This is a genomic window from Leclercia sp. G3L (assembly GCF_021117075.1).
GTDB classification, from domain to species: Bacteria; Pseudomonadota; Gammaproteobacteria; order Enterobacterales; family Enterobacteriaceae; genus Enterobacter; species Enterobacter adecarboxylatus_C.
The window spans coordinates 2,986,732-3,044,153 of the sequence record NZ_CP088265.1; the positions used below are offsets into that span (position 1 = coordinate 2,986,732).

Annotated in this window: 56 protein-coding genes and 2 pseudogenes (2 of these 58 only partly in view); 42 read left to right on the top strand and 16 right to left on the bottom strand. The window is 56.6% G+C overall.

All coding sequences use genetic code 11. From position 1 onward, the window contains the following. The 5 genes from LRS40_RS15640 to LRS40_RS15660 form a co-directional block, all read right to left on the bottom strand. A protein-coding gene (locus LRS40_RS15640; RefSeq protein ID WP_142486277.1) for an ABC transporter ATP-binding protein crosses the window boundary here: on the bottom strand, positions 1 to 372 show its 5' portion. It extends 345 nt beyond the left edge of the window; the window shows 372 of its 717 coding nt (coding positions 1–372); the start codon lies at positions 370 to 372; its stop codon lies beyond the left edge, outside the window. Continuing rightward, on the bottom strand, positions 369 to 1,244 hold the full coding sequence (locus LRS40_RS15645; RefSeq protein ID WP_231311999.1) for an ABC transporter ATP-binding protein: 876 nt from the start codon (positions 1,242 to 1,244) through the stop codon (positions 369 to 371). The genes LRS40_RS15640 and LRS40_RS15645 overlap by 4 nt, the downstream gene beginning before the upstream one ends. Next, complete coding sequence (gene livM, locus LRS40_RS15650) at positions 1,241 to 2,542, bottom strand: high-affinity branched-chain amino acid ABC transporter permease LivM (protein ID WP_231312000.1); 1,302 nt, start codon at positions 2,540 to 2,542, stop codon at positions 1,241 to 1,243. The genes LRS40_RS15645 and livM overlap by 4 nt, the downstream gene beginning before the upstream one ends. A 10-nt stretch (positions 2,543 to 2,552) precedes the next feature. Next, positions 2,553 to 3,467 carry a branched-chain amino acid ABC transporter permease gene (locus tag LRS40_RS15655; protein WP_059309089.1) on the bottom strand — a complete coding sequence of 305 codons (915 nt, stop codon included), beginning with the start codon at positions 3,465 to 3,467 and terminating at the stop codon, positions 2,553 to 2,555. A gap of 101 nt (positions 3,468 to 3,568) precedes the next feature. Continuing rightward, positions 3,569 to 4,690 carry a branched-chain amino acid ABC transporter substrate-binding protein gene (locus LRS40_RS15660; protein WP_142486274.1) on the bottom strand — a complete coding sequence of 374 codons (1,122 nt, stop codon included), beginning with the start codon at positions 4,688 to 4,690 and terminating at the stop codon, positions 3,569 to 3,571. Positions 4,691 to 5,117: 427 nt separating this feature from the next. Here LRS40_RS15660 and LRS40_RS15665 point away from each other — a divergent pair, with 427 nt between their 5' ends. Then, a complete protein-coding gene (locus LRS40_RS15665) occupies positions 5,118 to 5,786 on the top strand; it encodes a YecA family protein (protein ID WP_231312001.1) in 669 nt (222 codons plus the stop codon). A gap of 80 nt (positions 5,787 to 5,866) precedes the next feature. Here LRS40_RS15665 and tyrP read toward each other — a convergent pair whose 3' ends face one another. Then, positions 5,867 to 7,078 (bottom strand): tyrosine transporter TyrP, encoded by a 1,212-nt coding sequence (gene tyrP, locus LRS40_RS15670; RefSeq protein ID WP_231312002.1) that lies wholly within the window; start codon positions 7,076 to 7,078, stop codon positions 5,867 to 5,869. Positions 7,079 to 7,327: 249 nt separating this feature from the next. On the opposite strand from tyrP, the gene LRS40_RS15675 reads away from it, so the two are divergent. Together LRS40_RS15675 and LRS40_RS15680 are read left to right on the top strand one after the other, a co-directional pair. Beyond that, complete coding sequence (locus LRS40_RS15675; RefSeq protein WP_231312003.1) at positions 7,328 to 7,669, top strand: hypothetical protein; 342 nt, start codon at positions 7,328 to 7,330, stop codon at positions 7,667 to 7,669. Positions 7,670 to 7,736: 67 nt separating this feature from the next. Further along, positions 7,737 to 7,976 carry a YecH family metal-binding protein gene (locus LRS40_RS15680; RefSeq protein WP_156264100.1) on the top strand — a complete coding sequence of 80 codons (240 nt, stop codon included), beginning with the start codon at positions 7,737 to 7,739 and terminating at the stop codon, positions 7,974 to 7,976. Between the two features lie 34 nt (positions 7,977 to 8,010). Here the strand turns inward: LRS40_RS15680 and ftnA are convergent, their stop codons facing one another. Both ftnA and yecR read right to left on the bottom strand, forming a co-directional pair. Further along, complete coding sequence (gene ftnA / locus LRS40_RS15685) at positions 8,011 to 8,508, bottom strand: non-heme ferritin (RefSeq protein ID WP_231312004.1); 498 nt, start codon at positions 8,506 to 8,508, stop codon at positions 8,011 to 8,013. A 209-nt stretch (positions 8,509 to 8,717) separates the two neighbouring features. Continuing rightward, positions 8,718 to 9,056, bottom strand: coding sequence for a YecR family lipoprotein (gene yecR, locus LRS40_RS15690; protein WP_142486268.1), 339 nt, complete (start codon positions 9,054 to 9,056; stop codon positions 8,718 to 8,720). Between the two features lie 294 nt (positions 9,057 to 9,350). Here yecR and LRS40_RS15695 point away from each other — a divergent pair, with 294 nt between their 5' ends. Continuing rightward, positions 9,351 to 9,989: an RpiB/LacA/LacB family sugar-phosphate isomerase gene (locus tag LRS40_RS15695; protein ID WP_032612023.1), complete on the top strand. Its 639-nt coding sequence runs from the start codon at positions 9,351 to 9,353 to the stop codon at positions 9,987 to 9,989. A gap of 41 nt (positions 9,990 to 10,030) precedes the next feature. On the opposite strand, the gene LRS40_RS15700 is transcribed toward LRS40_RS15695, so the two are convergent. Beyond that, on the bottom strand, positions 10,031 to 11,452 hold the full coding sequence (locus LRS40_RS15700) for an MFS transporter (protein WP_231312005.1): 1,422 nt from the start codon (positions 11,450 to 11,452) through the stop codon (positions 10,031 to 10,033). Between the two features lie 212 nt (positions 11,453 to 11,664). Between LRS40_RS15700 and azuC the strand changes: the two genes are divergently transcribed. After that, positions 11,665 to 11,748, top strand: a complete 84-nt coding sequence (gene azuC, locus LRS40_RS15705; protein ID WP_098946254.1) for a stress response protein AzuC — start codon at positions 11,665 to 11,667, stop codon at positions 11,746 to 11,748. 95 nt (positions 11,749 to 11,843) lie between these two features. Beyond that, positions 11,844 to 12,095: a DUF2766 family protein gene (locus LRS40_RS15710; protein WP_039030868.1), complete on the top strand. Its 252-nt coding sequence runs from the start codon at positions 11,844 to 11,846 to the stop codon at positions 12,093 to 12,095. Between the two features lie 80 nt (positions 12,096 to 12,175). On the opposite strand, the gene LRS40_RS15715 is transcribed toward LRS40_RS15710, so the two are convergent. Beyond that, entirely contained in the window at positions 12,176 to 13,519 is a 1,344-nt protein-coding gene (locus tag LRS40_RS15715; RefSeq protein ID WP_142486266.1) for an anaerobic C4-dicarboxylate transporter, read from the bottom strand. A gap of 170 nt (positions 13,520 to 13,689) precedes the next feature. After that, a complete protein-coding gene (locus tag LRS40_RS15720; protein ID WP_231312006.1) occupies positions 13,690 to 14,178 on the bottom strand; it encodes a non-heme ferritin-like protein in 489 nt (162 codons plus the stop codon). A 67-nt stretch (positions 14,179 to 14,245) separates the two neighbouring features. On the opposite strand from LRS40_RS15720, the gene LRS40_RS15725 reads away from it, so the two are divergent. From LRS40_RS15725 to otsA, 7 genes are all read left to right on the top strand, one after another. Then, positions 14,246 to 14,943, top strand: a protein-coding gene (locus LRS40_RS15725; protein WP_225322336.1) for an IS1 family transposase whose coding sequence is annotated in 2 segments (ribosomal slippage) — positions 14,246 to 14,495 and positions 14,495 to 14,943 — 699 coding nt in all. Because the reading frame shifts where the segments join, the coding sequence is not laid out codon by codon here. A 573-nt stretch (positions 14,944 to 15,516) separates the two neighbouring features. Beyond that, a complete protein-coding gene (locus LRS40_RS15730) occupies positions 15,517 to 16,074 on the top strand; it encodes a DJ-1/PfpI family protein (RefSeq protein ID WP_142486264.1) in 558 nt (185 codons plus the stop codon). A 314-nt stretch (positions 16,075 to 16,388) separates the two neighbouring features. Next, on the top strand, positions 16,389 to 17,378 hold the full coding sequence (gene araF, locus LRS40_RS15735; protein WP_156264095.1) for an arabinose ABC transporter substrate-binding protein AraF: 990 nt from the start codon (positions 16,389 to 16,391) through the stop codon (positions 17,376 to 17,378). Between the two features lie 67 nt (positions 17,379 to 17,445). Beyond that, positions 17,446 to 18,960, top strand: a complete 1,515-nt coding sequence (gene araG / locus LRS40_RS15740; protein ID WP_142486262.1) for an L-arabinose ABC transporter ATP-binding protein AraG — start codon at positions 17,446 to 17,448, stop codon at positions 18,958 to 18,960. 14 nt (positions 18,961 to 18,974) lie between these two features. Next, a complete protein-coding gene (gene araH, locus LRS40_RS15745) occupies positions 18,975 to 19,955 on the top strand; it encodes an arabinose ABC transporter permease AraH (RefSeq protein WP_142486261.1) in 981 nt (326 codons plus the stop codon). 175 nt (positions 19,956 to 20,130) lie between these two features. Further along, on the top strand, positions 20,131 to 20,937 hold the full coding sequence (gene otsB / locus LRS40_RS15750; RefSeq protein WP_231312007.1) for a trehalose-phosphatase: 807 nt from the start codon (positions 20,131 to 20,133) through the stop codon (positions 20,935 to 20,937). After that, positions 20,912 to 22,336 (top strand): alpha,alpha-trehalose-phosphate synthase, encoded by a 1,425-nt coding sequence (gene otsA / locus LRS40_RS15755; RefSeq protein WP_231312008.1) that lies wholly within the window; start codon positions 20,912 to 20,914, stop codon positions 22,334 to 22,336. The genes otsB and otsA overlap by 26 nt, the downstream gene beginning before the upstream one ends. Positions 22,337 to 22,356: 20 nt before the next feature. On the opposite strand, the gene uspC is transcribed toward otsA, so the two are convergent. Then, entirely contained in the window at positions 22,357 to 22,785 is a 429-nt protein-coding gene (gene uspC / locus LRS40_RS15760) for a universal stress protein UspC (RefSeq protein ID WP_231312009.1), read from the bottom strand. 786 nt (positions 22,786 to 23,571) lie between these two features. Here uspC and flhD point away from each other — a divergent pair. The 6 genes from flhD (at position 23,572) to cheW (ending at position 28,999) form a co-directional block, all read left to right on the top strand. Beyond that, entirely contained in the window at positions 23,572 to 23,922 is a 351-nt protein-coding gene (flhD, locus tag LRS40_RS15765) for a flagellar transcriptional regulator FlhD (protein WP_231312010.1), read from the top strand. Between the two features lie 2 nt (positions 23,923 to 23,924). Continuing rightward, positions 23,925 to 24,503, top strand: a complete 579-nt coding sequence (gene flhC / locus LRS40_RS15770; protein ID WP_039030857.1) for a flagellar transcriptional regulator FlhC — start codon at positions 23,925 to 23,927, stop codon at positions 24,501 to 24,503. 122 nt (positions 24,504 to 24,625) lie between these two features. Then, positions 24,626 to 25,513: a flagellar motor stator protein MotA gene (motA, locus tag LRS40_RS15775; RefSeq protein WP_142486255.1), complete on the top strand. Its 888-nt coding sequence runs from the start codon at positions 24,626 to 24,628 to the stop codon at positions 25,511 to 25,513. After that, entirely contained in the window at positions 25,510 to 26,439 is a 930-nt protein-coding gene (motB, locus tag LRS40_RS15780) for a flagellar motor protein MotB (protein WP_142486254.1), read from the top strand. The genes motA and motB overlap by 4 nt, the downstream gene beginning before the upstream one ends. Positions 26,440 to 26,443: 4 nt before the next feature. Further along, positions 26,444 to 28,474 carry a chemotaxis protein CheA gene (gene cheA, locus LRS40_RS15785; RefSeq protein WP_142486253.1) on the top strand — a complete coding sequence of 677 codons (2,031 nt, stop codon included), beginning with the start codon at positions 26,444 to 26,446 and terminating at the stop codon, positions 28,472 to 28,474. Between the two features lie 21 nt (positions 28,475 to 28,495). Further along, a complete protein-coding gene (gene cheW, locus LRS40_RS15790) occupies positions 28,496 to 28,999 on the top strand; it encodes a chemotaxis protein CheW (protein ID WP_032611989.1) in 504 nt (167 codons plus the stop codon). 198 nt (positions 29,000 to 29,197) lie between these two features. Here cheW and LRS40_RS15795 read toward each other — a convergent pair whose 3' ends face one another. After that, positions 29,198 to 30,457, bottom strand: coding sequence for a dicarboxylate/amino acid:cation symporter (locus LRS40_RS15795; protein ID WP_231312011.1), 1,260 nt, complete (start codon positions 30,455 to 30,457; stop codon positions 29,198 to 29,200). A gap of 423 nt (positions 30,458 to 30,880) precedes the next feature. Between LRS40_RS15795 and LRS40_RS15800 the strand changes: the two genes are divergently transcribed. The 21 genes and pseudogenes from LRS40_RS15800 to LRS40_RS15900 all read left to right on the top strand — a co-directional run bounded on the left by LRS40_RS15800 (position 30,881) and on the right by LRS40_RS15900 (position 52,376). Next, positions 30,881 to 31,733, top strand: a protein-coding gene (locus LRS40_RS15800; RefSeq protein ID WP_231312012.1) for an IS5 family transposase whose coding sequence is annotated in 2 segments (ribosomal slippage) — positions 30,881 to 31,234 and positions 31,236 to 31,733 — 852 coding nt in all. Because the reading frame shifts where the segments join, the coding sequence is not laid out codon by codon here. A 78-nt stretch (positions 31,734 to 31,811) separates the two neighbouring features. Beyond that, positions 31,812 to 32,363: an SCPU domain-containing protein gene (locus LRS40_RS15805; RefSeq protein ID WP_370649964.1), complete on the top strand. Its 552-nt coding sequence runs from the start codon at positions 31,812 to 31,814 to the stop codon at positions 32,361 to 32,363. 15 nt (positions 32,364 to 32,378) lie between these two features. Beyond that, the gene (locus LRS40_RS15810) at positions 32,379 to 32,927 is read left to right on the top strand and encodes a spore coat U domain-containing protein (protein ID WP_142486250.1); all 549 of its coding nucleotides are present in this window, start codon (positions 32,379 to 32,381) and stop codon (positions 32,925 to 32,927) included. 16 nt (positions 32,928 to 32,943) lie between these two features. Continuing rightward, a complete protein-coding gene (locus LRS40_RS15815) occupies positions 32,944 to 33,702 on the top strand; it encodes a molecular chaperone (protein WP_231312014.1) in 759 nt (252 codons plus the stop codon). Next, positions 33,678 to 36,076: pseudogene (locus LRS40_RS15820) on the top strand (fimbria/pilus outer membrane usher protein). The gene LRS40_RS15815 and the pseudogene LRS40_RS15820 overlap by 25 nt, the downstream one beginning before the upstream one ends. After that, positions 35,958 to 36,914, top strand: a pseudogene (locus LRS40_RS15825) (spore coat protein U domain-containing protein). Before LRS40_RS15820 ends, LRS40_RS15825 begins: the two co-directional pseudogenes overlap by 119 nt. 83 nt (positions 36,915 to 36,997) lie before the next feature. Continuing rightward, positions 36,998 to 38,653, top strand: coding sequence for a methyl-accepting chemotaxis protein II (gene tar, locus LRS40_RS15830; RefSeq protein WP_231312015.1), 1,656 nt, complete (start codon positions 36,998 to 37,000; stop codon positions 38,651 to 38,653). 44 nt (positions 38,654 to 38,697) lie between these two features. Continuing rightward, positions 38,698 to 40,299: a methyl-accepting chemotaxis protein IV gene (gene tap, locus LRS40_RS15835; RefSeq protein WP_231312016.1), complete on the top strand. Its 1,602-nt coding sequence runs from the start codon at positions 38,698 to 38,700 to the stop codon at positions 40,297 to 40,299. A 19-nt stretch (positions 40,300 to 40,318) separates the two neighbouring features. Next, positions 40,319 to 41,188, top strand: a complete 870-nt coding sequence (cheR, locus tag LRS40_RS15840; protein WP_142486244.1) for a protein-glutamate O-methyltransferase CheR — start codon at positions 40,319 to 40,321, stop codon at positions 41,186 to 41,188. Then, on the top strand, positions 41,185 to 42,234 hold the full coding sequence (locus tag LRS40_RS15845) for a chemotaxis response regulator protein-glutamate methylesterase (RefSeq protein WP_142486243.1): 1,050 nt from the start codon (positions 41,185 to 41,187) through the stop codon (positions 42,232 to 42,234). The genes cheR and LRS40_RS15845 overlap by 4 nt, the downstream gene beginning before the upstream one ends. Before the next feature lie 16 nt (positions 42,235 to 42,250). Next, on the top strand, positions 42,251 to 42,640 hold the full coding sequence (gene cheY, locus LRS40_RS15850; protein ID WP_039030844.1) for a chemotaxis response regulator CheY: 390 nt from the start codon (positions 42,251 to 42,253) through the stop codon (positions 42,638 to 42,640). A gap of 10 nt (positions 42,641 to 42,650) precedes the next feature. Next, positions 42,651 to 43,295, top strand: a complete 645-nt coding sequence (cheZ, locus tag LRS40_RS15855) for a protein phosphatase CheZ (RefSeq protein ID WP_142486242.1) — start codon at positions 42,651 to 42,653, stop codon at positions 43,293 to 43,295. Positions 43,296 to 43,640: 345 nt separating this feature from the next. After that, positions 43,641 to 43,865, top strand: coding sequence for a hypothetical protein (locus LRS40_RS15860; protein ID WP_142486241.1), 225 nt, complete (start codon positions 43,641 to 43,643; stop codon positions 43,863 to 43,865). A gap of 78 nt (positions 43,866 to 43,943) precedes the next feature. Continuing rightward, entirely contained in the window at positions 43,944 to 44,507 is a 564-nt protein-coding gene (locus LRS40_RS15865; protein WP_142486240.1) for an AlpA family transcriptional regulator, read from the top strand. A 121-nt stretch (positions 44,508 to 44,628) separates the two neighbouring features. Then, positions 44,629 to 45,777, top strand: a complete 1,149-nt coding sequence (flhB, locus tag LRS40_RS15870) for a flagellar biosynthesis protein FlhB (RefSeq protein ID WP_142486239.1) — start codon at positions 44,629 to 44,631, stop codon at positions 45,775 to 45,777. Then, positions 45,770 to 47,848 (top strand): flagellar biosynthesis protein FlhA, encoded by a 2,079-nt coding sequence (flhA, locus tag LRS40_RS15875; protein ID WP_142486238.1) that lies wholly within the window; start codon positions 45,770 to 45,772, stop codon positions 47,846 to 47,848. The genes flhB and flhA overlap by 8 nt, the downstream gene beginning before the upstream one ends. A gap of 2 nt (positions 47,849 to 47,850) precedes the next feature. Continuing rightward, a complete protein-coding gene (locus LRS40_RS15880) occupies positions 47,851 to 48,243 on the top strand; it encodes a flagellar protein FlhE (protein WP_142486237.1) in 393 nt (130 codons plus the stop codon). A gap of 157 nt (positions 48,244 to 48,400) precedes the next feature. Next, positions 48,401 to 48,832: an arginine:ornithine antiporter gene (locus tag LRS40_RS15885; RefSeq protein WP_142486236.1), complete on the top strand. Its 432-nt coding sequence runs from the start codon at positions 48,401 to 48,403 to the stop codon at positions 48,830 to 48,832. A 44-nt stretch (positions 48,833 to 48,876) separates the two neighbouring features. Beyond that, a complete protein-coding gene (locus LRS40_RS15890) occupies positions 48,877 to 49,392 on the top strand; it encodes a DUF805 domain-containing protein (RefSeq protein WP_231312017.1) in 516 nt (171 codons plus the stop codon). Positions 49,393 to 49,648: 256 nt separating this feature from the next. Beyond that, entirely contained in the window at positions 49,649 to 51,232 is a 1,584-nt protein-coding gene (locus LRS40_RS15895; RefSeq protein ID WP_142486234.1) for an MFS transporter, read from the top strand. 4 nt (positions 51,233 to 51,236) lie between these two features. Beyond that, positions 51,237 to 52,376, top strand: a complete 1,140-nt coding sequence (locus tag LRS40_RS15900) for a glycoside hydrolase family 105 protein (RefSeq protein WP_231312018.1) — start codon at positions 51,237 to 51,239, stop codon at positions 52,374 to 52,376. Positions 52,377 to 52,521: 145 nt separating this feature from the next. Here the strand turns inward: LRS40_RS15900 and argS are convergent, their stop codons facing one another. Continuing rightward, entirely contained in the window at positions 52,522 to 54,255 is a 1,734-nt protein-coding gene (argS, locus tag LRS40_RS15905) for an arginine--tRNA ligase (RefSeq protein ID WP_142486232.1), read from the bottom strand. A 174-nt stretch (positions 54,256 to 54,429) separates the two neighbouring features. Between argS and LRS40_RS15910 the strand changes: the two genes are divergently transcribed. Both LRS40_RS15910 and cutC read left to right on the top strand, forming a co-directional pair. Continuing rightward, positions 54,430 to 54,990, top strand: coding sequence for a VOC family protein (locus LRS40_RS15910; RefSeq protein WP_231313901.1), 561 nt, complete (start codon positions 54,430 to 54,432; stop codon positions 54,988 to 54,990). An 84-nt stretch (positions 54,991 to 55,074) separates the two neighbouring features. After that, positions 55,075 to 55,818: a copper homeostasis protein CutC gene (gene cutC, locus LRS40_RS15915; RefSeq protein ID WP_231312019.1), complete on the top strand. Its 744-nt coding sequence runs from the start codon at positions 55,075 to 55,077 to the stop codon at positions 55,816 to 55,818. Between the two features lie 234 nt (positions 55,819 to 56,052). Here cutC and cmoB read toward each other — a convergent pair whose 3' ends face one another. After that, positions 56,053 to 57,024, bottom strand: a complete 972-nt coding sequence (gene cmoB / locus LRS40_RS15920) for a tRNA 5-methoxyuridine(34)/uridine 5-oxyacetic acid(34) synthase CmoB (RefSeq protein ID WP_142486229.1) — start codon at positions 57,022 to 57,024, stop codon at positions 56,053 to 56,055. Further along, positions 57,021 to 57,422 carry the 3' portion of a carboxy-S-adenosyl-L-methionine synthase CmoA gene (gene cmoA, locus LRS40_RS15925; protein WP_231312020.1) on the bottom strand. 339 nt of this gene lie beyond the right edge of the window, so 402 of the gene's 741 nt are visible here — the last part of the coding sequence; its start codon lies beyond the right edge, outside the window — the gene reads right to left on this strand; it ends in the stop codon at positions 57,021 to 57,023. Before cmoA ends, cmoB begins: the two co-directional genes overlap by 4 nt.

The following is a 57,422-nucleotide window of genomic DNA, read 5'->3' on the forward strand; positions in this document are numbered from 1 at the left end:
AAAGAGGTCAAACATGCTCTGGAGATCCTCTGTCGCATACTGGTTGCCGATGGGGATGGTGCCCATCAGCAGGTTCTCTTCGACGGTCATATCGGGGAAGATGCGCCGTCCTTCCGGGGCCTGGGCGATGCCGCCCGAGGCCACGTAGTGGGTCGATTTATGGCTGATGTCTTCGCCGCAAAACAGAATTTGCCCGTCGCGTACCCTGGGCTGCCCGAAAATGGACATCAGCAGGGTCGATTTGCCCGCCCCGTTCGCGCCGATCAGCGCCACGGTTTCGCCGGGGTTGACCTGCAATGAAACCTGCTTCAGCGCCTGGATCACCCCGTAATAGACATCCACCTGACGAAACTCCAGCATTGCCTCACTCATACGCTGACCTCGCTTTCATCGGTGCCCAGATAGGCGGCAATGACTTTTTCATCGTGCTGGATCTGCTCCGGTTTGCCCTGAGCAATCACATCCCCGTGGTCGAGGACGATGATGTGATCCGATATCTCCATCACCATCCCCATATCGTGTTCGATCAGCAGGACGGTAATGTCGTGGCGATCGCGCAGGAAACGGATGATGTTACTCAGCGTGTGGGTCTCCACCGGATTGAGCCCGGCGGCCGGTTCATCGAGACAGATCATCTCCGGCCCGGTACACATGGCGCGGGCAATCTCGAGCCGCCGCTGTTGGCCGTAGGACATTTCGCCTGCGAGGCGGTTAGCGCAGTCCACCAGATCCACCACCTCCAGCCAGTAAAAGGCCCGGTCCAGGGCGTCGCTCTCCGCCCGGCGGTAGGCGGGGGTGTTCAACACCCCGGCCAGCAGGTTGCGGTTCACCTGCATATGCTGCGCCACCAGCAGGTTCTCCACCACCGACATCTCGCGGAACAGGCGGATGTTCTGGAAGGTACGCGCCAGCCCCGCGCGGTTGACCAGATGGGTGCCGCCAAACATTTTATAAAACAGACGCTGGCCGAACTGTGCCGGGTTGATCCAGTCCCCCGGCTGGAATTTCTGCCCGAGGATCTGAATCACGTTGGTCGTTTTGCTGCGGGTATTGAACAAAATATTGCCGCCGGAGGCTTTATAAAACCCGGTCAGGCAGTTGAACACCGTGGTTTTCCCCGCACCGTTCGGCCCGATCAGGGCGGTGATAGAGCCGCGCTGCACCTCAAGATTCACGTCGTTAAGCGCCTTGATGCCGCCAAAGTGCATCATCAGATGCTCCACGCTTAAAATGGTCCCGTTCATGGTGCCACTCCTTTTCGCACCGCGAAGCCGCTACGGTTGATGCGAATCAGCCCCCGCGGTCGCCAGATCATCATCACCACCATCAGGACGCCGAACAGCAGCACGCGGTACTCGGCGAAGGTGCGCAGCAGCTCGGGGGTGACGGTGAGCACAAAGGCCGCCAGCACCACCCCGAGGGCGGAACCCATCCCGCCTAGCACCACAATGGCGAGGATCAGGGCCGACTCAAAGAAGGTGAACGAGGTAGGGTTAACAAACCCCTGATAGGTGGCGAAAAACACGCCGGCAATGCCCGCGGTTGAGGCCCCGAGGGTAAAGGCCGACAGCTTGACCAGCACATGGTTGAGGCCCATGGAGCGGCAGGCAATCTCGTCTTCACGCAGCGCCTCCCAGGCACGGCCAATCGGCATCCGCGTCAGGCGGTGCTTGATGTACAGCACCAGCAGCACCACCAGCAGCAGAATGGCGTAGATGAAGATGAACTTCAGATTGGGGTTGAAGGTCAGGTTGAAGAACTCGTGGAAGGGCACGCCGCCATCTTTCGCCCGTCGGCCAAACTCCAGCCCGAACAGGGTAGGGGGTGGGGCGGAGATACCGTTCGGCCCGCCGGTGAAGGTGAGCCAGTTGTTCAGCACCAGGCGGATGATCTCCCCGAAGCCGAGAGTCACAATCGCCAGATAGTCGCCGTGCATGCGCAGCACCGGGAAGCCGAGCAGAGCCCCGGCCGCAGCGGCCATCAGCGCCGCCAGCGGCAGCATAGTCCAGAAGCCGAGCCCCAGATACTGATAGCCCAGCGCCAGGCCGTAGGCGCCGATAGCGTAAAAGGCGACATAGCCGAGGTCCAGCAGGCCCGCGAGCCCCACCACGATGTTCAGCCCGAGGCCGAGCAGGACGTAGATCAGGCCGAGGATTGCCACCGTCAGCACGTACTTGGTGGCGACGAACGGAAAACAGACCGCCAGGGCGATAATCAGCGGCAGGATCCAGCGCATCCGGCTTTTGTACTCTGGCGGGCGGACGTAGACCCCTGAGTTATCGTTGTCGAAGCGGGCCATCACCCGTCGGCCCGGCGCGGTGGTTAAAAAGGCGCTCAGTAAGAAACGGCCCGTCATCACCGTGGCAATGATCCACGCCAGCCGCCGCCCTTCGAAGTTAAAGCTGTAGCCATCCAGCACCACGCCGGCGATGGGACCAAAAACGATCAGCGCCACCATGCCGGCAAAAATGGCGTCGAGAAGACAGCGCTTAAGCGAAAACCCCTCGTGGGATGCGGGTTGCGAAACGATTTGTGCAGTCATCTTTTTTCCCTCACACCTTGGCCACAACAGGGCGGCCAAGCAGTCCCTGAGGACGGAAAATCAGGATCACCACCAGCAATCCAAAGGAGAACACATCCTTATAGTCGGAGTTCACCATGCCGGAGAATTGCGCCTCGGCAATGCCGAGGATCAGGCCCCCCAGCATCGCGCCGGGCAGGGAGCCGATCCCCCCGAGAACGGCGGCGGTAAAGGCTTTAATCCCGATGATAAAACCGGCGTAAAAATCAAAGGTGCCGTAGTTCATGGTGATCAACACTCCTGCCAGCCCGGCCATCGCCGCGCCAATCACGAACACCAGGGAGATGATCCGGTCGGTATTGATACCCAGAATCGACGCCATCTTGCGATCCTGCTGCACGGCGCGGCACATCCGCCCGAGCCGGGTATTGCTGATTATCCAGGTGAGCAGCAGCATCCCGGTGAACGAGGCGATCAGAATGAAGACTTTGGTGTAGGTGATCTGCACAAAGCCCTCGCCAATATGAAAACGCAGCACCCCGTCGAGCATGGTGGGGACCCCCTGCTGGCGCGGCCCCTGGCTGATTTGGGCGTAGTTTTGCAGGATCAGCGACATGCCGATGGCGGAGATCAGCGGGGCCAGGCGCGTGGAGTTACGCAGCGGTTTATAGGCGATCCGCTCGATGGTCCAGCCATAGACCCCCGTCACCACGATGGTGAACACCAGCGTACCGAGGATCAGCAGCGGAAAGGATTCCAGCCCGAAGAAGGAGAGGAGCGCCAGGCCGATGGCGCAGAGATAGGCGGAGATCATATACACTTCGCCGTGGGCGAAATTAATCATGCCGATAATGCCGTAGACCATGGTGTAGCCGATGGCGATCAAACCGTAGACCGACCCCAGCGTTAAGCCATTGATTAACTGCTGCAGAAAGAAAGTTTCCATCATCGCGCGCTCGTGTTTTAGGCCGCCCGTTCAGGGCGCGGCCCGATGTTTATACTGCGTCGGTATGTCGCCATACCGACGTTGAGCGTGATTCCGTCCCGTTACTGCACTTCCTTATATTTTCCCTTGTCGTCCCACTCGTACACCACGTAGTCGGAGACTTTCAGGTCGCCTTTGCTGTCCCAGGATTTTTTGCCCATCACGGTATCCACCGAATTAGCCTTCAGCCATTCGCTGGCTTTGGCCGGATCGGCACCGCCCGCAGCTTTAAAGGCCGCAGCAATGGCCTGGATAGAGGCGTAGGAGTAGAGGGTGTAGCCTTCCGGCTCGAATTTACTGGCGCGGAATTTGTCGATCACTGCTTTGCCTTCCGGGATCAGGCGCGGGTCTTTGCCGAAGGTCATATAGATGCCGTTGGTGTATTGCGCGCCCCCGGCGGCGGTAACCATCTCTTCGTTGACGATACAGTCGCCGGAGAAGAATTTGGCCTGCACGCCCTGCTCACGCATCTGGCGCACCAGCGGGCCCGCTTCCGGGTGGCAGCCGCCGAAGAAGACCACATCCGGCTTCTGGGCGCCGATTTTGGTCACCAGCGCGTTAAAGTCTTTTTCGCCCCGCGACAGGCCTTCGTACATCACATCCTTAACGTCGCGTTTCGCCAGCGCCGCTTTGGTGGCATCCGCCAGCCCCTGGCCGTAGGTGTCTTTGTCGTGAATGATCACCACCCGTTTGGCTTTCAGCTTATCGATAATGAAATCAGCGGCGACCTGGCCCTGCTGGTCGTCACGACCGCACATGCGGAACATGTCGCTCATGCCGCGCTCGGTGATGAGCGGGTTGGTGGAGCCCGGGGTGATCGCCAGTACGCCGGCGTCGTTATAGACCTCGGAGGCCGGCATGGTGGAGGAGGAGCAGAAGTGGCCGACCACGGCTTTGACCTTATCCTGGTCAACCAGACGGTTAGCGACCGAGACGGCCTGTTTCGGTTCACAGGCATCATCGCCCTGCACCAGTTTGATCTTCTCGCCATTAATGCCGCCCGCGGCGTTAATGTCTTCCGCGGCCTGGGTCGCGCCGTGCCAGTACTGGTCCCCATAGGTGGCGTTCGGCCCGGTGAAGGGACCCGCCACGCCAATGACGATATCAGCCTGGGCGGAAAACGCCGTCACCAGACACCCTGCCAGCACGATAGAGAGAGGACTTCTGATCAATTTCAGCGACATTATTATGTACCTTTTCTGAGTGGTTTTTGGCACAACCCTGTGTAGTCGAACGCCGGAGGCGTGCCCAATCCAAAACGTGTTCAAAACGTAATGCACTAAACGGACGACATACCGCAGAAACAGGCGAGATTGCCTGAGGGTTTTACCCTCAGCACAACAGTAAGCAAAATGGTTGCCAGAACGGCAGCAGATTGCCTGTGTTTCGACAATTTTCAGTATAGAGCGCCGTTTTAAGCCACCCGGCACCACGCAGTGAAATTACAGCGGGGATCACATCTCATTAACAACAAAGCACATAAGTTGTGCAACGGTCACGATTCAAACGCATTTGCACCAGTAAAGCGCCCGGGATAAGCAGGGGAAGGGGACAGTTCAACACGCTTTCTGTGTTACCCTGCACGCAATTCAATTCTGCAGGAGATTTACCATGAGCGAAGGCCCGTTAAACGAAACCGAAATGGAGTGGCTGGAAGAGACCTTAATGACCTACGGTCATGACGGCGAGTCCGTTATAGACGTCTCGGAGCTCGACGGGATGCTGACCGCGGTGCTGTCTGGCCCGGTGGTGGTTGAGCCGGACCGCTGGCTGGTGGCGGTATGGGGCGGCGAGAAAAACATTCCGCGCTGGAAGAACGATCGTGAGATGAACCGCTTTATCGATCTCTGCTTCAAGCACATGAACGATATCGCCGAGCGCCTGAGCGACTACCCGGAACAGTTTGAACCGATGTTCGGCATGAACGACGTCGAGGGCGAAACTTATACCGTGGTAGAGGAGTGGTGCTTCGGCTATATGCGCGGCGTGGCGTTGACCGACTGGTCATCCCTGCCGGGATCCCTGCGTGCCGATCTGGATTTGATTGCCCTGCACGGCTCCGAAGAGAACTTTGAGCGTCTGGACAGCTTCAGCGAAGAGGAGTTCCAGCAGAGCATCGAGAACATTCGTCCGGCGGCGCTGCGTCTGTATAACTACTGGATTGCCAACCCGCAGGAGCCGGTCACCCAGCAGCCGGTGATCAACGGCACCAAAGTCGGCCGCAACGATCCCTGCCCGTGCGGCAGCGGTAAAAAATTCAAGAACTGCTGTCTGCATTAACAGCGCCCGGCGGCGCTTCGCTTGCACGCGCCTACAGCTATCGTAGGCCGGGTAAGCGCAGCGCCACCCGGCACAACTGCTTATCCCACTTCCGGTAACAACCCCGCCGCAATGCCAAACTGCACAAGGATTATCGCAATCCCGCAGGCGAAGACCAGACACAGCGCCGGTTTACCGCCGGGTACCCGGTAGTCGCCGGTGGCATGCTGCTTACGGCTCTGCCAGACCAGCAGCGACGGCAGCAGCAGCGCCAGCACCGCCAGCGCCACCCCGGCATACCCCAGCGCCATCACAAACCCGCGCGGATAGAACAGGGCGAACGCCAGCGGCGGCAGGAAGGTGATCGCCCCGGTCTGCATCCGCCCGCTCAGGGTGCGGCTGCGCTGGAACAGATCGGCAAGGTAATCGAACAGGCCCAGCGCCACGCCGAGGAACGAGGTTGCCAGGGCGAGGTCGGCAAACAGGTGCACCGCCAGCTCCACATGCGGCGACGCAACCACTTCACGCAGGGCCTGCAACAGCCCGTTCAGGCCGGTGTGGCTCGCCAGCATCCCCATAAAGGTCGAAGAGTTGATACTGCCGAGGGTGACCAGCTGCCAGAAGATATAGGCCACCAGCGGGATGGCGCTGCCGGTAATAAAAATCCAGCGCAGCTTGCGCACGTTGCCATTCATATAGCTGACGATGCTCGGCACGCTGCCGTGAAAACCGAACGAGGTAAAAATCACCGGGATGGCCGACAACGCCAGCCCTTTCTCCAGCGGCAGGGTCAGTAAGTTGACCTTATGAATATGCGGTGCCAGCAGGGCCAGCATCACGACCAGGAAGAGGATTTTTGCCGAGAACAGGAAGCGGTTGAAGAGATCCACCAGCGAGGTGCCCACGCAGACCACGCCGCCGCCAATCAGGGTAAAGAAGATCACCCCGGTGGCAGGGGTAATATCGGCGTTGAACCAGTCGTTAACGCTGGAGGCGATGAGCTCCCCCGCGCCGCTAATATAGGCCGCGGTCAGAGCATACATCAGGAACATCATGCTGAAGCCGGTGATCCACTGGCCGAAGCGGCCCAGATAGAGGCCGGCCAGCGACCCCAGCCCGGTATCGGCGGGAACGTGCTGATACACTTCGAGCAGCAGCAGGGCGGTGTAACACATCAGCGCCCAAAGTACGCCCAGCAATACCAGCGTGACGCCAAACCCGACGCCCGCGGCCGCCAGCGGCATCGCCAGCATTCCAGCTCCAATCGTCGTTCCGGCGACGATAAAAATACTTCCCAGCGTTCTGTTCTTCACGTTTTCCTCTACGGCCTTGCTGTATCACGACAAAATCTGCGGCGCAGAGTAAGGGAAAAGCGCAGGTTCGTCAAACCGACGTTACAACGACTGTAAAACAATGTTTACGGAAATAACCCGGAGCGACGGCCTGGTCGTATGCCCATGAAAGTGGGGGTATTCGCCTACTTCATAAGGACAATGTTTTCGCCCGATAATCAGGCGTAACGTAAACGTTTCTTATAAATAATCAAAAAAAGTGAGACGGCGATGACCGGCAGTAACCCCTTCAGTGCAAAATGGAGTCGCTCAGGCAATTTATTGTGTCATGGGCACTGGATCATCACCTGGCAGGGGCAGGCGTTAGCCCTGCCGGAGGCGCGGCAGGAAAAGGACATGGGTACCTGGGCGATTTACTCGATTATCGATCCTGAGGATGAAACTTTCGCCCAGGGCTTACAGGAAGATGAGTGGATCATTGAGAACGTCGAGTGGCTGACCGACCTCTTTTTCGACCACGCCATCCCGCTGGAAACCGATAGCTATCGTCAGTTTTATCAGGCGGTGAATAAACAGGACTGGCGCTGTACCAGCTGTGCCGGCTGTATGTAAACCTGCGCCAGCGCAACGCGGGCAGAGGAGGAACGTGTCAGGCTGCGCCTTTCATTCTGGAGGGTTTATGGCATCCATACATGGGCACGACGTGCTGACGATGATGATTGATTCCGGTGAACAGTACACCGAAGCGAGCCTGGTGGCGGCAATTACCGCACGCTTTGGTGAGGCGGCACGTTTTCATACCTGTTCGGCGGCGGAAATGACCGCGACGGAGCTGGTGGCGTTTCTGGCGGCACGCGGGAAATTTATTCCGCTGGATACCGGTTTTTCAACGCACGAAAGTAAAATTTGTCGTCATTAAAAATAACGCGGCGCCGGAAGGCGCCGCAGTAATATTAATTTTGAGCGTCGAGCGTCGACAGCTCTTTATCAATAAAGTATAACCCTTCACCCGATTTACCCGCCAGCGACAGTTTATCGAGCACGGATTTAAACAGCTTTTCTTCTTCATGCTGTTCTGCCACATACCACTGCAGGAAATTAAAGGTGCCATAATCCTGGCTGGTCATGGCCGCATGAACCAGTTCGTTAATTTTCTGGGTGATCAGCTGCTCGTGCTCATAAGTGGCGCGGAACAGTTCGTCCAGCGATGCGTACTCTGCAAAGGGGGATGCCACCGGGTTGATGCGCGGCAGGCTGCCGGTATCGGTAAGATAATCAAAGAGACGCTGCATGTGGCTCATCTCTTCCTGCGCGTGACGGCGCATAAATGCCGCCGCGCCTTCAAAACTGTGATAGCTACACCAGGCGCTCATCTGCTGATAGAGCAGGGATGAGTACAGCTCCAGATTCATTTGCTCATTAAGCTTGTCGATCATTTCAGTTTTAAGCATGGTGTAGCTCCGTTTTATTATTAACTGGTCAACGTGAGCGTCACTATAATTTGTTATTTATTTATTTGCAAAAAGTAAAATAAATATTTAAGCGATCATAATACGAATGGGAATAAAACGCATTGCGGGTAATTTAAATATATTAATGAGAATTATTCTGTTTCGTGTTTAAAATATTATTGCCAGCGGGAGCGCTGGCAATGGCATTATTACCAGGCGGACGTCGTGACGACGAGCGGCGGAGCATAACCATAACACTTATACTGGATGGTCATGGTCTCATTGAGGCACAGCGAGCCGCTGATGAGGCTACAGGTTTTGACCGGCTGACCGTAGGCCATGGCCGTGTTGTACCCCATCGCCTGGCATTCACGGGTCGCGGTGCCGCTGGTGACGTAGTCGTCATAGCGGGCGTTCTGCAACATGGCCTGATCGTAATTGAGCATGACGACACCTGACGTGACGTCGACGCTGCTGACTTCTGCTTGCCGGGTAACGCCACAGCCTGCCAGTAACAGGAGCAGGCCGCCAGTGCATAATCTCTTCATAGAACACTCTGAATGCGTTGAAATAATCTATACTAGCGGCTGATGTGCGCCGCAATGCCAGGATTAAACGCCTGTTCTGCCTCTTCTCTTTGCCACGAGCCCCGGCTCCTTCAATCTTATGCCATCCTTTTATCCATCGGTGGCAAAAACGCCTCTGAGTACAAAATTGTGAGCGCATCTTTGTTTTTTGAAACTATTTTTCACTTAATTTGAAAGTGTGTTTGCTTAGTAGTAAGGTTGAACAGGTAAGCTATTCACAGCGGGATGCCCCGCATCGCATTCAGGAGACGAAGAATGAAAATTGCACTGATGATGGAAAACAGCCAGGCGCCAAAAAACGCCATCATCCTCAAGGAATTGAACGCCGTTGCTGAAGAGAAAGGTTTCCCGGTCTACAACGTTGGGATGAGCGACGAAAACGATCACCACCTGACCTATATTCACCTGGGGATCATGGCGAGCATTCTGCTGAACTCGAAAGCGGTTGATTTCGTGGTAACCGGTTGCGGTACCGGCCAGGGCGCGCTGATGTCCCTGAACATCCATCCGGGCGTGGTGTGCGGCTACTGCATCGATCCGGCGGATGCTTTCCTGTTCGCCCAGATCAACAACGGTAACGCGCTCTCCCTGCCGTTTGCCAAAGGCTTCGGCTGGGGCGCAGAGCTGAACGTCCGCTTCATCTTTGAAAAAGCCTTCACCGGCCGTAATGGCGAAGGTTATCCGCCAGAGCGTAAAGAGCCGCAGGTTCGCAACGCCGGCATTCTGAACCAGGTTAAGGCCGCGGTGGTTAAAGAGAACTATCTCGACACCCTGCGCGCTATCGATCCAGAGCTGGTTAAAACGGCAGTGACCGGTCAGCGTTTCCAGCAGTGCTTCTTTGAGAACTGCCAGGATAAAGAGATCGAAGCTTTTGTCCGCGGCATTATCGGCTAAGTTGCCAACACCAGGAAAAAGCCAGCTTGCGCTGGCTTTTTTTATGCCTGCTTGTTGGATACCGCACTGCCGGCATCTTTCACCAGCCGCAGGGTATCAAACATCCCCAGCAGACAGACCAGCGCAATCGCCACAAATGCCAGCCGGAAACCGATCCCCGGTAGCGCTTCAATCCCCAGCATCTCGCTGCACAGTTCGCCAATACGGATCCCGATAGCGCCGAGGGTGATCCCCAGCCCCACCGCCAGCTGGGTGGCGGTCGAAAACAGGGTGTTGGCATAGCTCATCTGCGGGGAAGGGACGTCGGCAAAGGCGAGGGTGCTGATGGCGGTAAACTGAATGGAACGAAATACGCCGCCCAGATAGAGCACCAGCATGATGACCCACACCGGGGTTTGCGGCGTCAGGAACGCGCAGGCCAGCAGGGCCAGCACGTTCAGCGCCCCGTTGATCAGCAGCAGCTTTTTAAACCCCAGCCCGCGAATCAGCGGGGTGGTCGCCGGTTTGATGGTCAGGTTGCCGACAAACACCGCCAGCACCAGCAGACCGGAGTGGAACGCATCCATGCCGAATCCCACCTGAAACAGCAGCGGCAGCAAAAAGGGTACGGCGCTGATGGAGGCGCGGAACAGCGACCCGCCGTACATCGTCACGCGAAAGGTGGGCACCTGCAGGGCATCCAGGCGGATCATCGGCCATTCAGCGCGCCGGAAATGCCGCAGCGCATAGATCATCGTGACCACCCCGATAGCCAGCAGCGCCAGGGTGATCCCCGTATTGACCTGCTGCGCCCCCATCATCTCCATGGCGCAGACCAGGCTGACCATCGCCACCGAGGTGGCGATAAAGCCCGGTGTGTCGAACGGGCGACGGCTCTCTTCATAGATATCCGGGATAATGCGCAGCGCCAGCACGATGGCAATCAGCCCCAGCGGCACGTTAATAAAGAAAATCCAGCGCCAGTTGGCATAGCTGGTAATAAAGCCGCCCAGCGGCGGGCCGATTATCGGCGCTACCAGCGCGGGCCAGGTGAAGGTGGCGATGGCGGCGATCAGCAGATGTTTTGGCGTGGTGCGCAGCACCGCCAGCCGCCCAACCGGCACCATCAGCGCGCCGCCCATCCCCTGCAGGACGCGCATGGCGACGAACTGATCGACGCTGGTGGCAAGGCCGCACAGCACCGAAGCGAGGGTAAAAATGGCCAGCGCAAGGGTGAAAACTTTACGCGCCCCAAAACGGTCAGCGATCCAGCCGCTGGCGGGAATAAGTACCGCCAGGGTGATGAGATACGCACTGATGCCGATGTTGAGATCCACCGCCTGCACGCCAAAGCTTCTCGCCATATCGGGCAGCGCGGTGGCGATCACCGTGCCGTCGAGAAACTCCATAAAGAACGCGCCCGCGACTAACAGCGCAGCGGGAGAGATCCCGCTGGACGCTTTACCGGAGATGTTTTCGGTCATTTTTCCTCTGCCACTTCAAAATTTTTTTAAAAATTTACAGGAACAAATACGCTGCTAATCACCTGATTTGTTATTGTTTTTAACAGGAACGCTGTTTTATTTTAAATAAACTGCCGTGATGAATATCACAAAATCATTGATTTTTGTGATGAAGGTCATATTATAGGCGCATCAACAATAACACCTGCATAACATTTAGCCGGAGCATAATGATGAAATTGCGCAAAATCCTGAAAAGCATGTTCGAATCCTACTGCAAGACCTTCAAGGACGTACCGCCAGGCGCGATGTTCTGATAAAAAAACCTGCTTCGGCAGGTTTTTTTGTGCCTGCAGGCCGCATCAGGGCAGGCGTTTTGCTACTATGGCGGCCTTTCAAACAGGAGAAGCCTATGTCTCAAAACCTGAGTGCCGATCAGGAACTGATCTCTGACGTTGTTGCATGCCAGCTGGTTATCAAACAAATTCTTGATGTGATTGAAATCATCGCCCCGGCTGAGGTGCGCGAGAAGATGTCCAGCCAGCTCAAAAATATCGATTTCGCCAGCAATCCTGCCTCGGCCGACCCCGTCACGCTGCGCGCGGTTCAGAAAGCCATTGCGCTGATTGAACTGAAGTTCACGCCGCAGGGCGAGTCTCACTAAAATAAACCGACGCTTTGAATTTAGAAATGATTTTGTGAGAATAAAGTGAACGGGCGACCCGCGGTCGCCCGGTATGATGATTACAGGAAGGTCTGCACCAGCAGATAACTCACCGCACAGGCACAGCTCACCCCGATGAGCCCTGGCAGAATAAAGCTGTGGTTGATAATAAACTTGCCGATACGCGTGGTGCCCGAGCGGTCAAAGCCAATGCAGGCGAGGTCGCTGGGGTAGGTCGGCAGAACGAAATAGCCGTACGACGCGGGGAAGAAAGCAATCAGCATCTTCGGGTCAATCCCCAGCATTAACCCCATCGGCGCAACTGCCGTCAGCGCTGCCGCCTGGCTATTGACCAGCTTCGAAACTAGAAACAGCACAATGGCGTAGGTCCAGGGGTGGCTTTTCACCACGCCTTCAAGGGCCATCTTCAGCTCATCCAGATGCGCCTGGAAAAAGGTATCGCTCATCCATGCCACGCCAAAGACCGAGAAAATAGCCACCATCCCGGCCTTAAACACCGCCCCGTTTGAGATCGCCGCTGCATTCACTTTGCAGAGCATCAGCATTACCGCCCCGGCAATCAGCATCATCATCTGGATCACCAGGTTCATCGACAGCGCCGTCAGCTTGCCTTTCACCTCAAAGGCCGGACGCAGCTCGGGCAGGGCGCCCAGCAGCACCACGACGGCAATCCCGGCGAAGAAGATCCAGGTGGACCAGTACGCCTGCTTCGGGAAACGCTGATTCATCAAGGTATCGGTGCTGCCATAGATGAACTTACGCTGCTCAGGATCCTGCAACCGGGCCTGAAATTCCGCGTCGTCGGCCAGATCCTTGCCACGGCGTAGACTCCAGAGCGCGGCAATCGCCACTCCCGCCAGCGAGGCCGGGACCGAAATCGCGAGGATCTCAAGAATGCCAAATGCCTGACCCACGCCGTGCTGCGCGGCAAGAATAGACACCAGCGACACGACGGCAACCGACACCGGAGAGGCGGTAATCGCCATCTGTGAAGCAATGGACGCCACCGCCATCGGACGCTCGGGACGGATCCCTTTTTTCAGCGCGATATCGGCAATAATCGGGAACATGGTATAGACCACATGGCCTGTACCGCACAGAAAGGTCAGCATCCAGGTCGTGAAAGGGGCGAGCAGGGTAATGTGTTGCGGATGCCGCCGCAGCAGCCGTTCGGCAAACTGCATCATTACATTCAGCCCCCCGGCGGTCTGAAGCGTGGCCGCACAGCCAATGACCGCAAGGATCGTCAGCATGACATCCACCGGGGGCTTACCGGGCTGGAGCCCAAAGACAAAGCTGAGAATAAAAAGGCCAATGCCGCTTATCAGCCCCAGCCCCATTCCTCCAAACCGGGTGCCTATTAACAGGCACAGAATAATGACAATAAATTCAACGCTAATCATACGTATCCCTCGTCTGTGAAAATAAAATTTTCGCAAATCATTACACGGAGAAGGGGTATTCGGTGGGAGCCAGATCGGATTTGTTAAAGGTTAATAAAAGCAAGGGGTTGGTTGCGTTTTTGTAACAAAATTACCCGGCACAGGCCGGGTAATGAACGTGAAGTGCAGAATCAGTGGTGCTGGCAGTTGACGACGTTAAGCAGGTGGCGATCGGTCTGTTCCATACCCATGCCGGTGCGACGTGCCTGACGAACTTCATCAAGGACAGTTTTCAGTAACAACCCATCCTGCTGCTGTTCCTTTTCAATATCATGCAGGAAGTTGAGCGTGGAGATATCCTGCATCTTCCGCGCTTCATCCGTTAATTGAGTCAGGGTCAGACAGCGTTGCTCATACTCTTCCAGCGTGCGCTGGAAAACGGCTTCCAGACCATTACAGTCTTCGTCCGTCATATCCACGGGCTTCAGAACCGGCATGGCGCCTGAGGCTTTCAGAAAATCAAAAACGCGCATCATCTGCGTGACGTTGCTCTGCGCCTGGGTGCGCAGGAAGGTCGCGGAACCGGTAAGCTGATGTTCTGAACACCACTCGCTGAGGTGCAAAGAGAGATTTGACGCGTGAAACTCCAGGTTCATCTGCGTATTGAGCTTGGTAATCATATCCGAGACAGCGGTAATGCTGCCAACTTACTGATTTAGTGTATGATGGTGATTTTAAGGTGCTTGCGTGGCTTCCATTTCCATCAGATGTCCTTCCTGCTCCGCTACTGAAGGCGTGGTGCGTAACGGCAAAAGCACTGCCGGACATCAGCGCTATCTCTGCTCTCATTGCCGTAAAACATGGCAACTACAGTTCACTTACACCGCCTCTCAGCCCGGTACGCACCAGAAAATCATTGATATGGCCATGAATGGCGTCGGATGTCGCGCCAGTGCCCGCATTATGGGCGTTGGCCTCAACACGATTTTACGTCACTTAAAAAACTCAGGCCGCAGTCGGTAACCTCGCGCATACAACCGGGCAGTGATGTGATTGTCTGCGCTGAAATGGACGAACAGTGGGGCTACGTCGGTGCTAAATCACGTCAGCGCTGGCTGTTTTACGCGTATGACAGGATACGGAGGACGGTTGTGGCGCACGTCTTCGGTGAACGCACTCTGGCCACACTGGAGCGTCTTCTGAGCCTGCTGTCGGCCTTTGAGGTCGTGGTATGGATGACGGATGGCTGGCCGCTGTACGAATCACGCCTGAAGGGAAAGCTGCACGTTATCAGCAAGCGTTACACTCAGCGCATTGAGCGACATAACCTGAATCTGAGACAACATCTGGCAAGGCTGGGACGGAAGTCACTGTCGTTCTCAAAATCGGTGGAGCTGCATGACAAGGTCATCGGGCATTATCTGAACATAAAACACTATCAGTAAGTTGGAGTCATTACCCGAGACAGCCATATCCATTCCCTTTTCTTCGTTTATGTAACCTAAAAAATAATCATCATTAACGATAGTTCACTACAGAATAAAAGCATTCTGTTTTCCCTGTATGTGATCCCATATTCATTTCAGGCATCGGGTAAAAATCATCATAACAGCGGTTGGTTTATAAGAAAATCCTTATAAATATATTCTTACTAAACCTTACTTCCCATCGGCAATTTAAAACAGTGAAAGGTTTAGTGAGGAATAACGGGAATATGGTGATTCATAAGCTAATGATATTTAAGCTTATGTATAAATATAAGGCAGGTTGACCGATAACGCCGTTTAATGTTTTATTCGGTAGCACTAGAATATGCGCTTAGCAAGTAAATTAATAATTATTCCCGTAAGACGGGATAGAGATAATTCTTGCTATTAATCTTTTTTTACACCTGACGAAAATTGAGCAGGATCATTTTTGCAATAAATAGCGTGTTATGTGATCCAGCAGGAAGTTTGCCGCCCCGCACTCTGTGAAAATGAAACGTTGTTTTATGTTTTTATCTAACGGAGTTCACTATGGCAAACGTTGCGGTGCTGCTGGCACCCGGATTTGAAGAGGCGGAAGCGATCATCACCATTGATATCCTGCGCCGTCTCAACATTGAGGTAGAAACCCTGGCCTGCGCCGAATCGCGCGCGGTGGTGAGCTACCATAATATCCCGATGGTCGCGGACAGCACCCTGAGTGAGAAAATCGACTGTTACTACGACGCCGTTGTTTTACCGGGCGGGCCGCAGGGCAGTGTGAACCTCGCTGCCAGCGCCGGGGTGCTGCGTTTTATTGCCGCCCATGACGAAGCGGGCAGGATTATCGCGCCCATCTGTTCCGCGGCCGCGCGTGTGCTGGGCGGGAACGGTTTATTAAAAGGCCGTCGCTATGTCTGTTCAGGCGATCTCTGGCAGGCCGTGCAGGACGGCGTGTATGTTGATGCCCCGGTGGTGGAAGACGGCAACCTCATCAGCGGCAAAGGTCTGGGCCATGCCTTCGACTTCGCGCTGACCCTCTCTGCCCGCCTGTTAGGCGACGAAGCGCCGGTGCGCGACCACGCCGACCACATCTACTATCCCTGGTAAGATCTCCGGGCGCGCGTGCGCCCGTCTAACAAGGATATCTTAGCTGATCTTATGGACTAATCTGCTTTATCCCTTTCTATTTGTCTGACAAATACCACCGTATTTATGTCATTTTTCGCTGAATGTATGTACGCAATTACTGTAATTCTGCGGTGTGATGGCGCTCTCTTATGGATGATTAATTTCCCGCTAAAACTATCTCAAGCAAATGCGCTTTAAACACGGTTGGCGCTAATGCCTTGTTTTAAGTCCGATTAAACAGAATTGAGATGTTGTTTCCCCTACATATTAGAACGCTAAAGCTGGAGTTAACCATGCACAAATTTACTAAAGCGCTGGCGGCCATCGGTCTGGCTGCCGTTATGTCACAATCCGCTATGGCGGAGAACTTAAAGCTCGGTTTCCTGGTGAAGCAGCCGGAAGAGCCATGGTTCCAGACGGAGTGGAAATTCGCTGACAAAGCCGGGAAAGATTTGGGCTTTGAAGTGATTAAAATTGCCGTGCCGGACGGTGAAAAAACGCTGAACGCCATCGATAGCCTGGCGGCCAGCGGCGCGAAAGGGTTTGTCATTTGTACTCCGGATCCGAAACTGGGCTCCGCCATCGTGGCGAAAGCGCGCGGCTATGACATGAAGGTCATTGCGGTGGACGATCAGTTCGTCAACGCCAAAGGCAATCCAATGGATACCGTGCCGCTGGTGATGATGGCGGCGACCAAAATCGGCGAACGTCAGGGCCAGGAGCTGTATAAAGAGATGCAAAAACGCGGCTGGGATGTAAAAGACACCGCCGTGATGGCCATTACCGCCGACGAGCTTGATACCGCGCGCCGTCGCACCACCGGCTCAATGGATGCCCTGAAAGCCGCCGGCTTCCCGGAAAAACAGATCTACAAAGTACCCACCAAATCTAACGATATCCCGGGCGCCTTCGATGCGGCCAACTCCATGCTGGTCCAGCACTCTGAAGTGAAACACTGGCTGGTGGTCGGGATGAACGACAACACCGTGCTCGGCGGCGTGCGCGCCACCGAAGGCCAGGGCTTCAAAGCGGCAGACGTGATCGGCATCGGCATCAACGGCGTGGATGCGGTGAGCGAACTCTCCAAAGCACAGGCTACTGGCTTCTACGGCTCCCTGCTGCCAAGCCCGGACGTACACGGCTACAAATCCAGCGAAATGCTCTACAACTGGGTGACCAAAGGGGCAGAACCGGCGAAATTTACTGAAGTAACCGACGTGGTGCTGATCACCCGTGACAACTTCAAAGCCGAGCTGGAGAAAAAAGGACTGGGCGGTAAGTAATTTACTGTGATTGCGCCCCCCGCAAGCCAGGGGGGCAGACGTTCACTACTCGATCCTCGGAGACGTTATGCAACAGTCTGAACCGTATCTCTCTTTTCGCGGCATCGGCAAAACCTTCCCCGGTGTCAACGCGCTGACCGACATCAGCTTTGACTGCTACCCGGGTCAGGTTCATGCCCTGATGGGGGAGAACGGCGCCGGAAAATCCACGCTGCTGAAGATCCTCAGCGGCAACTACGCCCCCACAACGGGTACCCTGGCGATACAGGGCAAAGAGGTGGCGTTTGCGGACACCACCGCCGCGCTGAATGCCGGCGTCGCCATCATCTACCAGGAACTGCATCTGGTGCCGGAGATGACGGTCGCGGAAAACATCTACCTTGGGCAGCTTCCGCACAAGGGCGGTTTTGTGAACCGTTCGCTGCTCAACTATGAAGCCGGTCTGCAGCTGAAGCATCTCGGGCTGGATATTGACCCGCAGACCCCGCTCAAATATCTCTCCATCGGCCAGTGGCAGATGGTGGAGATCGCCAAAGCGCTGGCGCGCAATGCCAAAGTCATTGCCTTTGATGAACCGACCAGCTCCCTGTCGGCGCGTGAAATCGACAACCTGTTCCGGGTGATCCGCGAGCTGCGTAAAGAGGGTCGTATCATTCTGTACGTGTCGCACCGTATGGAAGAGATCTTCGCTCTCAGCGATGCCATCACCGTGTTTAAAGATGGCCGTTATGTTCGCACCTTCACCGATATGCAGCAGGTTAACCACGACCAGCTGGTGCAGGCGATGGTGGGGCGCGAGCTGGGGGATATCTATCACTGGGAGCCGCGCCAGTACGGCGGTGAGCTGCTGCGTCTGGAAGAGGTAAAAGCCCCGGGCGTACGCTTGCCGGTCAGCCTTACCGTGCGCAGCGGAGAAATCGTCGGCCTGTTCGGGCTGGTGGGGGCAGGGCGCAGCGAGCTGATGAAAGGGCTCTTTGGCGGGACCCGTATCACCGGCGGTCAGGTCTTTATCGACGGACAACCGGTCGATATCCAGAAACCGGCGCACGCCATTCGCGCAGGGATGATGCTCTGCCCGGAAGACCGTAAAGCCGAGGGGATTATCCCGGTGCACTCGGTGCGGGACAACATCAACATCTCGGCGCGCCGCAAGACCATTCGCGCCGGGTGCCTGATTAACGATACGTGGGAGGTCAGCAATGCCGATCACCACATTCGCGCGCTGAACATTAAAACCCCGGGCGCGGAACAGCTGATCATGAACCTCTCGGGCGGTAACCAGCAGAAGGCGATCCTTGGCCGCTGGCTGTCGGAAGAGATGAAGGTGATCCTGCTGGATGAACCGACCCGCGGTATCGACGTGGGGGCGAAGCACGAAATTTATAACGTGATATACGCCCTGGCAAAACGCGGCGTGGCGGTGCTCTTCGCCTCCAGCGATCTGCCGGAAGTGCTGGGTGTGGCCGACCGTATCCTGGTGATGCGTGAAGGGGCCATTGCCGGTGAATTGCTACATGAACAGGCGAACGAACAGCAGGCCTTAAGCCTCGCCATGCCTAAAGTCAGCCAGGCTGTCGCCTGAGTAAGGAGAATAAGATGTCCTCTGTCACTACATCCGGAGCGCCGAAATCGGCCTTCAGCTTTGGGCGGATCTGGGATCAATACGGCATGCTGGTGGTCTTCGCCGTACTGTTCCTCGGCTGCGCCATCTTTGTGCCTAACTTTGCCACCTTCATTAATATGAAGGGGCTGGGGCTGGCGATCTCCATGTCCGGGATGGTCGCCTGCGGGATGCTGTTCTGTCTGGCGTCTGGCGATTTTGACCTGTCGGTCGCCTCGGTTATCGCCTGCGCCGGGGTCACCACCGCGGTGGTCATCAACATGACCGAGAGCCTGTGGATTGGCGTCGCGGCCGGGCTGCTGCTCGGGGTACTCAGCGGGCTGGTGAACGGCTTTGTTATTGCGCGTCTGAAAATCAACGCCCTGATCACCACCCTTGCCACCATGCAGATCGTACGCGGGCTGGCCTATATCATCTCTGACGGTAAAGCGGTGGGGATTGAAGACGAGCGCTTCTTTACCCTCGGCTACGCCAACTGGCTCGGTCTGCCTGCGCCTATCTGGCTGACGGTGGGCTGCCTGATTATCTTTGGTTTCCTGCTGAACAGAACCACCTTTGGCCGTAATACCCTGGCGATTGGCGGTAATGAAGAGGCGGCACGTCTGGCCGGTGTCCCGGTGGTACGCACCAAGATCATCATCTTCGTGCTCTCCGGTCTGGTGTCGGCGGCGGCGGGGATTATCCTGGCCTCGCGCATGACCAGCGGCCAGCCGATGACCTCCATCGGTTATGAGCTGATTGTTATCTCTGCCTGCGTTTTAGGTGGCGTATCGCTGAAAGGCGGCATCGGAAAAATCTCATATGTGGTGGCGGGGATCCTGATTCTTGGGACGGTAGAGAACGCCATGAACCTGTTGAACATCTCCCCGTTCTCGCAGTACGTGGTACGTGGCCTGATCCTGCTTGCAGCGGTGATCTTCGACCGTTACAAACAAAAAGCCAAGCGCACCCTTTAACCCGTTTTCCTGCCTTCCACGACCTAACTTTTAAGTGTAGTCGCGACCTTAACCCCCTTTCCAGCCGCAGCGGGAAGGGGGTTGTCAAATGGCGAGCGCCGTCACACTGTCTATACTTACATGGCTACTGAGATGTTAACAGTTTTTCATCTCGCCAACTGTAAGGAGGATCAGGGTGGCCGATACGTTAACTTCACCGCCGTTACTAACTGAAAACTATGCGTACTTTTTTGACCTCGACGGGACCCTGGCAACCATCAAGCCGCACCCCGATGAGGTGGCAGTTCCCGTCGAAGTGTTAGAGGCGCTGAATCAGCTCGCGCAGCTGAACCAGGGGGCACTGGCATTGATATCAGGGCGTTCAATCGCCGAGCTGGATCAGCTCGCCGGACCTTACCGTTTTCCGCTTGCCGGTGTACACGGGGCGGAGCGCCGCGACATCCATGGTCATCTGCAAACCGTTACCCTTCCTCCGGATCTGGTCCAGACGCTGCATGCGCAGCTGACGACGGCGCTTTTATATCTGCCTGGCACCGAGCTGGAGGCTAAAGGGATGGCGTTTGCGCTCCACTATCGCCAGGCGCCCCAGTATGAGAAGGAAGTGTTTAACCTGGCGGAACAGGTGGTCCATGACAACCCGCAGCTGTCACTTCAGCCGGGTAAATGCGTGGTCGAAATCAAACCGAGGGGCATCCACAAAGGCGAAGCCATTTCTGCCTTTATGCATGAAGCGCCTTTCCTCGGCAGAACGCCGGTGTTCTTTGGCGATGACCTGACCGACGAGCATGGCTTTGAGGTAGTTAACCAGCTTAAAGGGATATCAGTGAAAGTCGGCGCGGGTGAGACCAAAGCCAGCTGGCGGCTGGCAACGGTACCCGATGTCTGGCAATGGGTAATAAAAGCCGCTAATCATCAACAAGAAAAAGAAATAGCGCAAATTAACAGGAGAAAACCTTATGGGTCGCTTGATCGTAGTTTCTAATCGCATCGCTCCCCCGGACGACAAAAAAGCCAGCGCAGGTGGCCTGGCGGTAGGGGTGCTGGGGGCGTTAAAAAGTACGGGGGGGCTCTGGTTTGGCTGGAGTGGAGAGATTGGTAATGAGGAAAAACCGCTAAAAAAGGTGACACGCGGGAACATCACCTGGGCCTCGTTTAATCTCAGTGAACAGAATTACGATGAGTATTACAGCCAGTTCTCCAACGCCGTACTGTGGCCGGCCTTTCACTATCGCCTGGACCTGGTGAAGTTTAAGCGCGAGGCCTGGGAAGGATACTCGCGGGTGAATAGCCTGCTGGCCGATAAGTTACAGCCGTTAGTCCAGCAGGACGACACGGTGTGGGTGCATGATTACCATCTGCTGCCGTTTGCCAGCGAGCTGCGTAAGCGCGGCGTCAACAACCGCATCGGCTTCTTCCTGCATATTCCTTTCCCGACGCCGGAGATCTTCAACGCGCTACCGCCCAGCGATGAACTGCTGGAAGATCTTTGTGATTACGATCTGCTGGGCTTCCAGACCGAAAACGACCGCCAGGCCTTCCTCGACAGCGTGGCCAGCAAAACGCGGCTGACGGCCCATGACGATGATTCGCACTCTGCCTGGGGCAAGCGCTTCCGCACCGAGGTCTATCCTATCGGCATTGAGCCGGACGAGATTGTTGATCAAGCCTCCGGGCCGCTGCCGCCTAAGCTGGCGCAGCTGAAAGAGGAGCTCAAGAACGTTAAAAACATCTTTTCCGTTGAGCGTCTGGATTATTCAAAAGGGCTGCCGGAACGTTTTCAGGCCTATGAGACCCTGCTGGAGAAATATCCCGAGCACCACGGTAAGATCCGCTATACCCAAATCGCGCCGACCTCGCGTGGCGAGGTCCAGGCCTATCAGGACATTCGACACCAGCTTGAAAACGAAGCCGGGCGCATCAATGGCCGCTACGGCCAGCTGGGCTGGACTCCGCTGTTCTACCTCAACCAGCATTTTGAACGCAAAATTCTGATGAAAGTGTTCCGCTATGCTGATGTCGGGCTGGTGACGCCGCTGCGTGACGGTATGAACCTGGTGGCGAAGGAGTACGTTGCCGCGCAGGATCCGACCGACCCCGGGGTTCTGGTGCTGTCGCAGTTTGCCGGTGCCGCCAATGAGCTCACCTCAGCGCTGATCGTCAATCCTTACGATCGGGATGATGTGGCCAACGCCCTGCACCGGGCGCTGAATATGCCGCTCACGGAGCGTATCTCACGCCATGCGGAAATGATGAAAGTCATTCGCGAGAATGATATTGACCGCTGGCAGGCGCGTTTTATTGACGATCTGAATCAGATCACGCCCCGCAGCGTGGAGAGCAACCTGCAAAAAAAGGTCGCAACCTTCCCTAAACTTGCCTGAATAATATTCCACTCAGCGCATTAAACTGCGCTGAGTGGAATTAACAGCACATCCACTTTACTGTTGCTAACTATTGTTTTTGCGGAACAGGCTGCACGCGAAAAAAAGCTGTGGTTATGATTTCCGCATATCACCAGGTCTACGTTCTGTTTTTGACATATATCAAATATCTGCTCGCTTAGTTCGCCTGTCGCACAGAGTGTTTGCGCAATGGGATATTCTGCGCGGGCAATAAGATCGGCCAGAAATTGCTGGGTTTCCTCCTGAATAACGCCACGAATATCTTCCAGCATCGGTGCGGCCAGTTGGTTGTACATCTCAGGATCGGCAGAAAGGGTGACCAGAGTGATGCGTGCCTGGGTCGGACGAGCAATCGCGACCGCTTTGGCGACCAGTTGATGGCTTTCAGGGGAAACAGAAACAGAAACAAGGATATGGGAGTAACTCATCGTACCCTCCAGACGTATCTGTACATTAGCGATTCCTCAGCTTTAGCGCGATTTTTTTACTGGCGCAAGAGCATAAAATGACATTCATGTGATGCTTATCATAATTATTCATTAAATATTCTTATGTAATGAATAGCGCTAACCCCTCCTACTGGGGGTAAAACAGGGTTCTTAACGTAAATCATACAATTGAAACCCTCGCAAAAACAAGGGGATTAACGCCCCTGCAACAACCACTCAGCCGTAAACGAAAGAAATTACTTACGTATTTACCCTAGTTTTATTTATTATATTTCAATAAGTTATATTGCTGTTTCTATCTTAGATATACGTATGGTTTTTGCAAATTTGTAAGTTGTCAACCCCCGGCAAGTAACGTGCCGGGTTTGTTCATACTTCTGCATGAATATTCGTCCATACAGAATATATCCTGGTGCTATTTGCTCATAAAACAGACAATTTAGAAGTGATGCTGATGGATTTTTGGTTCCAATTCACTTAAATTATGTGACGTAGATCACATTTATTTTAAATTTCGGGCGAGGCCGCATTGTATGTCCTACACCGGACGGGTAGAGTTGCACCGAATTAGGAAAAATCTTAGTTAATTGTAAGAAGTGATAACTGTCAGGAAGCAATTATTGTTTTTTTACGTGATTAATCAATACAGAACTTAATTCAACTATGCGTTTTAGCCTTTTCTTCTTTTTTTACCGGGGTTTTCCCGGCGACATCACGGGGTGCGGTCTACCGCACAAGAATATAGTGTTATTCGGGAAGGGATAAATGAACACATCCGAATTGCTAAAACACATCTATGACATCAACCTGTCATATTTATTGCTTGCACAACGTTTGATTAGCCAGGACAAAGCCTTGGCGATGTTCCGTCTGGGTATTCATGAAGAGATGGCGACAACACTTGGCGGTTTAACGCTGCCACAGATGGTTAAACTGGCCGAAACTAATCAGTTAGTTTGTCAGTTCCGTTTCGATAATCACCAGACGGTGACGCAGCTGACTCAGGAGTCCCGCGTGGACGATCTGCAGCAGGTTCACACCGGTATTTTGCTTTCTACCCGTTTGCTTAACGAAATCAGCCAGCCTGATGACGCAGCCCGTAAGAAAAGGGCATAACAATGAGTGAGAAGAGCATTGTTCAGGAAGCGCGTGACATTCAATTGGCGATGGAACTGATTACGCTTGGTGCTCGTTTACAGATGCTTGAAAGCGAGACACAGCTGAGCCGTGGTCGTCTTATCAAACTCTATAAAGAATTACGTGGTAGCCCGCCGCCAAAAGGCATGCTGCCATTTTCCACCGACTGGTTTATGACGTGGGAGCAGAATATTCATGCTTCCATGTTCTGTAATGCCTGGCAGTACCTGCTCAAGACCGGCTTATGCAGCGGCGTTGATGCGGTGATTAAAGCGTACAAACTTTACCTCGAGCAGTGCCCGCAGCCTGAAGAAGGCCCTTTGCTGGCACTGACCCGCGCATGGACGCTGGTGCGTTTTGTTGAAAGCGGATTGCTTGAGTTATCGCGCTGCAACTGCTGCAGCGGTAACTTTATCACCCACGCACATCAGCCCGCTGGCAGCTTTGCCTGCAGTTTGTGCCAACCACCGTCTCGCGCGGTAAAAAGACGTAAACTTTCCCGGGATGTTGCCGATAGTAATCCACAACTGCTGGATGAACAGATCGAACAGGCTGTTTAACCCGAACGTATGGGCAAGATTCCAGCAGCGGTAAGCAATTACCGCTGCTTTTTTTTGCCCCGCGGACGGGTAAACCCCGAACTGTGTATCCTGGCTAAAGTCACTAGCGGAAGGATGATGTCGTGCTTATCGTATTAGGTTACCTGGTAGTTCTCGGTACAGTTTTCGGCGGTTATATGATGACCGGCGGGCACCTTGGGGCACTCTATCAACCGGCCGAACTGATCATAATCGGTGGTGCAGGGGTGGGTGCATTTATCGTTGGCAACAACGGCAAGGCGATCAAGGGAACGTTAAAAGCGTTGCCGTTACTGTTCCGTCGTTCGAAATACACTAAAAGTATGTATATGGACCTGCTGGCGCTGCTCTATCGCCTGATGGCCAAGTCGCGTCAACAGGGGATGTTCTCCCTGGAACGTGATATTGAGAATCCGAAAGAGAGCGAGATCTTCGCCAGCTATCCGCGGATCCTCGCCGACTCGATGATGCTCGAGTTTATCGTCGACTATCTGCGCCTGATCATCAGCGGCAACATGAACACCTTCGAAATCGAAGCGTTGATGGACGAAGAGATCGAAACCCACGAAAACGAAGCGGAAGTGCCGGCCAACAGCCTGGCGATGGTGGGCGATTCTCTGCCAGCGTTCGGTATCGTAGCAGCGGTAATGGGGGTGGTTCACGCCCTGGCCTCTGCGGATCGCCCGGCGGCAGAGCTGGGGGCGCTGATCGCCCACGCCATGGTGGGGACCTTCCTCGGCATCCTGCTGGCATACGGTTTTATCTCCCCGCTGGCGACCGTATTACGCCAGAAGAGCGCTGAAACCACCAAAATGATGCAGTGCGTCAAAATCACGCTGCTCTCCAACCTCAACGGTTATGCGCCGCCGATCGCGGTAGAGTTTGGCCGTAAAACCCTTTACTCCAGCGAGCGTCCATCGTTTGTCGAACTCGAAGAGCACGTGCGCGCGGTGAAGAATCCAAACCAGCAGACGAGCAATGAGGACGCATGAAAAACCAGTCCCATCCCATCGTCATAGTCAAAAAGCGCAAGCATAAAGGGCATGGGGGAGGCTCCCATGGCTCCTGGAAGATCGCCTATGCGGACTTTATGACCGCGATGATGGCGTTCTTTCTGGTGATGTGGCTGATCTCTATCTCCAGCCCGAAAGAGCTGATTCAGATAGCAGAATATTTCCGCACTCCGCTGGCGACGGCGGTGTCGACGGGTCCGCGTATCTCCAACAGTGAAAGCCCGATCCCGGGCGGCGGCGATGATTACACCCAGCAGCAGGGTGAAGTGAAACGCGAGCCCAACGTTGACGAACTGAAAAGACGTATGGAACAGGCGCGCCTGAAGAAACTGCGCGGCGATCTGGATCAGCTGATCGAAGCGGATCCAAAGCTGCGCGCCCTGCGTCCGCACCTGAAGATTGACCTCGTTCAGGAGGGGCTGCGCATTCAGATTATCGACAGCCAGAACCGACCAATGTTTAAAACCGGCAGCGCCGAAGTAGAACCCTATATGCGCGACATCCTGCGCGGGATTGCCCCGGTGTTGAACGGCATCCCAAACCGAATCAGTCTTTCCGGTCACACCGATGACTTCCCTTACGCCGGTGGCGAAAAAGGGTACAGCAACTGGGAGCTCTCTGCGGATCGTGCTAACGCATCCCGTCGTGAGCTGGTGATCGGCGGGCTGGACGATGGCAAGGTGCTGCGGGTCGTCGGCATGGCCGCAACCATGCGCATGACTGACCGCGGGCCGGAAGATGCCATCAACCGTCGTATTAGTCTCTTAGTGCTCAACAAGCAGGCGGAGCAGGCCATCCTGCATGAAAACGCCGAAAGTCAGAATGAGTCACTGGATGATTTAAAACAGCCAGGCCCTGTGCCGTCGGCTGCCGTTCCAACATCGCCACCAGCCAATCCGAGGTGATAGCGTGAGCATGGATATTAGCGATTTTTACCAGACGTTTTTTGATGAAGCCGACGAACTGTTGGCGGATATGGAGCAACATCTGCTGGACCTGGTGCCCGAGGCACCGGATTCAGAGCAGCTCAACGCCATATTTCGTGCAGCCCACTCCATAAAAGGAGGCGCCGGTACGTTTGGCTTTACCATTCTGCAGGAGACGACCCATCTGATGGAGAACCTGCTGGATGAGGCCAGACGCGGTGAGATGCAGCTCAATACCGACATTATTAACCTGTTTTTGGAAACGAAAGATATTATGCAGGAACAGCTCGATGCCTATAAAAGCTCGCAAGAGCCGGACGCTGCCAGCTTTGAATATATCTGCCACGCCCTGCGTCAGTTAGCGCTGGAAGCCAAAGGCGAGACGGCAGCCGTTGCCGTCAGCCCGGCGAAACTGAGCGTCGTGGACGCCGCCCCGGCGGCGGCACCCGCCGCAGATGACCGCGTGCGCGTGGTGCTCTCCGGCCTGAAAGAGAGCGAAGTGAATCTGCTGGAAGAGGAGCTGAGCAATCTGGCGACGCTGAGCAACGTGGTGAAGGGCAAGGACACCCTGGCCGCCACCCTCGATGGCGGCATCAGCAAAGATGACGTGGTCGCGGTGCTCTGTTTTGTGATTGAGCCTGAACAGATCGACTTTGAAGCGGTAGCGGATGCACCGGCTGCCGGATCGGCTGAAGTGGCTGAGGTTGTTGAAGCTGCACCGGCGGTACCGGCTGTCGCACCTGCTGCGCCGGCGCTGAAAGCCGTCCCGGGCGAACCTGCCGCGCCAAACCGTGGCGAACGTGAGAAGCCGGCTGCCCGCTCCAGCGAATCGACCAGTATCCGCGTGGCCGTTGAGAAGGTGGATCAGCTGATCAACCTGGTCGGCGAACTGGTGATCACCCAGTCGATGCTGGCCCAACGTTCTAACGAACTGGACCCGGTGAACCACGGCGATCTGATCACCAGCATGGGCCAGCTGCAGCGCAACGCCCGCGATCTGCAGGAATCGGTGATGTCCATCCGTATGATGCCGATGGAGTACGTCTTCAGCCGCTTCCCGCGTCTGGTCCGCGACCTGGCCGGTAAGCTGAATAAGCAAATCGAACTGACGCTGATGGGCAGCTCCACCGAGCTGGATAAGAGCCTGATTGAGCGCATTATCGACCCGTTAACGCACCTGGTGCGTAACAGCCTCGACCACGGGATCGAGCTGCCGGAAAACCGCGTTGCCGCAGGGAAATCCCCGGTCGGGAACCTGATCCTGTCGGCGGAACATCAGGGCGGGAACATCTGTATCGAAGTGACCGACGATGGCGCAGGCCTGAATCGCGAGCGTATCCTGGCGAAGGCGATCTCGCAGGGGATGGCGGTCAACGAAAATATGACCGACGAAGAAGTAGGTATGCTGATCTTCGCCCCGGGCTTCTCTACCGCCGAGCAGGTGACGGACGTCTCCGGCCGTGGCGTGGGCATGGACGTGGTGAAACGTAACATCCAGGAGATGGGCGGCCACGTTGAGATCAAGTCTAAGCAGGGCTCAGGTACCACCATCCGTATCCTGCTGCCGCTGACGCTGGCGATCCTTGACGGCATGTCGGTCAAAGTGGCGGACGAAGTCTTTATCCTGCCGCTGAACGCGGTGATGGAATCGCTGCAGCCGCGTGAAGAAGATCTGCATCCGCTGGCGGGCGGGGAGCGCGTACTGGAAGTGCGTGGTGAATACCTGCCGCTGGTGGAGCTGTGGAAAGTGTTCGACGTGGACGGTGCCAAAACCGAAGCCACGCAAGGGATCGTGGTGATCCTGCAAAGCGCGGGCCGCCGCTATGCCCTGCTGGTCGATCAGCTGATTGGTCAGCATCAGGTGGTGGTGAAGAACCTCGAGAGCAACTACCGCAAGGTGCCAGGCATTTCAGCCGCCACCATCCTGGGTGATGGTAGCGTGGCGCTGATCGTCGATGTTTCGGCGCTTCAGGGATTAAATCGTGAACAACGTATGGCGCACACAGCCGCCTGATTCAGTTAAGAAGGTAAAAAAATGACCGGTATGAGTAATGTAACCAAGCTGGCCGGCGAGCCATCAGGGCAGGAATTCCTGGTTTTCACTTTAGGTGACGAAGAATACGGTATCGATATTCTTAAAGTGCAGGAAATCCGTGGCTATGATCAGGTGACCCGCATCGCCAACACGCCAGATTTCATCAAAGGCGTGACTAACCTGCGTGGCGTTATCGTGCCTATCGTCGACCTGCGCGTGAAGTTCAGCCAGGGCGACGTCGAGTATGATGACAACACCGTGGTGATCGTGCTCAATCTGGGCCAGCGTGTGGTCGGGATCGTGGTTGACGGGGTGTCTGACGTGCTCTCCCTGACTGCCGAGCAGATTCGCCCGGCACCGGAATTTGCCGTCACGCTCTCCACCGAATACCTGACCGGTCTGGGCGCGCTCGGTGACCGGATGCTGATTCTGGTGAATATCGAGAAGCTGCTGAACAGCGACGAGATGGCGCTGCTGGATGTGGCGGCGAGTCATGTAGCCTAAGTAAACGCAAAACGGCAGCTATGTTGCCAGTTTGTAGGCCGGGTAAGGCGTAGCCGCCACCCGGCTTTTTTATTGCCGCACCGTGCCTGATGCGGCAACGCCCGGCGGCGCTGCGCTTGCCGGGCCTACGGATCCTGCATGCGGTTGGCTTTGTAGGCCGGGTAAGGCGAAGCCGTCACCCGGCGTTTTATTGTCGCATCAAGCCCGGTGCTCAACCAACACCGGCTCGTCTTCCAGCAACCCTTCATTCTGCGCCAGCATCGCCGTCGCCACGCCGTTCCCCAGCACGTTAATCGCGGACCGCCCCATATCCAGGAAGTGATCGATCCCCATCAGCAGCAAAATCCCCGCCACCGGAATATGGAAACTCGGGATAGTGGCAGCCAGCACCACCAGCGCCGAGCGCGGCACCCCGGCAATCCCTTTTGAGGCCAGCATCAGGGTCAACATCAGCACCGTGATTTCCGAAAACGTCAGCTGAATATTGTACGCCTGGGCGATAAACATCGAGGCAAACGAACAGTAGACCATCGAGCCCACCAGGTTAAACGAATACCCAATCGGCAGTACGAACGAGACGATATTGCGCGAGCAGCCAAAGCGGCTCAGCTGCTCCAGGGTTTTCGGGTAGGCGGCTTCGGAGCTGCTGGTGGTAAAGGCCACCAGCACCGGATCTTTCAGCATGCTCACCAGGCGGAAGATCTCGTTTTTCAGCACCATATAGCCTACCGCCACCAGCACCATGCAGGTCAGGACGATTGCCAGATAGTAGCCGCCAATAAACGAGGCGTAGTTAAGCAGGATCCCCAGCCCCTGGGTGGCGATCACCGAGGAGATAGCGGCGAAGATCGCCAGCGGCGCAACGTACATCACGTAGCCAGTCACTTTCAGCATAATGTGGGAAACCACGTCCAGCGCGGCCACCAGCGGGGCATTAAATTTCTCCCCCAGCGACGCGCCGCCAATGCCGAAGAACATCGAGAACACCACAATCTGCAGGATCTCGTTATTGGCCATCGCCCCGGCAATGCTGGTGGGGATGGTATGGGAAAGGAAACCTTTCAGCGACATGCCGCTGGTCGCCAGCCCCGTATCCACCGTGCCGGCCGGGATGGCCAGATTCAGGCCGCTGCCCGGGTGTAACAGGGTAACGATAAACAATCCGACCAGAATGGAGAGTACTGAGGAGCTGATAAACCAGACCATCGCTTTACCGCCCACGCGGCCAATGGTGGCGGTCTCGCCCAGGCGCATAATTCCCACCGTCAGGGTGCTGAACACCAGCGGTGCGATCACCATTTTGATCAGGCGTAAAAAGATATCGGTCAGTAAAGTGATGTTGTCTGACCAGGCTGCGATCGCGTCAGCTGACGCATACTCATGAATGACTGCCCCGGACAGAATGCCCGCCAGCATAAAGACCACGATAAAGATCGTGAGTCGGTTTGCACTTGCCACCAAAGTACCTCATTAACAGAAAGATGAAATTAATCAGCTGATGTATCTAATTTTTATTATTCAGCGCGTGAATGATTCATAACCTAAATTGAAGTAAAAAAGCGTGCTTTTCAATATTTTTTTAATATTTATTAATTTTGTTAATAACTCCGTGGCGATATATTGTGATTCAGATCACATTTTCACCAATATATCTTCCAGTCAGGCTTAAAATACGGCGAATGACATTTCTTATCTGATTGTTTTTATTTGTAAATAGGTGTCAATACGGTAAAAGCATGAGTCAAAGGGTGAAAAGTGGTTGAGAACGAAACCTTAAACTAAATTTCACAATAACCACCCGGCAGCGGCATGAAGGGTGCTAGGTTTTGTACGAAAAGTCGTTGTGGCTAAAATTGCCGCCATGACCGGTTGGAGGCCCGTATGGCAAGGCGTTACGAACTTTCTGATGCGTCATGGGAGCTGATCAAGGATTTGGTTTCTCCAGAACAGAAAATGGGCCGTCCTCGCAACAATGATCGTCAGGTTCTCCACGGAATTCTGTGGATCCTGTGCTCGGGCGCTCCCTGGCGCGACCTGCCTGAACGCTTTGGGCCTTGGTCAACGGTGTATCAGCGTTTTCGTGACTGGCGCGACGACGGCACATTCGAGCGAGTACTGGAGCGTCTGCATATTCGGCTGAACCGGGAAGGACTGATCGACTTGGACACCTGGATGATCGACTCCACCGCAGTACGAGCAACCCGAGCCTCTTCAGGCGCCGGGAAAAAGGGGGCCTGAAGAACCGTTAGACCATGCCTTGGGGCGCAGTCGAGGCGGTCTGACCACCAAGATTCACATGGTGTGCGATGCCAATGGCGTGCCATTGCATTTCAGGCTTTCACCAGGACAAGCCAGTGATGTCTCCCACGCTCAGCCGCTGCTGGATGCTGTAAGAATTGCTGGCAAGCCAGGACGACCGCGTAAACGTAGCCGGTGGTTGCTGGCTGACAAGGGATACGATGCCGAGCACCTGCGCCAGTACTGCGACCGTTACCGAATGCAGCCGGTAATCCCATTGCGCGCTATGCCGCGCAAACCTCGACCTGGCTTGCCCCGACTGTTTGACCGGCCCAAATACCGGCAACGGAACATCATTGAGCGGATGTTTGGCTGGCTGAAAGAAAATCGCAGGATCGGCACTCGCTATGACAAGCTGGCCAAGAGCTTTGCAGCCATGGTCACCTTGGCCTGCAGCCTACGTTGCATGCGGCAATACTTTTCGTACAAAGCCTAACAGACTGAGTGTTATCACAAAAAATGATAACCCCATGTGACATTTTCTGGAGGGTGGAAAATGAACAAAAAGCTCCTGATGCTGTTTACCGGTGGACTTATGGCGATGGCCGCCAGCAATAGCCAGGCTGTCACCAGCAGCGGCACTATTGGCGCGACCCTGACGTTGACCAACGGGTGTCTGATTAACGGTTCGCCTACGCAGGACGGCATTAACTTCGGTACTCTCGATTTCGGTACCCATCCGGCGACCTTCTCCACGCTGACCACCCAGTTGACCGGGGCCAGCGGCGGCAACACCTTCACCATTCAATGTACCACCGCCAGCTACACGGTGGCGATCACCGGTAACACCAATTCCACGGCCCCCGGCACCGTAGTCGGCACCCCGGGAACCCCTGCACGCTATCTGGTCAATACCGCCAACACCAGCCAGGGCGTGGCTTACAGCCTGTTCAGCGACGGCGGGTTTAACAACATCATCGCCAACAACGCCCCGCTGCCGGTGACCTCTACCGCCGGGGGCGTCGACAGCTACACCCTGTATGGCCGCATTACCGGCGGGGGCAACAGCGTCACCGTGGTGCCCGGCACCTACACCGACACCATTAACGTCAGCGTCACCTATTAGCGCCAGCACGTTTCAATGAGCGTGGATAAACAAACGCTCCGACATACGGGAGAGGGCAGGCTGCGCGCTTTTTTTGTCCTGAGCATGCTGCTGCTTGCGGCGGGAAACGGCCATGCGGTGACGACGCAATCCTTTCAGGTGAGCGCCACCATCACCCCCGGCTGTTCGGTCGCCGCAGGCAGCGGTGGTCTTCTGGGTACCCTGGACTTTGGCACCCGTAACGGGGTGGAGCGGGGAGCGGTGAATACCAGCTTTGTGCCGAACGGCGCGCTGTCCATCGCCTGTACGCCCGGCGTGGCGCTGAGCATGAGTATCGACGGCGGTCAGCACTACACCTCGGTGCGCAATATGCAGCGGGCCGGCGGGACAAATCAGGTGCCGTACCGCCTGTACAGCAGCAGTTCCCTGGCGGCCAACAGTGAGATCGGGGTTAACCAGGCGGTGTCTGTGGCTTACACCAACAGCAACAACATTGCGCTACCGCTTTTTGGTGTGGCGCTTCTGACCGGGTTCAGCCCGGCCGGAAATTATTCCGATCAACTCACCGTGACCCTGTCGTGGTGACAAAGGGAGAAGGACAATGAAGGCATTTTCGGGATATCGCACGCTCTGTCTGCTGATGGCGCTGGGCGCGACGCTCAATACCGCCCACGGGGGGGCCACCATTCTGCTGTGGCCCATCGACCCGTGGCTGTCGGCGGATACCAAAGCCACGGAGCTGTGGGTGCAGAACCAGGGCACCAGCGCCACCACCATGCAGGTGCGGATTGTGCGCTGGCGGCAGGAAAACGGTCTCGAACGCTACACCGCCCAGCAGGAGGTGGTGGCCAGCCCGCCGATTGTCACTATCGCTAAGGGCAGCAAGCAGTTAATCCGCCTGATTAAACAGAGCGAGGTGCCGATGGGGGTGGAGCAAGCCTACCGCATCATCGTGGATGAGATCCCCCAGCCGCAGGATAAGGAGACCCCGCAGATGGGGTTGAAGCTGCAGATGCGTTACTCCATTCCGCTGTTTGTCTACGGGCAGGGAATTGCCACCATTAAGGACGGCGCGCACCATGCGCTGGTCGAGACGCGGGATCTCAACTGGCGGGTGGTCCGCGAGAATGGCCAGCCGGCCTTGCAGGTCCGTAATCAGGGCGATGTGCATGTCCGACTCAGTCAGGTGACGCTGCAACAGGGGGGGCAGCGTCGCACTCTGGCAGATGGCCTGCTGGGTTACGTGCTGCCGGGCAGCGCCCGCAGCTGGCCGCTACCGTCAGGGATGGACCACCCGGGCCAGATGCGTGCGCAAATTAATGCCCGGGACACGCAATGGCAGTCGGCCCCCGTCAACTGAAGCCGTCGATGCTAATCCTGCTCTGCGTCAGTTCCGCAAGCTGGGCCGATCCCGGTGACGATATGTTGCCTCCGCCGCCGGTGCCGCAGTCGATGAGTGACGAGGCCGTATTCCAGCTGGTGCTGATCGTCAACCATTACGATACCGGGCTGGTGGTGCCCGTCACCCGGCGGCAGGAGGAGTATCTGGTCGCCAGCGCCGATCTGCGCCGCGCCGGAGTGGATTGGCGCGCGCGTCACCCCCTTCAGCGGCCAGATGGCGCGCAGCACCCCCCATTTTGGTAAAGGGGCGCTGCTCAACTACGACTTCTATACCAACCACACCGAACACAGCGGCGGCCAGGCCTCCCTGTGGCATGAGTTTCGCTATTTTGACGACCGGGGATCGTTATCCTCCACCGGCTATGTGCGGAAAAACTTGTCCGGCGGCAGCGGTCAGGAAGAAGGGTACGTGCGCTACGACACCACCCTGACGATCACCGATGAAGAAGACGCCACCACCTGGACCGCCGGGGATGTGATCAGCGATGCCCTGAGCTGGAGCAGCAGCGTGCGCATGGGCGGCATCAGCTACGGCCGCGATTTCTCCCTGCGCCCGGACCTCGTCACCTGGCCGCTGCCCGAATTCTCGGGTGAAGCGGCGGTGCCCACCTCGGTGGATCTGTTCGTCAACGGCTATCGGGCGGGCTCCACCCGTTTGCAGCCGGGGCCGTTCACCCTCACCAATTTGCCCTACATCAACGGCGCGGGGGATGCGGTGCTGGTCACTACCGATGCGCTGGGCCGCCAGGTGAGTACCACCATGCCGTTCTACGTCACCAGCGATCTGCTTCGCCAGGGGCTTAGCGACGGGGCCATGACCCTCGGCAGTCTGCGCCGCAACTACGGCATCAAGAATTTTGACTACGGCCCGGCGGCGGGCAGCGGCTCATACCGCTACGGGCTGACCGACTGGCTGACGCTGGAAGGCCACGTTGAAGGGGCGGAGGAGCTGGCGCTGGGCGGGGCCGGAACCATCGTCAAGCTGGGGCGTCTGGGGGTGGTGAACAGCGCCTGGACGCAAAGCAAGATACGCGGCGAAACCGGCGGGCAGGTCAACTGGGGCTACCAGTACAGCACCAACGCCTTCAGCATTGCCACCCAGCACAGCCGTCGCGATCGCGGCTTCGGCAACCTCGCGCTCTACGACCAGCCGACCGTCTACGATGAACACGACCAGCCCATCGCCAGCCTGAGCCGCAATACCGATCAGTATTCCCTGACCTTTAACCTTGGCGACTATGGCAATATCGGCGCGGCATGGATCGGCGTACAGAGTTTCGACGATAAGAAAACCGAGCTGCTGAACCTCTCCTGGAGCCGTAATCTATGGGGCAGCAGCAGTATTTATCTCGCCGCCAGCCGGGATCGACAGCAGGGCGACTGGACGGTGGCCCTGTCGCTGCAGATCCCGCTGGGGGAGCGCGACAGCGCCGCAATCACCCTGGAAAACACCCCGGATGCCGGCAGCACCCAGCGGCTCAACTATAACCACTCCATGCCCACCGACGGTGGCTTCAGCTGGAATATGGCGTGGGCGCGCCAGTCGCAGGCCAGCAACTATCAGCAGGCCACCCTGGGGTGGCGTAACAACAATATTGAGCTGCAGGGCGGCGGCTACGGCGAGCGCGACATGATGACCTGGTGGGGCGAGGCGATGGGCGCGGTAGTGCTGATGGACGGGGAGCTGTTTGCCGCCAACAAAATCAACGACGCCTTTGTGGTCGTCAGCACCGACGGGCAGCCGGACGTGCCGGTCAGCTATGAGAACCAGCCGGTGGGCAAAACCAACCGCAACGGTTATCTGCTGATCAGCGGCGTATCCGCCTATTACCCGGCCAGCTACAGCATTAACACCCTTAATTTACCCGCCGATACCCGCCTGAAGGAGACCGAACGCCGCATCGCCCTGCGGCGTAACAGCGGCTATCTGGTGGATTTCCCGATGGAGCAGGAGCGGGTCGCCAGCGTGATCCTCCACGACGGGGCAGGGGAGGCGATCCCGCTGGGCAGCCAGGTGCGACGCCAGGGGCGCAAGCCGGTGGTGGTGGGCTATGATGGCATCGCCTGGCTGGAAGATCTGGCGGACGTCAACCCGCTCGACGTCATCACGCCGGAGGGCAAAGGCTGCCATGTCACCCTGACGCTGGCGGCGAACCCGGAGCATAAGCTGCAAACTTACGGTCCGCTGACCTGCCGGGTGCAGCCATGAAACGCCTGCTTCTGTTGGTAGGATTGCTTCTCTTTTCGGCGACCAGCTGGGGAGCCTGCCGGGTCAGCACCGTCAATGCCAGCTTTGGCAGCGTGACCTCGTTTGCCCTCAGCGGCAGCAATGAAGTGGCAACCACCGGCACGCTGGTGGTGAACTGCGATAAGGTGCTCAGTTTGTTGACCAACGATTCGGTGACCCTCACCTTCACCGGAGCCACGATTGCCGCCAACAGCCGCGGCACGATGAAGCGCACCGATAACGCCGCTATCACCGATGCGATCCCTATCCGTCTGTGCGGCCAGTCTACGTGCAACAGCAGCAGCGAAGTGCTGACAGGCAAGAGCTAGACCTGGAACGGTACGTCGCTGTTAACTCTGCTCGGTTCAAACCAGTACAACATCCCGCTCTATTTTCGCACCCTCGCCGGACAGAACGTCAGCGCCGGGCCCTATCAGGTGACCCTCAACTTCAGCGTAAGCTACAACGTATGCTTTTTGGGCGCGCTGGGATTATGTACCACGCCGCAAACCGGCACCGTGCTGACCAGCATCACCCTCAACATGACGGTCACCAACGACTGCAGCGCCATGACCACCCCGAACGTCAACTTCAACAGCGCGCCGCTGGTGCAGAATTTCCCCACCGTCTCGCAGGCCATCTCGGTGACCTGCACCAAAGGCAGCGTCTATACCATCGGCATCAATAACGGTGCTAACGCCAGCAATAACGTGCGCCGGATGGCCAGCGGCAATAACCGCATGAGCTATGAGATCTATAAAGAAGCGACCGCCAATCGCTGGGGAAGCAGCGGCAGCGAACGCTGGTCCAGCAGTGCCTCTTCGCAGGTGAGCGCCGACGGGCTGTTACGCAGCTACAACTACACCGCCCGCGTCCTGACGAATCAGGCCACTCCTCCCGCCGGTAGCTATAGCGACACCCTGGTCGTCGACGTCGCGTTCTGACCCACGCTTTTCCCTTTCGCAAATGTAAAGTTCCCGTCAGTTGTGCCGATAACACCGAGAACAAATTCATAAGAAGGTGTTGTATGTTGAACCGTATGCGCGTTGTTACAATGCTGATGTTGGTGCTGGCTGTCTTCGCTCTGTTACAGCTCGTTTCCGGCAGTCTGTTTTTCTCTTCTATTAAAGCCAACCAGGACAGTTTTGCGGTTTCTAACGAATTCCGCGTTCAACAAAGCGAAATCACCTCCACCTGGGATTACCTGCTGCAAACGCGCATCAACCTGAGCCGCGCCTCCGCGCGCATGGCGACGGATCCCGCTAAGCCGCAACCTGAACTGATCAACAGCGCCCGCACGACGCTGGCGGAAGCGGACAAACACTTCAAGGCTTACAGCGCCATCACGCCACAGCCGTCGATGGCGCAGGTTAGTCAGACCATCAATGACAAATACCAGGAGTATGCCGCGGCGCTGACGGAGCTGATCCAGTTCCTCGAGAGCGGCAATATGGACGCCTATTTCGCCCAGGCCACCCAGTCAAAGCAGAACGCGCTGGGCACCGCCCTGCGGGATTATGTTACCGCGTCCGATGCGCGTAACCAGGAAGCATTCAACGCCAGCGTGAAAGATTACACCTTTGCCAAATGGCAGATGGGGATCCTCGCCCTGGCGCTGGCGATCGTGCTGGTAGGGGTCTGGTACGGCATTCGCCATACCCTGCTCAATCCGTTAAATCGCGTTATCGACCATATTCGCCAGATTGCCAGCGGCGATCTGACCCAGAGCCTGACCATCGCCGGGCGCAGCGAAATCACCCAGCTGGCTGTCACCGTTGACCATATGCAGCGCTCCCTGAGCGAGACGGTTGCCAACGTGCGCCAGGGCTCGGATGCCATCTACACCGGCACCAGCGAAATCGCGATGGGCAACAACGATCTCTCCTCCCGCACCGAGCAGCAGGCATCGGCGCTGGAAGAGACCGCGGCGAGCATGGAGCAGCTCACTGCTACCGTGAAGCAGAACGCCGATAACGCCCGTCAGGCGTCACAGCTGGCGAACAGCGCCTCGGAAACCGCACAGCGCGGCGGCAAGGTGGTGGATGGCGTGGTGAAAACCATGCACGACATCGCCGGCAGCTCGAAGAAGATCGCTGACATCATCAGCGTGATCGACGGTATCGCTTTCCAGACCAACATCCTGGCGCTGAACGCCGCGGTGGAAGCCGCGCGTGCCGGCGAGCAGGGTCGTGGATTTGCGGTAGTGGCCGGAGAAGTACGTAACCTCGCCAGCCGCAGCGCCAACGCGGCCAAAGAGATCAAAGCCCTGATTGAAGATTCTGTCGCGCGCGTGGATACCGGCTCGGTGCTGGTGGAAAGCGCGGGAGAAACCATGAATGACATCGTCAACGCGGTAACGCGCGTGACCGACATCATGGGTGAAATCGTCTCGGCCTCTGATGAGCAGAGTCGTGGTATCGACCAGGTCGCCCTGGCGGTATCGGAAATGGATCGTGTCACACAACAAAACGCCGCGCTGGTTCAGGAGTCCGCTACCGCTGCGGCGCAACTGGAAGAGCAGGCGAGCCGTCTGAAGATGGCCGTTTCGGCGTTTCGTCTTACTTCTGCACTTGGAAAAACGGTGTCATCGCGTGCCAGCCAGCAACCGGCAGCGCCGGTCAATGCACCGGCCCACGTACGCGCGCTGACCACCGGGAAAGATGATAACTGGGAAACATTTTGATCGATCGTTAAATCGCGGCTGCTGGCCGCTAAATGGGAGCGTGGATGTTAAATCGTATTCGTATCTCGACCACCCTGTTTTTGATTTTGATTGTCTGTGGGGTGTTGCAGGTTGGCAGTAACGGCTTGTCGTTTTGGGCTTTTCGCGATGGTTATCAGAACTTGCAGGAGATGCAGAGCAGCAACCAACAGCGCGCGCTACTGACGCAGAGCCGCGCCGTTCTGCTGCAGGCCAGCACGGCGCTGAATAAAGCGGGCACCCTGACCGCGCTGAGTTATCCGCCTGATGACATCAAGGCGCTGATGACCACCGCGCGCAGCAGCCTGAAGCAGGCTGACGGCATGTTCAAATCCTTTAACGAACAGCCAGCGATCGGCGCGAAAGACAGCGAACTGAAAAAAGCGATGCAGGGTGCGTTCAGTCAGTGGTACAGCGATCTGGAACATCAGGCGACCTGGCTGGAAAACAACCAGCTTTCGGATTTTCTCACCGCACCGGTACAGGAGTCGCAGGCGGCGTTTGACGCCAGCACCGAGGCCTGGCAGCAGGAGATAAATCAGTTTGTGCAGGCCGCGGGTAACGACAGCCGCACCAGCTACCACATGTCCGGCGTGATTTTCGCCACCATGATTGTGCTGACCGCGATACTGACCAGCGCCGCGCTGTGGTGGTCTCGCAGGATGATCGTTCAGCCGCTGGCGATCATCAGCAGCCATTTCGACAGCATTGCGAAGGGCGATCTGGCGCGGCCGGTGGCGGTGTACGGCAAAAACGAAATTTCGGCTATTTTCGCCAGCCTGAAAGCGATGCAGGGCTCGCTGCGCGAAACGGTAACCGAGGTGCGTCAGGGCAGCTATGCCATGCACACCGGGATCTCGGAGATTGCCGAAGGCAATAACGATCTCTCGTCGCGCACCGAACAGCAGGCCGCGTCGCTGGCACAAACGGCCGCCAGCATGGAGCAGTTGACCGCCACCGTCGGGCAGAATGCCGACAACGCCCGTCAGGCTTCCGGTCTGGCGAAGAGCGCGGCCCAGACGGCGAAGAAGGGGGGCGAACAGGCTTCCCGCGTGGCGAACACCATGAATCAGATCACCACCAGTTCACAGAAGATTGGCGACATCATCAGCGTCATCGACGGCATTGCGTTCCAGACCAACATTCTGGCGCTGAACGCCGCGGTGGAAGCCGCCCGTGCGGGCGAGCAGGGGCGTGGTTTTGCGGTGGTGGCGGGCGAAGTGCGCAACCTGGCGAGCCGCAGCGCCAATGCGGCAAAAGAGATCAAGGTGCTGATTGAAGAGTCGGTGTCGCGGGTGCAGCAGGGGTCGGAGCTGGTGGATACCGCAGCGAAAACCATGACCGAGATCGTCAGCTCGGTCACTCAGGTCAACGACATCATGGGCGAAATCGCCTCGGCATCCGATGAACAGCGTCGCGGGATCGAGCAGGTAGCGCTGGCAGTCAGCCAGATGGATCAGGTGACGCAGCAGAACGCCGCGCTGGTAGAAGAAGCCGCGGCCGCTACCGACCAGTTAGCCGGACAGGCGCATCATCTGACCTCGCTGGTCGCGGTATTTAATGTGAATGAACGTGTTGAAGCAGTTACAGAAGTCGGGCGGTCGCAGGCCGTTCCAGTCGGAACCTGAACGTGATTAAGAAGGCGCTATGACATCACCACTGCCCTCAGGGCAATCGTCATTATTGTTACAGATGACACAGCGCCTCGCGCTGTCCGATGCGCATTTCCGTCGGATATGTCAGTTAATCTACCAGCGCGCGGGGATTGTGCTTGCCGATCACAAGCGGGACATGGTCTACAACCGTCTTGTGCGTCGCTTGCGCACGCTCGAGCTGGATGATTTTGGTCGCTACCTCGGCATGCTGGAAGCGAACCCGAACAGCGCGGAGTGGCAGGCGTTTATCAACTCGCTGACCACCAACCTGACCGCCTTTTTCCGGGAAGCTCACCACTTCCCGGTGCTGGCGGAGCATGCCCGCCGCCGCAGCGGCGGCGAGTATCGCGTCTGGAGTGCGGCGGCCTCGACCGGTGAAGAGCCTTACTCGCTCGCCATCACCCTGGCCGATACCCTGGGTACCGCGCCGGGCCGCTGGAAGGTGGTCGCCAGCGACATCGATACCGAAGTGCTGCAAAAAGCGCAGAGCGGTATCTATCGCCAGGACGAGCTGAAAACCTTGTCGCCACAGCAGCTTCAGCGCTACTTCATGCGCGGCACCGGCCCGCACGATGGGCTGGTGCGGGTGCGCAGCGAACTGGCGAATGCGGTGGAGTTCTCCATGGTCAATCTGCTGGAGAAACAGTACAACGTAGCGGGGCCGTTTGACGCCATTTTCTGCCGTAATGTGATGATCTATTTCGACAAAACGACGCAGCAGGAGATCCTGCGCCGCTTTGTACCGTTGCTCAAGCCGGACGGATTACTGTTTGCCGGGCACTCGGAGAATTTCAGCAATCTCGTGCGCGAGTTTAGCCTGCGTGGGCAGACGGTATATGCGCTGAGTAAGGATAAAGCATGAGTAAAATCAGGGTCTTGTCAGTTGATGATTCGGCGTTGATGCGCCAGATCATGACGGAGATTATCAACAGCCACAGCGACATGGAGATGGTGGCGACGGCCCCCGATCCGTTGGTAGCCCGGGATTTAATCAAAAAATATAACCCCGACGTGCTGACTCTCGATGTCGAAATGCCGCGTATGGACGGCATCGACTTCCTTGAGAAGTTAATGCGTCTGCGGCCGATGCCGGTGGTGATGGTCTCTTCGCTGACCGGCAAAGGCTCCGAGATCACCCTGCGGGCGCTGGAGCTGGGGGCGGTGGATTTCGTCACCAAACCGCAGCTCGGCATTCGTGAAGGGATGCTGGCGTACAGCGAGATGATCGCGGAAAAAATTCGTACCGCCGCACGGGCGCAGGTGGCCATGCACAAGCCGATGGCCGCGCCGGTGACCCTGAAGGCGGGCCCGCTGTTAAGCTCGGAAAAACTGCTGGTGATTGGGGCATCCACCGGGGGAACAGAGGCAATTCGCCATGTACTCCAGCCATTGCCGCTCTCAAGCCCCGGTATTCTGATTACCCAGCATATGCCGCCAGGCTTTACCCGTTCGTTCGCCGAGCGTCTGAACAAATTGTGTCAGATCAGCGTGAAAGAGGCGGAAGACGGCGAGCGCGTTCTGCCAGGGCATGCCTATATCGCCCCGGGTGACAAGCATATGGAGCTGGCGCGCAGCGGTGCAAACTATCAAATCAAAATTCATGACGGGCCGCCGGTTAACCGGCACCGTCCGTCGGTGGATGTGCTGTTTCATTCGGTGGCGAAACACGCGGGGCGCAACGCCGTTGGGGTGATCCTGACGGGGATGGGCAACGACGGCGCCGCCGGAATGCTTGCGATGCACCAGGCTGGCGCCTGGACCATCGCGCAGAATGAAGCAAGTTGTGTAGTGTTCGGCATGCCGCGCGAGGCCATCAATATGGGTGGCGTCAGCGAAGTGGTCGATCTCAGTCAGGTTAGTCAGCAGATGCTGGCAAAAATCAGTGCCGGACAGGCAATACGTATTTAACGAGGAGTGTAGTTTTATGGCGGACAAAGAGCTCAAGTTTTTGGTTGTGGATGACTTTTCCACCATGCGTCGCATCGTGCGCAACCTGCTGAAAGAGCTGGGTTTTAATAATGTTGAAGAAGCGGAAGACGGTGTCGATGCGCTGAACAAACTGAATGCCGGCGGCTTTGGTTTTGTCATTTCCGACTGGAACATGCCGAACATGGATGGTCTGGAACTGCTGAAAACCATTCGTGCAAATGGCGCGATGGCCTCTCTGCCTGTGCTGATGGTGACGGCCGAAGCCAAGAAAGAGAACATTATTGCTGCGGCACAGGCTGGCGCAAGCGGGTATGTGGTGAAGCCATTCACCGCTGCAACTTTGGAAGAAAAACTCGGTAAGATCTTCGAGAAACTCGGCATGTGAGGTACGGGAGATGATGCAGCCTTCGATTAAACCCACGGATGAGCATTCACCCGGCGACATAATTGCCCGGATCGGCAGCCTGACGCGCATGCTGCGCGACAGCCTGCGTGAGCTGGGACTGGATCAGGCGATTGCAGAAGCGGCGGAAGCGATTCCCGATGCCCGCGATCGTCTTGATTATGTTGTGCAAATGACTGCCCAGGCGGCAGAGCGTGCGCTGAACAGTGTTGAAGCGTCGCAGCCGCATCAGGATGAGATGGAAAAAGGCGCGAAAGCGCTGACCAAACGCTGGGATGAGTGGTTCGAAAATCCAATCGAACTCTCCGACGCCCGCGAACTGGTCACCGATACTCGTCAGTACCTTGGCGATGTGCCGGGCCATACCAGCTTCACCAACGCGCAGCTGCTGGAGATCATGATGGCGCAGGATTTCCAGGACCTTACCGGTCAGGTGATCAAGCGCATGATGGATGTGATCCAGGAGATTGAACGTCAGCTGTTGATGGTGCTGCTGGAGAACATGCCGGAACCTTCCGCGCGTCCACAACGCGAAAACGAAAGCCTGTTGAATGGCCCGCAGCTCGATACCACCAAAGCCGGTGTCGTGGCAAGCCAGGATCAGGTCGACGACCTGCTGGACAGCTTAGGGTTCTGATAGCCTGAGCCCGGCTGGAATCGCCTGGCGGCGCTTCGCTTGCACAGGCCTACAAAGACCGCACATATTTCGATATTGCAGGGTGTTGTAGGCCGGGTAAGCGCAGCGCCACCCGGCAGAAATGCCACCTGTAAAGGTGGCATTTTTCTTTGTGCATCTGTTTCATCCTTTATTACGACAATCCTTCCAGAATCAGTAACCTGCCGCGACTTACGTTATTTCAAATTCAGCCATTCTGATAGTCTCACCAGGGTCATTGCTGACCCTAGGCAACAAACGGTCGAGTGATAAAATCATCGTTGACAGATGTCAACAGTCATAATAGCATCTTAATAACGGAGGCTAATGAAGAAACATCCGAACAAGCATATTCAGGAGGCAATTGAATATGCCCTCCGGAGAGGCTGGATTTGGGTTCCTCCCGGTCATTCAGCGCACTGTTTCTGCAAGTTACGCTGTGGTAATCCAGAAGGTGAACATCGCGATTGCCAAATGAGCGTATGGTCGACGCCGAAAAACGCAGAAAGCCATGCGATGCAAATCATCCGCAACGTAAAACGCTGTCCTTGATTTTGCCCGGTAAAGGGCAGCAACAGCTGCTCTTTACCGAATAAGAGAAAATGTCTGAAGATAAAACAAAGAGGTATTATGGCGCTTTATAACTTCATTCTGACCCTATCAGGCGTAACTTACGAGACTGAAGGACTGGAAGATGCGCTGTACGCAAGCGGCTGCGACGATGCACTGATTTGCGCATATGGCCGCTCCGTCTACGTTGAGTTTGACCGTGAAGCTGAATCCCTGGATGCAGCCATCTCCTCAGCGGTCGACAATATCGAATCAGCGGGCATCGGCGCTATCGTAGGATCTGTCGACTCCGCCCTTGTCGGTTTGAGCGACATAGCCGAAATGACCAACATGTCGCGCCAGGCAATCGCCATGCTAAAAGACGGCACCCGCGGAAGCGGCGATTTTCCTTGCCCTATCCAGCGCATTAAAGGTCAGTCTCCGCTGTGGGACTGGGGCGACGTGGCGCACTGGCTTTCATCGAACGGCCGCTTAAAACAGGACAGCGAGCTGGTCGTTAACGCACACGTCCTCAGTAAGTGGAACCTGGTGCTCAGAAATAGCGCCTCAAAAGACTCTGAAAAAATTGCGTCTCTTGCCGCATCCCTGGTGGCTCGCCGTTGTAAACAGGCTGTACAGGCATAAATTAACGCGCTGACCCAACCGAAAGCCCTAAATCAGCCCTTTTATCGCCGCTAATTAGCCCATTGTTCAGCCCCCGCTTTGGCATCATAGCGTCCGGACCTCTACCTGCGAGATGCTTGCCGTGGCAGAAGATAGCGACGACAAAACAGAAGCCCCCACACCCCACCGACTTGAAAAAGCGCGTGAGGACGGGCAAATACCCCGATCACGAGAACTCACCTCGCTGCTGATTTTACTGGTTGGCGTGTGCATTATCTGGATCGGCGGGGAATCCCTTGCCCGCAGACTGGCCGGCATGCTCTCGGCCGGGTTGCGCTTCGATCACAGCATGGTCAACGACCCTAACCTGATCCTCAGCCAGATTATCCTGCTGATCAAAAGCGCGATGGTCGCGCTGCTGCCGCTGATTACCGGCGTCGTACTGGTGGCGCTCGTATCGCCGATCATGCTGGGCGGGCTGGTGTTTAGCGGAAAGTCGTTGCAGTTTAAATTCTCAAAACTGAACCCGCTGCCCGGGATTGCGAAGATGTTCTCGGCGCAAACCGCCGCTGAGCTGGTGAAAGCGTTGATGAAAGCCACGCTGATGGGTAGCGTGGCCGGATTTTTTATCTGGCACAACTGGCCGGAGATGATGCGCCTGATCAGCGAGTCTCCGCTGACCGCGATGAGCAACGCGCTCGATCTGGTGGGGCTCTGTTCGCTGCTGGTGGTGCTGAGCATTATCCCGATGGTGGGATTTGACGTTTTCTTCCAGATCTACAGCCACATCAAAAAACTGCGGATGTCTAAACAGGACCTTCGCGATGAACATAAGCAGATGGAAGGCGACCCGCACGTTAAAGGGCGTATCCGCCAGATGCAGCGTGCCGCCGCGCGACGCCGGATGATGGAGGATGTGCCGAAAGCGGACGTCATCGTCACCAACCCGACCCACTACTCCGTTGCGCTGCAGTATGACGAAGACAAAATGAGCGCGCCGAAGGTGGTGGCGAAAGGGGCAGGGCTGATTGCCCTGCGGATCCGCGAAATTGGTAATGAAAATCGCATTCCGATGCTGGAGGCCCCGCCGCTGGCGCGTGCGCTTTACCGCCATGCGGAAATTGGACAACAGATCCCAGGCCAGCTGTATGCCGCTGTGGCGGAAGTGCTGGCATGGGTATGGCAGTTGAAACGCTGGCGTCTGGCCGGTGGTCAACGGCCTGTGAAACCTGAGAATCTCCCGGTGCCTGCTGCGCTGGATTTTATGAACGAGAAGGACACTGATGGCTAATCTGGTGGCAATGTTGCGCCTCCCCGGCAACCTGAAATCGACTCAATGGCAGATTATGGCCGGGCCGATCCTCATCCTGCTAATTCTGTCGATGATGGTGTTGCCGCTTCCGGCATTCATCCTCGACCTGCTTTTTACCTTCAACATTGCGCTCTCGATCATGGTGCTGCTGGTGGCGATGTTCACCCAGCGCACGCTGGAGTTCGCCGCATTCCCGACCATTCTGCTGTTTACCACGCTGCTACGTCTGGCGCTGAACGTGGCCTCCACCCGTATCATTCTGATGGATGGCCATACCGGCGGCGCGGCGGCAGGTAAGGTGGTTGAGGCCTTCGGCCACTTCCTGGTGGGCGGCAACTTCGCCATCGGTATTGTGGTGTTTATCATCCTCGTGATCATCAACTTTATGGTTATCACCAAAGGTGCGGGACGTATCGCGGAAGTGGGCGCGCGTTTCGTACTGGACGGGATGCCGGGCAAACAGATGGCGATTGACGCCGATCTCAACGCCGGGCTGATTGGCGAAGATGAAGCGAAAAAACGCCGTGCAGAAGTGACCCAGGAGGCCGACTTTTACGGCTCGATGGACGGTGCGAGTAAGTTCGTTCGCGGCGATGCCATCGCCGGTATTCTGATCATGGTGATCAACGTGGTGGGCGGCCTGCTGGTCGGGGTTCTGCAGCACGGGATGAGCATGGGCCATGCGGCGGAAAGCTATACCCTGCTGACCATCGGTGACGGTCTTGTGGCCCAGATCCCGGCGCTGGTGATCTCCACCGCGGCCGGTGTGATCGTGACCCGCGTCGCCACCGATCAGGACGTTGGCGAGCAAATGGTAACTCAGCTGTTCAGTAACCCGAACGTGCTGATGCTGTCGGCGGCGGTACTGGGGTTGCTGGGCCTGGTGCCGGGGATGCCGAACTTCGTCTTCCTGCTGTTCACCGCCGCGCTGCTGGGACTGGCCTGGTGGCTGCGCGGGCGTGAAGCCAAACCGAAGGCCGAGCCTGCGCCGATTAAGATGCCGGAAAACACCCAGGCGGTGGAAGCCACCTGGAATGACGTCCAGCTGGAAGATTCGCTGGGGATGGAGGTGGGCTATCGCCTGATCCCGATGGTTGATGCCCAACAGGACGGTGAACTGCTGGGGCGTATCCGCAGTATCCGTAAAAAATTCGCGCAGGACATGGGCTTCCTGCCGCCGGTGGTGCATATCCGCGACAATATGGATCTGCCCCCTGCACGCTACCGCATCCTGATGAAAGGGGTGGAGATCGGCAGCGGGGACGCCTATCCGGGGCGCTGGCTGGCGATCAACCCGGGTACGGCGGCGGGAACGCTGCCGGGGGAACAAACTATCGACCCGGCCTTCGGGCTGGCGGCCATCTGGATCGAAAGCGCCCTGAAAGAGCAGGCGCAAATCCAGGGCTATACCGTGGTGGAGGCCAGTACCGTGGTAGCCACCCACCTGAACCACCTGATCGGTCAGTTCTCGGCGGAGCTGTTTGGTCGTCAGGAGGCGCAGCAGTTGCTGGACCGCGTGACCCAGGAGATGCCGAAGTTGACCGAAGATCTGGTCCCGGGCGTATTGACCCTGACCACGTTGCACAAAGTGCTGCAAAATCTGCTCGACGAGAAAGTGCCGATCCGCGATATGCGTACCATTCTGGAAACCTTGGCCGAACATGCGCCGCTGCAAAACGATCCGCACGAGCTGACGGCGGTGGTGCGCGTGGCGCTGGGCCGCGCCATTACCCAGCAGTGGTTCCCGGGTACTGGCGAGGTGCAGGTGATTGGGCTGGATACGCCGCTTGAGCGTCTGTTGCTGCAGGCGTTGCAGGGCGGCGGCGGGCTGGAGCCAGGGCTGGCGGATCGTCTGCTGGCGCAAACCCAGGAGGCGTTGCAGCGTCAGGAGATGCTCGGCGCACCGCCGGTACTGCTGGTGAACCACGCGCTGCGTCCGCTGCTGTCACGCTTCCTGCGTCGCAGCCTGACGCAACTGGTGGTCCTGTCGAATATGGAGCTGTCGGACAATCGCCACATCCGCATGACTGCCAGCATTGGAGGGCAATAATAATGCGTAAACTACTCTGGTTACTGGCGCTGCCGATGATGGCGCAGGCCGCAGGCGAGGGGGCCTGGCAGGACAGCAGTATCGGCCTGACCCTTAACAATCGCGGCGTAGCGGCTTCGTCCCGTCCGCTGTCGGCGAAGCAGCCGGTATCCGGTCTGATGACCCTGGTGGTCTGGCGCTACGAGCTGAATGGCCCAATCCCCGCCGGGCTGCGGGTGCGGTTATGCTCCCAGGCGCGCTGCACCGAACTGGACGGCGCCAGCGGCAGCACCAATGCCTTCAACAATGTGCCCGCCGCCGAACCGCTGCGCTTTATCTGGGAAGTACCCGGCGGGGGCCGTCTGATCCCTGCCCTGAAGGTGCAGCGTAACGAGGTGATCGTTAACTACCGTTAAACCCCCAACGCCGTTCCGTTCACCCGAACCGAACGGCGTTGTCATTTATCAGGCTTTGTTATTTCCTTCCTGCTATTCCTTCCCCTCGCGGTTCTTATTTATAGGCTACACGTTGAGATACGTAGATATTTAAATCAATAATGGAAAGGAAGCAGATATGAAATTGAACTTCAGGCAAGTATGCATGTTCTGGGGGAGCATGGATGTTTTATATCTGGCCAATTATCTCTGGCAAAGTATTGCCGAGGGTCGTATTCCTTTAATTGATGATATTTTTAGTTTTAATCAGCTTTATACAGAACAGGGTGGCGGTTACTGGCTTATTTTAATATTTACCCTGTCAATGATAACAACTCTGTCCATTTTCTTTTCAGCTGTGTTGCTCCTTACCGCATGGGATAAGGCCATCTACCTGGTGGCTGCGCAAACCCCTTTGCGCTTGCTGTTGGTTATGCCCTCACTCTCTTTTTTGCCCTGGATCCTGAAAGGTATTAACCCAGGAGGAATAGGGCTGGCACTCGTTTTATTGCTAACGTCAGAGACACTGAAGGTCTGGTCATTGATAATCTCAAGAAAACGCAATAAGTGATTTTTTAATAACGTCAGGGACAGGGATTGTAAAAGGATGAACGTATGAACAAAAGCATCAAGGATGGTTATTATGACGGCTGGAAAAAGACTTTTGTATATAAGGGCCGAACTACGCGGAAAGCGTTTTGGTCATTCATAGTGATGAATATAATGATTGTTCTGTTTATTGCGGCGCTGAGCTATTTCCTTCTGGTCGTTTCAGTTGCCGATAGTACCAGCCGGGGCGGGATGATGCTGGTCTGGGCCTGGTATGTCTGGCTTCCCCTCAGCACGCTGGCCCCGATAATATTGCTCGTGCCCGTCGTCTCACTGGGCATCCGCAGGCTGCACGATGGCGGAAAATCAGGCTGGTGGTTTGGCGGGGCGCTGCTGATGAACATGCTGATCCTGCCGCTTATTCTGACCGGTATTCATCAGGTTATGCTTATCCTGGTAGAAGTAAACCACACAGATCAGGCGATGAAAATCATCAGCATCACACTCAGTACATTAGCGGCGCTTTATCTCCTCTGGCTATGCTGTTTGCCGTCAAAACCGGCAGCAGAGAACGCCGGCTGATCGCTTTTTCGCCAGTTATCAGTCCATTCTGATGACTGGCTCGCATAATTGACCCTGCCTTTTGAAGCAAAAGAAACGATGTTTTATAAAAGAGTGACGCGCGTAGTAAATCTCTTTGCATTTTTGCCAGTTGCCGCCGGGCGTTGGCAGAAACAGAAAGGTATCCGCGTAGGGATACTCTTACTGTAACCCTGTAGTCACTCCCGTTCCCTCCGGGCTAACCGGGAGTCATCTGAAACTTACAGGGTCGACGGTAATGAAAACACGTAAAATTGGACTCGCAAACTATCTGGCCTACGGATCGGGCGATTTTCTCGGGGCGGGAACCACAGCGCTAACCGCTGCCTGGCTGTTATATTTTTATACTACCTTCTGCGGTCTCTCTCCGATTGAGGCCACTTTCATCTTTGCTGCGGCAAGGGTGCTGGATGCCGTCGTCAGTCCGCTGATGGGCTTCCTGACCGATAACTTTGGTACCACCTGGCTTGGCAAACGCTTTGGCCGTCGTAAGTTCTTTATTCTGCTCGGCATCCCTTGCGTCTTCAGCTACTCGCTGATGTGGGTCGGGGATATGGGCTTCTGGTACTACCTGCTGACCTATCTGATCTTTGATATCGTCTACACCATGATCCTGGTACCGTACGAAACCCTGGTACCGGAGATGACCGACGATTTTAAACAGAAAACCAAATTCTCCGGCGCGCGTATCTCCATGGCGCAAATGTCGGCGATTCTGGCCTCCTTCCTGCCGGGTATTCTGTTGACCCACTTCGGGAAAGACAACGCCATCTCCTTCTTCTATGCCAGCCTGGTGTTCTCAGTGCTCTGCGCCCTGATGCTGACCTTCGTCTGGTTCTTTACCTGGGAGCGTCCGCGTGAAGAGTGGACCGAAGCCGCGCTGCGTGCCGAAGAAGAGAAGAAAAAACTGACGCTCGGGCAGAGCCTGAACCGTCTGTTCGTTGAGCTGAGCTCTACCCTGCGAATCAAAATTTTCCGTCAGCATCTGGGGATGTACCTCGGAGGCTACATCGCGCAGGACGTGTTTAACGCCGTCTTCACCTACTACGTGGTCTTTGTCCTGATGCAGGAAGCCTCCATGGCCTCTAACCTGCTCGGCACCATGGCTATCTTCCAGTTCCTTGCCGTTATCGCCATGATCCCGCTGTGCATCCGGTTTGGACCGGCGCCGTCGTATCGCATGGTGGTGGTGCTGTTTGGTCTGGCATCCATCTCCTATGCCGCGCTCTATTACGCCGGCATGAGCGATATCTACGCGCTGCTGCTGCTGGTTTCTGCTCTGGCGGGGCTGGGTCGCGGCGGGATCAACTACGTGCCGTGGAACACCTACACCTATATCGCTGACGTCGATGAAGTCATCACCGGTCAACGCCGCGAGGGCATCTTCGCCGGCATCATGACCCTGACCCGTAAAGCGTCGCAGGCGGGAGCCATCATGCTGGTGGGTATCGTCATGCAGATGTCCGGTTTTGTCAGCGGCCAGAAAGTGCAGCCGGAAGGGGTAAGCCACACCATTCTGATGATCCTGAGCGTGGGGACGATTCTGGTCCTGTGCTGCGGCTTCCTCGTCTCACTGCGCTTTAAGCTGAACTTACAAACGCACAGCACGCTGCGCGAAGAGACGGCCAAAATGCGTGAGTCCGGCCGTGCGATACCGGAGGCCGCTACGCCGCAGGCCCGCGCCACGGTCGAAATGCTGGCCGGTATGCCGTACGACTGCCTGTGGGGCAATAACAACATCGGCTATCTGAATCGCAATAAACCCGCTGCACCGTCCGTGAAAGAACGTGCTTTACTGAATTCGACATACAACAGAGGTTAAGATTATGAAGGTTTGGCCTGTCAAACATAGCCCGTTACTGCGTCAGCCAGAGCGTTTTATCGCCAGAGATGAGCTGAAAGCGCTGATCCAGAAAGTGACGCATAACCTGGTGAACATTCACGATAAAACCGGCGAGTTTTTACTGCGGCTGGACGACGGGCGCGTGATCGACACCAAAGGCTGGGCGGGCTGGGAGTGGACGCACGGGGTCGGTCTCTACGGCATCTGGCAGTATTACTGCCAGACCGGGGATGAAGGGATGCGCGATATCATCGACAGCTGGTTTGCCGAGCGCTTCGCCGAAGGGGCCACCACCAAGAACGTCAACACCATGTCGCCGTTTTTGACCCTTGCGTATCGTTATGAAGAGACGCGTAACCCGGCCTGGCTGCCGTGGCTGGAGAGCTGGGCCGAGTGGGCAATGGTTGAGATGCCGCTCACCGATCACGGCGGCATGCAGCACATCACCCTGGCGGAAGAGAACCACCAGCAGATGTGGGACGACACCCTGATGATGACCGTCCTGCCGCTGGCGAAGATTGGCAAACTACTTAATAAACCTGAATACGTGGAAGAGGCGGTCTATCAGTTCCTGCTGCACGTGCAGAACCTGATGGATCGGGAGACCGGGCTGTGGTTCCACGGCTGGAACTACGACGGTCAGCACAACTTTGCCAACGCCCGCTGGGCGCGCGGCAACAGCTGGCTGACAATCGTTATTCCTGATTTCCTTGAGCTGGTGGACCTGCCGGAAAACAATGCCGTGCGCCGTTATCTGGTGCAGGTGCTGAATGCGCAGATTGCTGCCCTGGCGAAGTATCAGGACGAGAGCGGTCTGTGGCATACGCTGCTCGACGATCCGAACTCTTATCTGGAGGCCTCCGCCACCGCCGGATTCAGCTACGGGATCCTGAAAGCGGTGCGCAAACGCTACGTGGCGGCGGAGTATGCGGAGGTGGCCGAGAAAGCCATCCGCGGGATCGTGAAGAATATCTCGCCGGAAGGTGAACTGCTGCAAACGTCATTTGGTACCGGGATGGGCAGCGATCTGGAGTTCTATCGCCAGATCCCGTTGACCTCGATGCCGTACGGTCAGGCGATGGCGATATTGTGTCTGACGGAATATCTGCGGAAATATTTCTGATAGCGGCAGGTATCCCCCGGTGGCGCTGCGCTTACCGGGGCTACAAAACAATAAACCCGGCTTGCGCCGGGTTTTTGTTATTTCGATACCCGGTTTTGTAGGCCTGATAAGCGAAGCGCCATCAGGCATTAACCGGACACCGATGTTACATGCGTTCGACGGTTTCAATACCCAGGGTATCCAGACCCAGCTTCAGGGTCTTCGCCGTCAGCTGCGCCAGCTTCAGGCGGCTGTTGCGTACCGCTTCACTCTCGGCGGAGAGAATAGGGCAGTGCTCATAGAAGCCGGAGAACAGGCCAGCCAGATCGTACAGGTAGGCGCACATCACGTGCGGCGTACCGTCGCGGGCCACCACAGACAGCGTCTCTTCGAACTGCAGCAGACGGGCCGCCAGCTGCGCTTCGCGATCTTCGCTGATGGTTACCTGCGCCTGCGCCAGCACGGCTTCGTCAATCTCTGCCTTGCGGAATACAGACAGCACGCGGGTGTAGGCATACTGCATGTATGGCGCGGTGTTGCCTTCGAAGGCCAGCATGTTATCCCAGTCGAATACGTAGTCGGTGGTACGGTTCTTGGAGAGATCCGCATATTTCACCGCACCGATACCGACGGCGTTCGCCAGTTTTTCCAGCTCGTCTGCAGGCATGTCCGGGTTTTTCTCTGCCACCAGACGGCGGGCACGCTCCAGCGCCTCGTCCAGCAGATCCGCCAGCTTCACGGTACCGCCCGCACGGGTTTTAAACGGTTTGCCGTCTTTACCCAGCATCATGCCGAACATGTGGTGTTCCAGCGGCACGGAATCCGGCACATAGCCCGCTTTACGCACGATGGTCCACGCCTGCATCAGGTGCTGGTGCTGACGGGAGTCGATGTAATAGAGGACGCGATCCGCATGCAGCGTTTCGTAGCGATATTTGGCGCAGGCGATATCGGTGGTGGTGTAGAGGTAGCCGCCATCCTTTTTCTGGATGATGACGCCCATCGGTTCGCCTTCCTTGTTTTTGTACTCATCAAGGAAGACCACCGTTGCGCCTTCGCTTTCGACCGCCAGCCCTTTGGCTTTCAGGTCGGCCACGATCCCGGCCAGCATCGGGTTGTACAGGCTCTCGCCCATCACGTCTTTACGGGTCAGGGTCACGTTCAGACGATCGTAGGTGAGCTGGTTCTGGGACATGGTGATGTCCACCAGCTGGCGCCACATCTGACGGAAGTACTCGTCGCCGCCCTGCAGTTTCACCACGTAGCTACGCGCGCGCTCGGCAAAGGCTTCGTCTTCGTCGTAGTGCTTTTTCGCATCGCGGTAGAAGCCTTCCAGGTCCGCCAGCGCCATCTCACCGGCATTATCCTGCTGCTGTTTTTCCAGCCAGGCGATCAGCATGCCGAACTGGGTGCCCCAGTCGCCGACGTGGTTCGCACGGATCACGTTGTGGCCGAGGAACTCCAGGGTGCGCACGGAGGCATCACCGATGATGGTGGAGCGCAGGTGGCCGACGTGCATCTCTTTCGCCACGTTCGGGGCGGAGTAGTCGACGACGATGGTTTGCGCTTGCGGCTGTGCCACGCCCAGACGGTCGGATTTCAGGGCCGCATCTACGTTTTGCGCCAGGAAGGCAGGGTCGAGGAAGATATTGATAAAGCCCGGCCCGGCGATTTCGGTTTTGCTGGCGATACCCTGCAGATCCAGGTGCGTCAGGACCTGCTCTGCGAGTTGTCGCGGCGCCATGCCCAGTTTTTTAGCCACTGCCATCACGCCATTGGCCTGATAGTCGCCAAACTGTACTTTCGCTGACTGACGAACCTGCGGTTCACAGTCTGCAGGTGCGCCTGCAGCAATCAGTGCCTGACTGACTTTTTCTGAGAGAAGAGCCTGAATATTCACCGGGATACCTTACATTTTTGACGCGACCATCATGCTGCCGCGTCAGTTAAAGAAATTAGGCCGGGAGTATACTGCAATTGCCCGTTGCCGTCAGCACTGGCTCAAATCAGCGGTTGGTCGCAGGCGGGCAACAGAGTAAATTAACGCTTTTGCATGACGATAAGAGTATCAATGATGGCGAACTGGCAATCTGTTGACGAGCTGCAGGACATTGCAGCTGATTTACCGCGTTTCACCGCGGCCTTTACGGCGCTTGCCGAACGCCTGGGTCTGGAGATCGCTCCGCTCGCGGCGGACCATATCTCCCTGCGCTGCCATCAGAACGCCACCGCCGATCGCTGGCGGCGCGGGTTTGAGCAGTGCGGCGAGCTGCTCTCTGAAAACATCATCAATGGCCGTCCGATCTGCCTGTTCAAGCTGCACGAGCCGGTCTGCGTCGCCCACTGGCGCTTTGAGGTAGTTGAACTGCCGTGGCCGGGTGAGAAACGCTATCCCCACGAAGGCTGGGAGCACATCGAAATCGTGCTGCCTGGTGACCCCGACACCCTCAATGCCCGCGCGCTGGCGCTGCTGTCCGACGAGGGCTTAAGCCAGCCCGGGATTTTTGTTAAAACCAGCTCGCCAAAAGGGGATCGCGAACGTCTGCCGAATCCGACCCTGGCAGTTACCGACGGCAGCGTGACGGTGAAGTTTCATCCCTGGACCATCGAACAGATTGTCGCCAGCGAAGAATAAACCCGACACTTTGTGAGCTGACGCCGTGTCGCGGGTATGGCGGCATGGCATGATGCAAAACCCAACTGAAGATAAGGAGGTTTCGTGGCATTGCTGGAGATCTGTTGTTACAGCATGGCGTGTGCCGTGACCGCGCAGGAACGCGGCGCCGATCGCATTGAACTCTGTGCGGCCCCGAAAGAGGGCGGGCTGACCCCGTCTTATGGCGTGCTGAAATCGGTGCGTCAGGCGGTGACCATCCCGGTTCACCCGATTATCCGCCCGCGCGGCGGGGATTTTTGCTACAGCACGGGCGAATTTGACGCCATGCTGGAGGATATCGCCCTTGTGAACCAGCTGGGTTTCCCGGGGCTGGTGACCGGCCTGCTGAATGAGGACGGCCATATCGATATGCCGCGCATGCGCCAGATTATGACCGCCGCGCAGGGGATGGCGGTAACTTTTCATCGCGCCTTTGATATGTGCATAAATCCGCAGCAAGCCTTTGAAAAGCTGGCGGAACTGGGGGTTGCACGCGTGCTCACTTCCGGCCAGCAGTCTTCCGCCGGAAAAGGTATTTCATTAATTAAGGAACTAAAAGCGCAATCAGGTGTTCCAATAATAATGGCTGGTGCTGGCGTTCGCGCCGCCAACCTGGAAATGTTTTTACAGGCAGGGGTATTCGAGCTTCACAGCTCGGCAGGCAAATGGTTGCCGTCACCCATGCGCTATCGCAACACAGGCTTGTCGATGTCGACGGATGCTGAGGCGGACGAATATTCCCGCTATGGCGTGGACGGCGAGTCGGTTGCAGAGATGAAGGCGATAATCGAAAGGTATCATCGCTAATACAGTTTTTACCGCGCATCATGTCGCCCAATATGATGCTTGTTTGTACCAGGCCCCTGCAATTTCAACAGGGGCCTTTTTTTGTCCATTTATCCTTCATATTTCAAGCTGCAGCTGCGTTGGCAGCCTCGCTCACCCCGGTCACTTACTGATGTAAGCTCCCGGGGATTCGCTGCGTTGCCGCCTGGCTGCAACTTGAAATATTTTGGATAAAGCGTGCCACCCGGCTAAACGCTACGGTTTGGTGGCAATCAACACCGCGCGTACTGGTGCCGGATAACCTTCAATCGTTTTGCTGCTGTCATTCGGGTCGAGGAATTCGGCCAGCGACTCGGTGGTCATCCACTCGGTGCGGCGCTGCTCTTCGGTAGTGGTAACGCAGACGTCCGCGATACGGATATCAACAAACCCACACTTCGCCAGCCAGTTTTTCAGCGCCAGCGCCGACGGGATAAAGTAGACGTTACGCATCTGGGCGTAACGATCGCCCGGCACCAGCACCGCATTTTCATCGCCCTCAATCACCAGCGTCTCCAGCACCAGCTCACCGCCGCTGACCAGCTGATCTTTCAGCTGCCAGAGGTGTTCCAGCGGTGAACGGCGGTGATAAAGCACGCCCATCGAGAAGACGGTATCAAACGCCGCCAGCGCGGGAAGTTGCTCAATGCCCAGCGGCAGCAGGTGCGCGCGCTGGTCGTTGCCCAACAGTTTGCGTACCGCTTCGAACTGGCAGAGGAACAGCTGCATCGGATCAATCCCGACCGCCAGATGGGCGCCTGCGCCGATCATGCGCCACAGGTGATAGCCGCTACCGCAGCCGACATCCAGAATGGTGCGTCCGGTTAAATCGGACAGGTGCGGTAACACGCGATCCCATTTCCAGTCCGAATGCCATTCGGTATCGATATTCATGCCGTACAGGGAGAACGGCCCTTTACGCCACGGCATCAGATTGCGCATCAGCTTGTCGAGACGCAGCATCTGACCTTCGCTCAGGGGCGTTTCGCTTTCGGCGGTGACGCTGTGCAGGAGATCCAGTTTGTACGGGGTCATCTCCGGCAGAAACTCGACCGCGTTGCTCCACTGCTTAAACTGGCCGTGCAAAGACTCGCGCTGCCAGGCGGCGATCTGCCCTGGCAGAGTTTCCAGCCAGTGGGAGAGGTGATTTTTAGCAATCAGCTGATAAAAGTTACCGAAATCGATCATGCGTTACCGCCTTTCAGCGCCACCAGAGAGCCAAAGTTAAAGCACTGGAACCACAGCTCACTGTGCTCGAATCCGGCCTTGCGCAGGCGGGCTTTGTGGGCTTCAACCGAGTCGGTCAGCATCACGTTCTCCAGCATGCTGCGCTTCTGGCTGATCTCCAGCTCGCTGTAGCCGTTAGCCCGTTTGAAATCGTGGTGCATGTTGAACAGCAGCTCGCCGACAGTGGCATCTTCGAAGCTGAACTTCTCCGACAGCACCAGCGCGCCGCCAGGGTTCAGCCCCTGATAAATTTTGTCCAGCAACAGCTGACGATCGTCGGGCTCGAGGAACTGCAGGGTAAAGTTCAACACCACCATTGAGGCGTTTTTAATCTCGATATGGCGGATATCACCTTCGAT

Coding starts and splice junctions, on each gene's coding strand:
- LRS40_RS15645 (WP_231311999.1), bottom strand. CDS start 1,244: ATGAACGGGACCATTTTAAGCGTGGAGCATCTGATGATGCACTTTGGC.
- livM (WP_231312000.1), bottom strand. CDS start 2,542: ATGACTGCACAAATCGTTTCGCAACCCGCATCCCACGAGGGGTTTTCG.
- LRS40_RS15655 (WP_059309089.1), bottom strand. CDS start 3,467: ATGGAAACTTTCTTTCTGCAGCAGTTAATCAATGGCTTAACGCTGGGG.
- LRS40_RS15660 (WP_142486274.1), bottom strand. CDS start 4,690: ATGTCGCTGAAATTGATCAGAAGTCCTCTCTCTATCGTGCTGGCAGGG.
- LRS40_RS15665 (WP_231312001.1), top strand. CDS start 5,118: ATGAGCGAAGGCCCGTTAAACGAAACCGAAATGGAGTGGCTGGAAGAG.
- LRS40_RS15675 (WP_231312003.1), top strand. CDS start 7,328: ATGACCGGCAGTAACCCCTTCAGTGCAAAATGGAGTCGCTCAGGCAAT.
- LRS40_RS15680 (WP_156264100.1), top strand. CDS start 7,737: ATGGCATCCATACATGGGCACGACGTGCTGACGATGATGATTGATTCC.
- ftnA (WP_231312004.1), bottom strand. CDS start 8,508: ATGCTTAAAACTGAAATGATCGACAAGCTTAATGAGCAAATGAATCTG.
- yecR (WP_142486268.1), bottom strand. CDS start 9,056: ATGAAGAGATTATGCACTGGCGGCCTGCTCCTGTTACTGGCAGGCTGT.
- LRS40_RS15695 (WP_032612023.1), top strand. CDS start 9,351: ATGAAAATTGCACTGATGATGGAAAACAGCCAGGCGCCAAAAAACGCC.
- LRS40_RS15700 (WP_231312005.1), bottom strand. CDS start 11,452: ATGACCGAAAACATCTCCGGTAAAGCGTCCAGCGGGATCTCTCCCGCT.
- azuC (WP_098946254.1), top strand. CDS start 11,665: ATGAAATTGCGCAAAATCCTGAAAAGCATGTTCGAATCCTACTGCAAG.
- LRS40_RS15710 (WP_039030868.1), top strand. CDS start 11,844: ATGTCTCAAAACCTGAGTGCCGATCAGGAACTGATCTCTGACGTTGTT.
- LRS40_RS15715 (WP_142486266.1), bottom strand. CDS start 13,519: ATGATTAGCGTTGAATTTATTGTCATTATTCTGTGCCTGTTAATAGGC.
- LRS40_RS15720 (WP_231312006.1), bottom strand. CDS start 14,178: ATGATTACCAAGCTCAATACGCAGATGAACCTGGAGTTTCACGCGTCA.
- LRS40_RS15730 (WP_142486264.1), top strand. CDS start 15,517: ATGGCAAACGTTGCGGTGCTGCTGGCACCCGGATTTGAAGAGGCGGAA.
- araF (WP_156264095.1), top strand. CDS start 16,389: ATGCACAAATTTACTAAAGCGCTGGCGGCCATCGGTCTGGCTGCCGTT.
- araG (WP_142486262.1), top strand. CDS start 17,446: ATGCAACAGTCTGAACCGTATCTCTCTTTTCGCGGCATCGGCAAAACC.
- araH (WP_142486261.1), top strand. CDS start 18,975: ATGTCCTCTGTCACTACATCCGGAGCGCCGAAATCGGCCTTCAGCTTT.
- otsA (WP_231312008.1), top strand. CDS start 20,912: ATGGGTCGCTTGATCGTAGTTTCTAATCGCATCGCTCCCCCGGACGAC.
- uspC (WP_231312009.1), bottom strand. CDS start 22,785: ATGAGTTACTCCCATATCCTTGTTTCTGTTTCTGTTTCCCCTGAAAGC.
- flhD (WP_231312010.1), top strand. CDS start 23,572: ATGAACACATCCGAATTGCTAAAACACATCTATGACATCAACCTGTCA.
- flhC (WP_039030857.1), top strand. CDS start 23,925: ATGAGTGAGAAGAGCATTGTTCAGGAAGCGCGTGACATTCAATTGGCG.
- motB (WP_142486254.1), top strand. CDS start 25,510: ATGAAAAACCAGTCCCATCCCATCGTCATAGTCAAAAAGCGCAAGCAT.
- cheW (WP_032611989.1), top strand. CDS start 28,496: ATGACCGGTATGAGTAATGTAACCAAGCTGGCCGGCGAGCCATCAGGG.
- LRS40_RS15805 (WP_370649964.1), top strand. CDS start 31,812: ATGCTGTTTACCGGTGGACTTATGGCGATGGCCGCCAGCAATAGCCAG.
- LRS40_RS15810 (WP_142486250.1), top strand. CDS start 32,379: ATGAGCGTGGATAAACAAACGCTCCGACATACGGGAGAGGGCAGGCTG.
- LRS40_RS15815 (WP_231312014.1), top strand. CDS start 32,944: ATGAAGGCATTTTCGGGATATCGCACGCTCTGTCTGCTGATGGCGCTG.
- tar (WP_231312015.1), top strand. CDS start 36,998: ATGTTGAACCGTATGCGCGTTGTTACAATGCTGATGTTGGTGCTGGCT.
- tap (WP_231312016.1), top strand. CDS start 38,698: ATGTTAAATCGTATTCGTATCTCGACCACCCTGTTTTTGATTTTGATT.
- cheR (WP_142486244.1), top strand. CDS start 40,319: ATGACATCACCACTGCCCTCAGGGCAATCGTCATTATTGTTACAGATG.
- LRS40_RS15845 (WP_142486243.1), top strand. CDS start 41,185: ATGAGTAAAATCAGGGTCTTGTCAGTTGATGATTCGGCGTTGATGCGC.
- cheY (WP_039030844.1), top strand. CDS start 42,251: ATGGCGGACAAAGAGCTCAAGTTTTTGGTTGTGGATGACTTTTCCACC.
- cheZ (WP_142486242.1), top strand. CDS start 42,651: ATGATGCAGCCTTCGATTAAACCCACGGATGAGCATTCACCCGGCGAC.
- LRS40_RS15860 (WP_142486241.1), top strand. CDS start 43,641: ATGAAGAAACATCCGAACAAGCATATTCAGGAGGCAATTGAATATGCC.
- LRS40_RS15865 (WP_142486240.1), top strand. CDS start 43,944: ATGGCGCTTTATAACTTCATTCTGACCCTATCAGGCGTAACTTACGAG.
- flhA (WP_142486238.1), top strand. CDS start 45,770: ATGGCTAATCTGGTGGCAATGTTGCGCCTCCCCGGCAACCTGAAATCG.
- LRS40_RS15880 (WP_142486237.1), top strand. CDS start 47,851: ATGCGTAAACTACTCTGGTTACTGGCGCTGCCGATGATGGCGCAGGCC.
- LRS40_RS15885 (WP_142486236.1), top strand. CDS start 48,401: ATGAAATTGAACTTCAGGCAAGTATGCATGTTCTGGGGGAGCATGGAT.
- LRS40_RS15890 (WP_231312017.1), top strand. CDS start 48,877: ATGAACAAAAGCATCAAGGATGGTTATTATGACGGCTGGAAAAAGACT.
- LRS40_RS15895 (WP_142486234.1), top strand. CDS start 49,649: ATGAAAACACGTAAAATTGGACTCGCAAACTATCTGGCCTACGGATCG.
- LRS40_RS15900 (WP_231312018.1), top strand. CDS start 51,237: ATGAAGGTTTGGCCTGTCAAACATAGCCCGTTACTGCGTCAGCCAGAG.
- LRS40_RS15910 (WP_231313901.1), top strand. CDS start 54,430: ATGGCGAACTGGCAATCTGTTGACGAGCTGCAGGACATTGCAGCTGAT.
- cmoB (WP_142486229.1), bottom strand. CDS start 57,024: ATGATCGATTTCGGTAACTTTTATCAGCTGATTGCTAAAAATCACCTC.